This window comes from Dyadobacter psychrophilus (assembly GCF_900167945.1).
Classification (GTDB): domain Bacteria; phylum Bacteroidota; class Bacteroidia; order Cytophagales; family Spirosomataceae; genus Dyadobacter; species Dyadobacter psychrophilus.
Genome location: NZ_FUZA01000004.1, coordinates 230,686 through 288,356, shown reverse-complemented (window position 1 = coordinate 288,356; position 57,671 = coordinate 230,686). Strand labels below are relative to the sequence as shown.

48 protein-coding genes (2 of these 48 only partly in view) are annotated in these 57,671 nt (G+C 45.0%); 19 read left to right on the top strand and 29 right to left on the bottom strand.

Translation table 11 applies throughout. The features are described from left to right. From B5X68_RS17175 to B5X68_RS17150, 6 genes are all read right to left on the bottom strand, one after another. A protein-coding gene (locus B5X68_RS17175) for a DUF3179 domain-containing (seleno)protein (protein WP_082215980.1) crosses the window boundary here: on the bottom strand, nucleotides 1–718 show its 5' portion. Its footprint begins 425 nt before the window's first position; only the first 718 of its 1,143 coding nucleotides appear in the window; the start codon lies at nucleotides 716–718; its stop codon lies beyond the left edge, outside the window. 110 nt (nucleotides 719–828) lie between these two features. Then, a complete protein-coding gene (locus B5X68_RS17170) occupies nucleotides 829–2,052 on the bottom strand; it encodes an MFS transporter (protein WP_229208460.1) in 1,224 nt (407 codons plus the stop codon). A gap of 10 nt (nucleotides 2,053–2,062) precedes the next feature. Then, on the bottom strand, nucleotides 2,063–4,834 hold the full coding sequence (locus B5X68_RS17165) for a TonB-dependent receptor (RefSeq protein WP_082215979.1): 2,772 nt from the start codon (nucleotides 4,832–4,834) through the stop codon (nucleotides 2,063–2,065). 31 nt (nucleotides 4,835–4,865) lie between these two features. After that, the gene (locus tag B5X68_RS17160; protein WP_082215978.1) at nucleotides 4,866–5,447 is read right to left on the bottom strand and encodes a carboxymuconolactone decarboxylase family protein; all 582 of its coding nucleotides are present in this window, start codon (nucleotides 5,445–5,447) and stop codon (nucleotides 4,866–4,868) included. 30 nt (nucleotides 5,448–5,477) lie between these two features. Then, the gene (locus tag B5X68_RS17155) at nucleotides 5,478–6,035 is read right to left on the bottom strand and encodes a carboxymuconolactone decarboxylase family protein (protein ID WP_082215977.1); all 558 of its coding nucleotides are present in this window, start codon (nucleotides 6,033–6,035) and stop codon (nucleotides 5,478–5,480) included. A 144-nt stretch (nucleotides 6,036–6,179) separates the two neighbouring features. Beyond that, a complete protein-coding gene (locus tag B5X68_RS17150; RefSeq protein ID WP_229208459.1) occupies nucleotides 6,180–6,734 on the bottom strand; it encodes a hypothetical protein in 555 nt (184 codons plus the stop codon). A 121-nt stretch (nucleotides 6,735–6,855) separates the two neighbouring features. On the opposite strand from B5X68_RS17150, the gene B5X68_RS17145 reads away from it, so the two are divergent. Further along, nucleotides 6,856–7,194 (top strand): cupin domain-containing protein, encoded by a 339-nt coding sequence (locus tag B5X68_RS17145; RefSeq protein ID WP_082215976.1) that lies wholly within the window; start codon nucleotides 6,856–6,858, stop codon nucleotides 7,192–7,194. Here the strand turns inward: B5X68_RS17145 and B5X68_RS17140 are convergent. Beyond that, a complete protein-coding gene (locus tag B5X68_RS17140) occupies nucleotides 7,188–7,934 on the bottom strand; it encodes an SDR family NAD(P)-dependent oxidoreductase (protein WP_082215975.1) in 747 nt (248 codons plus the stop codon). The genes B5X68_RS17145 and B5X68_RS17140 overlap by 7 nt on opposite strands. Before the next feature lie 305 nt (nucleotides 7,935–8,239). Here B5X68_RS17140 and B5X68_RS17135 point away from each other — a divergent pair, with 305 nt between their 5' ends. After that, nucleotides 8,240–9,445: a glycoside hydrolase family 2 TIM barrel-domain containing protein gene (locus B5X68_RS17135; protein ID WP_229208458.1), complete on the top strand. Its 1,206-nt coding sequence runs from the start codon at nucleotides 8,240–8,242 to the stop codon at nucleotides 9,443–9,445. Next, a complete protein-coding gene (locus tag B5X68_RS17130; protein ID WP_082215974.1) occupies nucleotides 9,442–12,753 on the top strand; it encodes a glycosyltransferase family 2 protein in 3,312 nt (1,103 codons plus the stop codon). Before B5X68_RS17135 ends, B5X68_RS17130 begins: the two co-directional genes overlap by 4 nt. Before the next feature lie 21 nt (nucleotides 12,754–12,774). Here B5X68_RS17130 and B5X68_RS17125 read toward each other — a convergent pair whose 3' ends face one another. From B5X68_RS17125 to B5X68_RS17100, 6 genes are all read right to left on the bottom strand, one after another. Continuing rightward, the gene (locus tag B5X68_RS17125) at nucleotides 12,775–14,373 is read right to left on the bottom strand and encodes a glycoside hydrolase family 26 protein (protein ID WP_141110326.1); all 1,599 of its coding nucleotides are present in this window, start codon (nucleotides 14,371–14,373) and stop codon (nucleotides 12,775–12,777) included. Nucleotides 14,374–14,693: 320 nt separating this feature from the next. Further along, a complete protein-coding gene (locus B5X68_RS17120) occupies nucleotides 14,694–15,026 on the bottom strand; it encodes a hypothetical protein (protein WP_082215972.1) in 333 nt (110 codons plus the stop codon). A 143-nt stretch (nucleotides 15,027–15,169) separates the two neighbouring features. Beyond that, nucleotides 15,170–16,342 (bottom strand): glutathionylspermidine synthase family protein, encoded by a 1,173-nt coding sequence (locus B5X68_RS17115; RefSeq protein WP_082215971.1) that lies wholly within the window; start codon nucleotides 16,340–16,342, stop codon nucleotides 15,170–15,172. A gap of 11 nt (nucleotides 16,343–16,353) precedes the next feature. Next, nucleotides 16,354–16,965 carry a Cj0371 family chemotaxis-regulating polar lipoprotein gene (locus B5X68_RS17110; RefSeq protein WP_082215970.1) on the bottom strand — a complete coding sequence of 204 codons (612 nt, stop codon included), beginning with the start codon at nucleotides 16,963–16,965 and terminating at the stop codon, nucleotides 16,354–16,356. 209 nt (nucleotides 16,966–17,174) lie between these two features. Next, nucleotides 17,175–18,461: an aminotransferase class V-fold PLP-dependent enzyme gene (locus tag B5X68_RS17105; RefSeq protein WP_082215969.1), complete on the bottom strand. Its 1,287-nt coding sequence runs from the start codon at nucleotides 18,459–18,461 to the stop codon at nucleotides 17,175–17,177. A 70-nt stretch (nucleotides 18,462–18,531) separates the two neighbouring features. Continuing rightward, the gene (locus B5X68_RS17100; protein ID WP_082216161.1) at nucleotides 18,532–19,293 is read right to left on the bottom strand and encodes a M23 family metallopeptidase; all 762 of its coding nucleotides are present in this window, start codon (nucleotides 19,291–19,293) and stop codon (nucleotides 18,532–18,534) included. A gap of 162 nt (nucleotides 19,294–19,455) precedes the next feature. On the opposite strand from B5X68_RS17100, the gene B5X68_RS17095 reads away from it, so the two are divergent. Continuing rightward, nucleotides 19,456–20,427: an aldo/keto reductase gene (locus tag B5X68_RS17095; protein ID WP_082215968.1), complete on the top strand. Its 972-nt coding sequence runs from the start codon at nucleotides 19,456–19,458 to the stop codon at nucleotides 20,425–20,427. Between the two features lie 42 nt (nucleotides 20,428–20,469). On the opposite strand, the gene B5X68_RS17090 is transcribed toward B5X68_RS17095, so the two are convergent. Continuing rightward, entirely contained in the window at nucleotides 20,470–20,880 is a 411-nt protein-coding gene (locus B5X68_RS17090; RefSeq protein WP_082215967.1) for a DoxX family protein, read from the bottom strand. A 166-nt stretch (nucleotides 20,881–21,046) separates the two neighbouring features. Here B5X68_RS17090 and B5X68_RS17085 point away from each other — a divergent pair, with 166 nt between their 5' ends. Then, nucleotides 21,047–23,308, top strand: a complete 2,262-nt coding sequence (locus B5X68_RS17085; RefSeq protein ID WP_082215966.1) for a TonB-dependent receptor — start codon at nucleotides 21,047–21,049, stop codon at nucleotides 23,306–23,308. A gap of 41 nt (nucleotides 23,309–23,349) precedes the next feature. On the opposite strand, the gene B5X68_RS17080 is transcribed toward B5X68_RS17085, so the two are convergent. Continuing rightward, nucleotides 23,350–23,748, bottom strand: a complete 399-nt coding sequence (locus tag B5X68_RS17080; protein ID WP_082215965.1) for a GlcG/HbpS family heme-binding protein — start codon at nucleotides 23,746–23,748, stop codon at nucleotides 23,350–23,352. Nucleotides 23,749–24,011: 263 nt separating this feature from the next. Here B5X68_RS17080 and B5X68_RS17075 point away from each other — a divergent pair, with 263 nt between their 5' ends. Next, a complete protein-coding gene (locus B5X68_RS17075; protein WP_082215964.1) occupies nucleotides 24,012–24,323 on the top strand; it encodes an isoamylase early set domain-containing protein in 312 nt (103 codons plus the stop codon). A gap of 99 nt (nucleotides 24,324–24,422) precedes the next feature. On the opposite strand, the gene B5X68_RS17070 is transcribed toward B5X68_RS17075, so the two are convergent. The 4 genes from B5X68_RS17070 to B5X68_RS17050 all read right to left on the bottom strand — a co-directional run bounded on the left by B5X68_RS17070 (nucleotide 24,423) and on the right by B5X68_RS17050 (nucleotide 31,912). Continuing rightward, nucleotides 24,423–25,343 (bottom strand): hydroxypyruvate isomerase family protein, encoded by a 921-nt coding sequence (locus B5X68_RS17070; protein ID WP_082215963.1) that lies wholly within the window; start codon nucleotides 25,341–25,343, stop codon nucleotides 24,423–24,425. Nucleotides 25,344–25,422: 79 nt separating this feature from the next. Further along, the gene (locus tag B5X68_RS17065; protein WP_229208457.1) at nucleotides 25,423–28,116 is read right to left on the bottom strand and encodes a PVC-type heme-binding CxxCH protein; all 2,694 of its coding nucleotides are present in this window, start codon (nucleotides 28,114–28,116) and stop codon (nucleotides 25,423–25,425) included. Between the two features lie 408 nt (nucleotides 28,117–28,524). After that, complete coding sequence (locus tag B5X68_RS17055; RefSeq protein ID WP_082215961.1) at nucleotides 28,525–28,776, bottom strand: hypothetical protein; 252 nt, start codon at nucleotides 28,774–28,776, stop codon at nucleotides 28,525–28,527. Nucleotides 28,777–28,828: 52 nt separating this feature from the next. After that, the gene (locus B5X68_RS17050; RefSeq protein WP_082215960.1) at nucleotides 28,829–31,912 is read right to left on the bottom strand and encodes a PVC-type heme-binding CxxCH protein; all 3,084 of its coding nucleotides are present in this window, start codon (nucleotides 31,910–31,912) and stop codon (nucleotides 28,829–28,831) included. Between the two features lie 109 nt (nucleotides 31,913–32,021). Between B5X68_RS17050 and B5X68_RS17045 the strand changes: the two genes are divergently transcribed. The 3 genes from B5X68_RS17045 to B5X68_RS17035 all read left to right on the top strand — a co-directional run bounded on the left by B5X68_RS17045 (nucleotide 32,022) and on the right by B5X68_RS17035 (nucleotide 34,862). Then, nucleotides 32,022–32,612, top strand: a complete 591-nt coding sequence (locus tag B5X68_RS17045; protein ID WP_082215959.1) for a hypothetical protein — start codon at nucleotides 32,022–32,024, stop codon at nucleotides 32,610–32,612. Nucleotides 32,613–32,681: 69 nt separating this feature from the next. After that, nucleotides 32,682–33,611 (top strand): alpha/beta hydrolase, encoded by a 930-nt coding sequence (locus B5X68_RS17040; RefSeq protein ID WP_082215958.1) that lies wholly within the window; start codon nucleotides 32,682–32,684, stop codon nucleotides 33,609–33,611. A gap of 66 nt (nucleotides 33,612–33,677) precedes the next feature. Beyond that, the gene (locus tag B5X68_RS17035; RefSeq protein WP_082215957.1) at nucleotides 33,678–34,862 is read left to right on the top strand and encodes a glycosyltransferase family 87 protein; all 1,185 of its coding nucleotides are present in this window, start codon (nucleotides 33,678–33,680) and stop codon (nucleotides 34,860–34,862) included. A gap of 82 nt (nucleotides 34,863–34,944) precedes the next feature. Here B5X68_RS17035 and B5X68_RS29250 read toward each other — a convergent pair whose 3' ends face one another. Next, nucleotides 34,945–35,187, bottom strand: coding sequence for a T9SS type A sorting domain-containing protein (locus B5X68_RS29250; protein ID WP_229208456.1), 243 nt, complete (start codon nucleotides 35,185–35,187; stop codon nucleotides 34,945–34,947). A gap of 408 nt (nucleotides 35,188–35,595) precedes the next feature. Here B5X68_RS29250 and B5X68_RS17025 point away from each other — a divergent pair, with 408 nt between their 5' ends. Together B5X68_RS17025 and B5X68_RS17020 are read left to right on the top strand one after the other, a co-directional pair. After that, entirely contained in the window at nucleotides 35,596–35,817 is a 222-nt protein-coding gene (locus tag B5X68_RS17025; RefSeq protein ID WP_082215955.1) for a hypothetical protein, read from the top strand. 2 nt (nucleotides 35,818–35,819) lie between these two features. Beyond that, the gene (locus B5X68_RS17020; RefSeq protein WP_082215954.1) at nucleotides 35,820–36,128 is read left to right on the top strand and encodes a type II toxin-antitoxin system RelE/ParE family toxin; all 309 of its coding nucleotides are present in this window, start codon (nucleotides 35,820–35,822) and stop codon (nucleotides 36,126–36,128) included. On the opposite strand, the gene moaA is transcribed toward B5X68_RS17020, so the two are convergent. The 5 genes from moaA to B5X68_RS16995 are packed head-to-tail and all read right to left on the bottom strand — an operon-like array spanning nucleotide 36,129 to nucleotide 40,009. After that, complete coding sequence (moaA, locus tag B5X68_RS17015) at nucleotides 36,129–37,121, bottom strand: GTP 3',8-cyclase MoaA (protein ID WP_082215953.1); 993 nt, start codon at nucleotides 37,119–37,121, stop codon at nucleotides 36,129–36,131. 11 nt (nucleotides 37,122–37,132) lie between these two features. Beyond that, on the bottom strand, nucleotides 37,133–38,041 hold the full coding sequence (moaCB, locus tag B5X68_RS17010; RefSeq protein WP_082215952.1) for a bifunctional molybdenum cofactor biosynthesis protein MoaC/MoaB: 909 nt from the start codon (nucleotides 38,039–38,041) through the stop codon (nucleotides 37,133–37,135). Between the two features lie 3 nt (nucleotides 38,042–38,044). Next, nucleotides 38,045–38,494: a molybdenum cofactor biosynthesis protein MoaE gene (locus tag B5X68_RS17005; RefSeq protein WP_082215951.1), complete on the bottom strand. Its 450-nt coding sequence runs from the start codon at nucleotides 38,492–38,494 to the stop codon at nucleotides 38,045–38,047. A 35-nt stretch (nucleotides 38,495–38,529) separates the two neighbouring features. Next, a complete protein-coding gene (locus tag B5X68_RS17000) occupies nucleotides 38,530–38,769 on the bottom strand; it encodes a MoaD/ThiS family protein (protein WP_082215950.1) in 240 nt (79 codons plus the stop codon). 49 nt (nucleotides 38,770–38,818) lie between these two features. After that, nucleotides 38,819–40,009: a molybdopterin molybdotransferase MoeA gene (locus tag B5X68_RS16995; protein ID WP_082215949.1), complete on the bottom strand. Its 1,191-nt coding sequence runs from the start codon at nucleotides 40,007–40,009 to the stop codon at nucleotides 38,819–38,821. Nucleotides 40,010–40,467: 458 nt separating this feature from the next. On the opposite strand from B5X68_RS16995, the gene B5X68_RS16990 reads away from it, so the two are divergent. Then, nucleotides 40,468–41,310, top strand: coding sequence for a lytic transglycosylase domain-containing protein (locus B5X68_RS16990; RefSeq protein ID WP_082215948.1), 843 nt, complete (start codon nucleotides 40,468–40,470; stop codon nucleotides 41,308–41,310). A gap of 131 nt (nucleotides 41,311–41,441) precedes the next feature. Beyond that, entirely contained in the window at nucleotides 41,442–41,885 is a 444-nt protein-coding gene (locus B5X68_RS16985; RefSeq protein ID WP_082215947.1) for a peptidylprolyl isomerase, read from the top strand. Between the two features lie 108 nt (nucleotides 41,886–41,993). On the opposite strand, the gene B5X68_RS16980 is transcribed toward B5X68_RS16985, so the two are convergent. The 3 genes from B5X68_RS16980 to purH form a co-directional block, all read right to left on the bottom strand. After that, nucleotides 41,994–43,613 carry a sodium:solute symporter family transporter gene (locus tag B5X68_RS16980; RefSeq protein WP_082215946.1) on the bottom strand — a complete coding sequence of 540 codons (1,620 nt, stop codon included), beginning with the start codon at nucleotides 43,611–43,613 and terminating at the stop codon, nucleotides 41,994–41,996. Nucleotides 43,614–43,774: 161 nt separating this feature from the next. Next, nucleotides 43,775–44,521, bottom strand: a complete 747-nt coding sequence (locus tag B5X68_RS16975; RefSeq protein ID WP_229208455.1) for a hypothetical protein — start codon at nucleotides 44,519–44,521, stop codon at nucleotides 43,775–43,777. A gap of 331 nt (nucleotides 44,522–44,852) precedes the next feature. Next, nucleotides 44,853–46,388: a bifunctional phosphoribosylaminoimidazolecarboxamide formyltransferase/IMP cyclohydrolase gene (gene purH / locus B5X68_RS16970; RefSeq protein ID WP_082216158.1), complete on the bottom strand. Its 1,536-nt coding sequence runs from the start codon at nucleotides 46,386–46,388 to the stop codon at nucleotides 44,853–44,855. 131 nt (nucleotides 46,389–46,519) lie between these two features. Here purH and B5X68_RS16965 point away from each other — a divergent pair, with 131 nt between their 5' ends. From B5X68_RS16965 to B5X68_RS16940, 6 genes are all read left to right on the top strand, one after another. Next, on the top strand, nucleotides 46,520–47,308 hold the full coding sequence (locus B5X68_RS16965) for an SDR family oxidoreductase (RefSeq protein WP_082215945.1): 789 nt from the start codon (nucleotides 46,520–46,522) through the stop codon (nucleotides 47,306–47,308). Nucleotides 47,309–47,383: 75 nt separating this feature from the next. After that, complete coding sequence (locus B5X68_RS16960; RefSeq protein ID WP_212568013.1) at nucleotides 47,384–48,688, top strand: outer membrane beta-barrel protein; 1,305 nt, start codon at nucleotides 47,384–47,386, stop codon at nucleotides 48,686–48,688. Between the two features lie 157 nt (nucleotides 48,689–48,845). After that, on the top strand, nucleotides 48,846–49,775 hold the full coding sequence (locus B5X68_RS16955) for a hypothetical protein (protein WP_082215943.1): 930 nt from the start codon (nucleotides 48,846–48,848) through the stop codon (nucleotides 49,773–49,775). Between the two features lie 96 nt (nucleotides 49,776–49,871). After that, nucleotides 49,872–52,613 carry a TIM-barrel domain-containing protein gene (locus B5X68_RS16950; RefSeq protein WP_082215942.1) on the top strand — a complete coding sequence of 914 codons (2,742 nt, stop codon included), beginning with the start codon at nucleotides 49,872–49,874 and terminating at the stop codon, nucleotides 52,611–52,613. Between the two features lie 3 nt (nucleotides 52,614–52,616). Further along, nucleotides 52,617–53,828, top strand: coding sequence for a DUF4249 domain-containing protein (locus B5X68_RS16945; RefSeq protein ID WP_082215941.1), 1,212 nt, complete (start codon nucleotides 52,617–52,619; stop codon nucleotides 53,826–53,828). Between the two features lie 19 nt (nucleotides 53,829–53,847). Then, entirely contained in the window at nucleotides 53,848–56,238 is a 2,391-nt protein-coding gene (locus B5X68_RS16940) for a TonB-dependent receptor (protein WP_082215940.1), read from the top strand. Nucleotides 56,239–56,242: 4 nt separating this feature from the next. Here the strand turns inward: B5X68_RS16940 and B5X68_RS16935 are convergent, their stop codons facing one another. Next, a protein-coding gene (locus B5X68_RS16935; protein WP_082215939.1) for a VCBS repeat-containing protein crosses the window boundary here: on the bottom strand, nucleotides 56,243–57,671 show its final stretch. Its footprint extends 1,907 nt past the window's final position; the window shows 1,429 of its 3,336 coding nt (coding positions 1,908–3,336); the start codon falls outside the window, past its right edge; its stop codon occupies nucleotides 56,243–56,245.

Here is a 57,671-nt window from a genome sequence, read left to right as displayed (position 1 = left end):
GGTCAGGTTGCATGATCTTACTGTTGGGATGCAATTCGAACCATTGTGATACCGTGGTTTGCGTAGTGGGAAGTTCGGGCAGCATTTGGCCCTTTAATGGTCCGGCTATGGCCTCGCCGTTCGCTTGCCTCCACCAGCTTCCGGTGTTTTTGTCTTCAAACATCGCATTGAAATGGTCCATTCCCACCAGCCTGAACTCATCCGGTTTTCCTTCTACAACTGGCTCAAAAACCCTTCCGGTGCGGCAAACCGTGCAGTAAGTCACGATTACAGGCTTTCCGCCCAGGACATCGCGTACCTGGTGATGATAACCAATAAATTGAATAGGATATGCTTTGGCCTCACCGTTGGCCTCCACGCCAATCACGAGCCGGTCGTCCTTTACTTTGTTTTGGGAAGCATTATACAAAATCACTTGCGAAGGTTGATAGAACATGGTGTCCGCCGCCATTTCATAATTTGTGCCGTAAGTCACTGCTCCTGCAACCATGAGCAAAATTATCGTGATCCATTTTCTTTTTCCTGCCATGGAAGTTGTGCAGCCGGCAATGATCATCAGCCAGAACAAAATCCGGAATGCCCATCGCCAGGTATGGAGAAAATAGGCAATTTCAATGCTGTTCATCCGCTGGCTGCCGGGCATTGGCATGATGAAATACACTTTTGCTATCTCGTAAAGGATAATACCCGCAACGCCCAGGTAAAATAATGTTCTCATAAATGGGAGGTTCTGAATGTATGTATCTGTTATAGTTTAAGAAAAAAGAAACGGATTCGCCATATGGCAAATCCGTTTGCCTAATTATTAACCTATGATAATATACTAACTTATTTGCTTCTGGCAGTGACGATTAGCGCCACCAGGAACGGGATCGTGAATACGAGCAGCGCGTTCCCGAAACCACCCAAAACTGCCACGAGAGATCCGATAAAAAACACCGCCGTGGCCGTAAAGAACCGTCCTACATTAAAGCAAAAGCCCGTCGCCGTTCCCCGGATCGAAACCGGGAACAACTCAGGAATATAACTTGACAAAGCGCCCTGGCTGATCCCAAAACAGAAAGCCAGCACGGCTGTTTCTATGTAAATGATGTTTGAAAATGTGCTGTTGGTCAAAAACAGAATGCAGCACATTACCAGGCAAGTGCCGAATGTGACCATTAGTGTGGTTTTTTTGCCAAATTTATTGACCAGCATGCCTGAGAAAATCCCACCCGTAATCCCGCCTATGCCCAGCAGGATCATCACGAGTCCCCGCTCCTTCTGCCCATCCTGACCCGTTGCCAGCAATGTTTGCACCCAGGTTGGAAGCCACGAGAAAATCCCCCAAAGCCCTATCAGCACGGAGCCGAAAATCAGCGAGCCGGAAAGCAAATTGGCCCGGTTGCTTTCAAAAAATAATCCTTCCGGCTTTTTAGTGTAAGTTTTGGTCAAACGCCATTTGTCCGATTCAGGCAGCAGGAAAAACACCAGCACAGCTATAATCACTGGAATGACGCCCACAGTAAAAGCGCTTCTCCAATCCGAAAAAATCAAGTTCAGACTGCCTGTTGTAACAATGCCAACAGGAAAGAATACGGCCAGAATTCCGAGCATAACCGCTTTATTTTTGTCTTGCCAAATCTCCGAAATGTAAACCGTTGTGATCAGCAAAACGCCGCCTATGCCCATCCCGGCGAAAAACCGCAATGCCACCAGGCTATACCAATCCGTCACGATGGTAACCAAACAAGTGGAAATGCCATAAAGCCCGATCACTAATGTTAAAGATTTTACGCGCCCGATGCGGTCGCTCACAAAGCCGAACAATAGCCCTCCGACCATCCAGCCATACAGGAATATCGCATTCACATAAGCGCCGATCTCCCCGAGTTCTGCCTGGGAAACCGCTTTTCCTGTAAGTTCAGGAATGGCAACCGGTAAGTAAACCGACATTAATGTGGAAACCGTCCCGCTCAGCATGTAACTCACTACGCATAAGCCAAATGCGAGCCATTTCGAGTCCGTCCTCTTTTCTTCCAGATTGGTCAATTCCAATATTTCCATGTTCATAAAGCTGCTGTTATCTGAAAAGCTGATCAAAATTGAGACTCACATAATACAAGCCGCCGACTGCCGGCGAGCCGTATGCCTGGACGATATATTGGTTCGTCAGATTGGAAGCACCCAGTTTCACGATCGTTTTGAGGCTTGGAATGCGATAGCTGATTTGCGCGTCCAGCAGGTTGTAACTTTTAACTTTGCCAGGTTGCATTTCGGTAAATGTGCCATACCAGTCAAAGCTGCTTTGCCAGTGCCAGGCCACATTAAAACCGATTTTTTCGGTCAGTTTCGCATTCCCGAAGATGAGGTTGGTTTTCCATTCCGGCGTGTTGAATGCGGGAACATTGTTTTGATCTGCATCGCCAATGTTGAAGTCGATCCAGGTTGTATTCGCGCTGATCTTGTAGTTTTTGGGAAGCGTATAAGTTAGTCCCGCGCTTACGCCTTGAATGGAAACTTTATCCGCTGCATTGGTATAAAGCTGGAAAAGCTGTCTGTCGGCTCCAAGCAATTCGGCAGCCGCAGCAGGATTCACTTTTCCGTCCGGCAACAGAATGTCTGACTTCGCTCTCGCCACGACCGTATTGATCATAAAATCAGTGTATTGACTGTAATAATAATTGATATCAAACAAGAGTTTTTTGGAGATAACCGCCTTGTAACCAAACTCATAGCTCTTCACTTTCTCTGATTTGATATAAGGCACATTGGATTTCACGAGCTTGTCCTTGTTGTTGGCAACAGCTTGTGGAAATGGCGTTCCTTTTGCCATATCCGCCCCGAATGCACTTGCGAACGCACCGAAAGAAGCGATGGTAACCGAATTTTCGTAAGCATTCAAACCCGCAGAGTTCACCGGCGCACCGCCGAGAATGATGATCGGGCCTACATTAAGCTTAATGTATTGATCGCCAATGGTTGGGTTACGGAAACCGGTTTGATAAGACGCCCGGAAATGGTGGTTTTCATTGGGCGAAATAACGGCCGAAGCGCGTGGCGTAAAACGGCCGTCAAAGTTCTCATTCTTGTCATAACGGCCAGAAACCGTCAGCTTCAAAACATCTTTCCAGAACGATTTGGAAGCCTGTGCAAAAACGCCGTATTCTTCATTTGTGAGGTTTTTGTCTTTATCATCAAACAATGTCCCGCCCGTGTTGAGATAATATTTGCGGAAATTGCCGCCCACCTGGAAATTGATAAATTTCAATGCAGAACTGAAATCGTACATGCCTTCCATATGTCGCAAACTGCATTCGCTCAGGATTCCCGCTCCCGCAAGCCCACGCGTCTGGATCAGGCGATCTTTGGCCGATTCGTATTCACCGGACCCCGGCATAATGCGTCCCTGATCTGCAAAAGCCCGTGCTATGGAATGATCTTTCCCGCCCACGGAGGCAATGGCACCATTGTAAGCAGCCGTGTATCTTTCAAACCAGGTTGCATCCGCCTTATCCGGCGAAACTGTATTTCCAGCCAGATCTTTCACCCATGTTCGATTGATCTGCTGGCCCAAAGCACGGGTGTTATAAGAGTTTGTCGAACGCTCCTGATTGGAATAAGCACGCACATAAAAGTTGCTGCCCCGCAGTTCTAACCTGTGCTGAATGAATTTGAAATCATTGATCACGAAGCGGTTACTGCCTGTATACTGCGCTGTTCCCTGATTAAAATTGCCCTGATAAATGGCTTCCAGCTTGTCCGTAATGCGGTAATGCAATGCGCCGAGCATTTTGAGGCTGTAAACGCCGTAAGTCGCCAGATCTTTTTCTTCATAACCGGTTCGGGAAACGCGTCCAATGTTCGGGATCGTTTGCGCCACCTCGTCGCCATAAATGTTCAGCGCGTTTCTGCCTGGATTGTTCGGACCGCGGTTTGCAGCTGGTGTGTTCGGGTCAATGTCCGTGTAATCATTTGCATACCAATCCGTTCCTTTGAGATAACTCGCAGCGGCTTTGAAGGCAAACTTGTTGTTAAATGCTTTGGCATAACGAACGGCCAGGTCGTACATGGGTTTTGCTCCCATGCCTGTTCCGTCGCCGATGTGGTTGACACCGAATTTCGTTTGCGCGCTTAATCCCTGATATGCAAATGGATTTTTGGTGCGTGTGTTAAGCATGCCGTTGAAAGCAATCGGGCCGTATAATGCCGAGGCCGCTCCTGGAATAAGTTCTGCACTTTCCACATCAATGTCGTGCGGGCCAAAAAGATTGCCCATCGCAAAACCCAGTCCGGAAGGCTGATTATCAACGCCATCCACCAGTTGCAGGAAACGGCTGTTACCCGTTGTGTTGAATCCTCTTGTGTTAATTTGTTTGTAAGTAAGGCTGCTGGTGACCATATCCAGCGATTTCATATTGACCAATCCATCAAAATAATTGGCAGAAGGCGTTTGCTGAACTGCGCGCAGATCCATTTTTTCAATGCTCACCGGAGAACGTAAAATGCTCTCTTCCACCCGCGATGCTGAAACCACAACCTGGTTAAGCTCTTCGGCAGCCGGCACAAGATTCACATTAATCGCCTGAGCAGAAGCAACTTCCACTTCCTGACGCGCATAACCGATCAGCGAGATCACCAGCGTCGCAGGAACATTGGTTTTTAATTCAAAGAATCCATCTGCATTCGTAATAGCGCCTGTATTTTTTCCCTTAACCGACACCGAAACGCCCGAAAGCGGCTTTTGACTATCATTGTCGATAATGTGACCGGAAAGCTGCGTGGATTGTGCCAATGCGTTTTGCATGAAAAACACGCAGAGAAAGGATAGCAAAAAATGTAAAGTTCTTTTCATATAAACCTGTTTCAAGAGGGTTGCTAATGTTTTATTGTTGCTGCTGTTGTTGCTGGTGTTTCAAATGGTCGTAACCATTCGCCAGTCTGTTATAACCATTATCGACGAGACGCTGGCCGAGGCCTTGATAAAATTCAGGATTGGAAGGCGCAACGGTGGCCATTCCGTCTACATAGCGGTTGTACAGGCAAAACAGGGCTGCGATCAGGACTGTGTCGTGGATTTCAATGTCGGTTGCGCCATGACTTTTCGCGTCTGCGATGGCTTCTTTGGTGACCGCTTTCCCGAGCACCTGAACTTGTTTGGCAATTTTAAGTAAGGCTTTCATTTTGTCGCTTACCGGCGCGGCGTCAATGTCCTGCTTCATGATTTCGCAGGTTTCGGTGTTGCCGATCAGCAAATCGGCGGCGGCAGTGTGCGCGGCCGTGCAGAATTTGCATGCATTATTATGCGAAACGATTGTTGCAATCAACTCCCTTTCGCCGGGCGTTAATGTGGATTCGCCCCGCAAAAGGAATTGCGTCAGCTCGCGGATCGGCGCGGCAGTTTCCTTGTTGTATTCGAGCAGACCTGTTATTCCCGGCAAATGTTCCGGCAATGGGATATGTGGCATTGCTATGTTTTGAAAATGATTTTGGAAAAATTATTCAGCTGCCTGCGTAACGGCATGAATGTAACCCTGGAAGGCCATACGTTGCCCCATTGCACGGTAATCCTCGTTTTCCTGAGGCGCCCAGGTACCCAGTCCATCCACATAGCGGTTGAACATGCAGAATGATGCTGCAATCAAAACCGTGTCGTGGATTTCGCGGTCGATGGCTCCTTCGGCACGAGCCGCGGCAACGTCTTCTGCCGAAACTTCCTTCCCGCTTTTCTGCACTTTGGCCGCTATACGATGCAATGCACGCAGTTTTGGGGTGACAGGAATTTCCTGAAAACCATTTCGGATGTCTGCGATTTGTTCCAGATCACACGACAAATGCGCCATTGCAGCCGAAGCATGCGACATATGGCAAAACGTGCAGTCGTTGAGGTGGGAAACGTAAGCGGCAATGAGTTCGCGCTCGCCACTGGTAAGTGGCGACTCGCCTCTCAGCAGCGTGTCGGCAAGCCAGCGAAGCGACGAAGCCGTTTCGGGACGGAAATTGAATAAGCCGACGATCCCGGGAAGGGATTCATCCGGCAATGTGATATGCGCCATTTGGAAAAAATCTGTTGTAGTAAAAAGATTTCTTCTCCTGATTCAAATTGAACGAAATAGCTAACAAGCGCTGATTTTCAGTTCAAGCTGAACACAACATTTCGATGGAAATGCGGTCAAAAAGGAGAAAATGAAATTATGTTACTAAGCCAGATCGGGTGGCGGCGAAGGAATGGTAAATTGTCTTTCTGAAAAATGAAGCTGCACCTGTGAAACGGCAACTTCCTGGGCTGGCGCCCATTCAAGCAAATAAAACACATGTTTCCTGTCCTGGGACATGTATTCTTTTACAAAGTTCTTGAGAATGTTGGAATGCTGATCTTTCTGCTGATCACTTGCATTTCCAGTAACCTGATCGTTAATTTTTGAAGCAAGGTCGCTGAACTTTTCGCGTGCAGTCTGGTCGTATTCGCAATGCACATACATCGTGTCGTTGATCAGCTGGCGGCTTTTCATCTGATAATATTGGCCTTCATGCAAAATCTGGCCTTCTACTTGCTCCGGTGCATCCCAGTTGGTCTGATAGGGAACCGCAACGGGCACTTTAATCACAATGTCCTGCGAATTGTCCGACTGCTGAATAAGGTCTTTGCCGCGCTCGCTGATGGTGTGCGTTTCTTCCGACAGGTAAACTATCGAATAGCCCACCATGTTGTAAAGCAGCAACCCCAAAAGCAATATGGATAAAATCCTGCGCAATGTTGTAATATTAAAATTCGGTCGGAATATGCAAATGTATAAAAAGCAATAGGAATAGCAAACAGCTCATTGCGTTTTGATTATTTTTAAATTCCATTTTCAAGCTTATTCAAACATTACTATGCCTTTTGTTAATTTTAATACCAATAAACACGTGAAAATCTGGGACGGCATCCACGGAACGCTCTCACACTCAGACAAAATGACTTTCGGCCATTTCACGATTGATAACGGCACCGTTCTGCCCGAACACAGCCACCACCACGAGCAATGGTGCCATGTGCTGGAAGGTGAGCTGGAATTTGACATTAATGGCGAAAAAATGCTTTTGACAAAAGGCATGACCGCTTACATTCCTTCGCACGCACCGCATTCCGCTGTTGCCCATACGCAATGCAAAGTGATCGATTGCTTTACGCCGGTTCGAGAAGATTTTATTGAGCTGGAAAAAAATCAGTAAGTGGCCCTTCCTCCCGAAAGGTCGAATGTAAAGCCGGTGGTAAAACTGTTCTCTGCGGAAACAATGAACGCGGCCATATTCGCGGCTTCTTCGAGCGTTCCGCAGCGTCGCATGGGAATTTTGTCCGTCATGTATTTCACCTGCGTATCTGGCATAGCGTGCACGAGAGGCGTTTCAATAACAGCTGGCGCCAATGCGTTAATCGTTATCCCGGTCTCTGCATATTCTTTTCCCTGCACTTTGGTCATGCCGATAACAGCGGCCTTGGAAGCAGAATAGGCCAGCATCCCTGCATTTCCCTCCTTGCCGGCAATGGAGGCAATGTGCAAGATCCGGCCGTAGTGATTGGCCAGCATGTACGGCAAAACGGCTTTCGAAGTGTAAAAACTGCCCATGAAATTGATATCAAACACTTTTTTAATGTTGTCCGTGTTCACTTCGTGACTTTTCACATTTGTAGCGCCCGTAATGCCTGCGCAATTAATCAGAATGTCAACTTTCCCAAAACGTCCGATGACCTGTTCCACAGCCTTTTCCACCATTTCCTGATCGGTAACGTCAACGCTGACAAACTCTTCCTTGTCGGGATTACCAATAAACTCTTTCCGAAGGGCTGCGGTGTTTAAATCAAACAGGCCTACAAAAGCCCCCTCATTTAACAATTTATGGGCAATCACGAGTCCTAAGCCGGAGGCAGCTCCTGTAATAATTGCAACTTGTGAATTGAAACCGGTTTGCATGGATTTTTTATGAACGTTAAGTAAATGGCGTTGAGCCAAAGTCAAAAGCAATTCGTAACTGCTTTTTAACTGTTTAATTAAAATAGGAGTTACAACAATTATGATAAGCACAACGCTTTTATATTTAACTGTTTTTCCGTTATTTAGCTCTTTCTCTATCTCGGTCGTTCCCCCTTTTCACCCGTCTCTTCATTTTGCCAGGAAGAAATATTGTTTTTAAAACCATCTATTGTTGCTTATGGGGAATATTGTTCCTTTCCGGCTGTACGCGCGAAAGGGACCGGTCATATGCAAAAGTGCAGATTGTGAAAGCCGGAGGCGGTTATAGGATTTTGCGAAACAGAGAAACGTTCCTTATTAAAGGCGCTAGCGGTGACACTCATTTTCGAAAACTGGCACAATCGGGAGGAAACTGTTTGCGGATCTGGGACACTACCAACCTGATGCAGGTGCTGGACAGCGCTCATGCAAATAACATTGCCATCATTGCAGGACTTCCCATCCAGAATAGCGATCAAATGTCGCTATATGATAATCCTGACAAGACTGCGCAACAACTTTCTGCATTTAAGTCGCTGGTTAACAGACATAAAAATCATCCTGCGCTTCTGATGTGGTGCGTCGGCAATGAGCTTGATTTTCCTTCCAAGCCTGCCTATAACAATTTCTATAAAGGATTCAATGCGCTTACCGACATGATTCGCAGCACCGATCCGGATCACCCGATCACCACAACTGTCCTTAATTTCAATACCAAATACATTGCAAACATCAAATTACGCTGCGATATTGATGTCATTTCATTCAACATTTTCAACCTGCTGGATTCATTTCGAGACGACCTGAAAGCTATTTCCTGGTTTTGGGACGGGCCCTATATGCTTCTTGAATGGGGAACGGACGGCCCCTGGACAGGAAGTTTGCAGACGGCCTGGGGTGCTTTCATAGAACATCCAAGCAAAAAAAAGGCCGACGTTTATCTGCGGCGTTACCAGGAAAAAATGCCCGTCGAAGATCCCCGGTTCCTGGGAAGCTTTGCCTTTTTTTGGGGTAATAAGCAGGAAACCACAAATACCTGGTTCAGCATGTTTGATGAGTCTGGGGCTGCTTCCGAGCCTGTGGCTATCATGCAGTATTTATGGACCAATCAGGCTGTGAAGGAACATTATCCCGCCGTTAAATACATGCTTCTCAATAAAAAAGGGGCCGCCGATAATGTGATGGTAAATCCGGGGGAAGCTCTTGACGGTCAGGTGGTAATGTTTAATTCGGACAGCATTAAATCAGTCGAATGGAAAATATTCCGAGAGGATTGGTATAAAAAAAATCATCAGAACAGCACAAAAGAACTGGCTGCGATCGACAGTCTTTACAGCGAAGGAAGGTCGTTAACCACACGCTTCCAGTCACCTTCGGAGGAAGGGCCATATCGGATTTTCGCTAAAATTTCAGGCAAAAATGGCAATTTCGCCACTTGTAACACGCCATTTTATGTGGTGAGCGACAAATGAAAAGGATATCCGTCAAGCCTCCTACCCGTATAGAGCGGATCACCCTGCACATCATGATTGTGATCGGGTGCGTGGCGATCGCCTTTTTCCTCAATAGCGTATTTGCCAAATCTGTCAGAGGTTATGCACCACTTTACTGGATGCTGCTCACAACATTTGTTTTTAGTTGCCTGAAACTGCTTTACGAATGGTATCATTATCTGCACATTATCGTTCCCAAAACGCCTCCGTTCGTCCGGGATTTTACGGTTGACATATTCACAACATTCTGTCCAGGAGAACCTTATGAAATGATCATTGAAACGCTTACAGCTATTAAGGCGATCAATTATCCGCATGAAACCTATCTCTGTGATGAAGCTGACGATGCTTATCTTAAACAAGTTTGCAAAGATCTTGGTGTGCACCACATTACCCGCACGGATAAGAAAGATGCAAAAGCAGGGAACATCAACAACGCGTTGCGGCAGTCATCCGGCGAATTATGCGTCGTCCTGGATCCCGATCATGTTCCTTTTCCGGAGTTTCTGGACCCTATCGTTTCGCATTTCAATAACCCCGAAATTGGCTATGTGCAGGTCGTGCAGGCTTATAAAAACAGCAACGAAAGTTTGATAGCGAAGGGCGCGGCACAGCAGACTTACCAGTTTTACGGCCCCATGATGATGACCATGAACAAGTATGGGACCGTCCTGGCCATTGGTGCAAACTGTACATTTCGTCGCACGGCGCTCGATTCCATTGGCGGACATGCTGCCGGCCTCGCAGAGGATATGCATACATCCATGCAACTGCATGCGAAAGGCTGGAAATCGGTATATGTGCCCGAAGTCTTAGCGCGCGGACTTGTCCCTTCCACATTATCAGCTTATTATAAACAACAATTAAAATGGTCGAGAGGAGTTTTCGACTTGCTGGTTCATGTTTATCCCAAGCTTTTCAGCCAATTTACCTGGCGACAAAGATTACATTATGGCCTCATCCCAATGCATTATTTGTCGGGAATCATCTTTTTGATCAATTTCCTGATCCCGATAATATCGCTCTTTTTCGGCCTGAGCCCCATGCAATTCGACATATTTGACTTTGGCCAGGCAGTGTTTCCATTGATCACAGCCCTTGTCCTGATCCGGCATTTCGTGCAATGGTGGGTCATGGAAGACGACGAAAGGGGTTTTCATATGGTCGGAGGATTGCTGTTGATCGGGACCTGGTGGATATTCATACTCGGCCTTGTTTATACTATTATTGGCAAAAAAGTGCCGTACGTCCCAACGCCCAAGGACGGAAATGAAGCGAACAACTGGCCGCTTAACATCCCAAACCTGATTATCCTTGCCCTTTCCATTGCGGCAATCGCCTATGGATTGCTTACCGACTGGAATCCGTACAATTTGATCATGGCGGCTTTCGCGGCGCTGAACTGCTTTTTTATGTGTTTTACAATCGCGGCAAGCAGGCAGCAACAATTCAGGATACTGCGTTCACACCATCCGTTGCTCGATGCCGCAATGAAAAGGCTGAAAGTGCTCAAAGGCCTTTTATGGATTTTCAGGCACCATCTTTACACAGGATTGCGGAACACGGCCATGGTGATCACCATTTTGTTGCTGTCTATCTGGATTTATAATGCGAGATTCGACTTGCTGCCTGGCGAGATTATCAGGCACGCCGACAAGAAAACAGATATTCCGCTGCGCTTCTTCCCCATTGCCATTACATGGAAAAATGATACGCATATCAAGTTGCCAATGCCGCAAGTGGACTCAGCTTATCAAGCCGGACTCTATCCGGTTCTCAATTTGAACATTGCAGAAGATGCGTTTTATGAAAACATCTTAAATGGCAGTTCTGACACACGAATGATAGAGTTAGCAATGCAACTTAAAGCGCTGCATCGCCCCGTTTTTATACATTTTGCCTCAATGGTCAGCAATGCTGCAACACGGGACAGTACAAAAGGAATTGCCCCTGAACAATTCGGGGAGGCCTGGAAACATCTAAACGGGTTATTTAATGATCATGGAGCATATAATGTAGTCTGGATGCATCATGTGTGGGCGCCTGAGGGTTTTGACACCTATAATCCCAGTGAATCCTCTCATGATCAAAACCAAAAAGTCGTTTCCAGAACAGCGGTTCCAAAATTATCTGTTTTTCCTCAACCGGTGAAGCCTGCCGCTCAGGAAGGCACATTTTTCAAAGACACAAAAGGCATTAATTACCTCAAAGGAGCGGGTTGGGCGAAAAGCTACCGGGCTTTTAAGAAAAAGGAGCTTCTGGAAGATTTTGCAGAAATGAAGAAAATTGGGATTAACACAGTCAAGGTTTATGGGCCAAGTTTTTATGATCACAACATTCTGAAAACCGCCAAAGAGCAGAATCTGAGCATCCACTATGGCTTCTGGGTCTCGGATACATTGAATTTCAGTTTTGATAAGGAGACACTCGCAGCCGTTTCAAAGTCGATCATCAGTACTGTTCAAAAACACAAGGATAATGAACGAATCGTTGCCTGGAATATCGGGAACCCGGTTTTTCAAAAAATTGCGCATCATTATCAGCAGCCCATACTGATGTATCAACGGGACAGTTACCTGATCTGGTTGCAGAATTTGATTAAAAAAATGAAGGAAGTGGATCCAAGTCGACCGGTGACCATCGACGTGGAAGCAACGGAATCAATGCCTGAACTGGTTAAGAGAATACAAACAGTAATCCCGGAAATTGCTTCTTATGGTTTGATAATCAATGACAATACTGATTTCCAATACAAAGAGCTGGATTTCCCCCACTTCATAAGTTACATGGGCGTTCCCGCTTATCAGCAGCTTGAGGAATTTTCCGGTGGTGTTTTTATATCCAATTGGCAGGATACACAATCATCTGATCGCGTTAGCTTTGATGCATTGAAAGATCAGACCGGAAGATATAAAAACACTTTTTTCAAACTTGCATCTGTCTGGAATCATGGCAGGGCGCCGGGCATAATTCCAAAAGTCAGGATTTTAAAACCGGCAACAGGAATATTCCCCGACCTTTCACTTGACTTCCACGCAATCATTCAGCAAAACGGACAATGGATTCTCGCCAATAAATCATCCGCAGACCTGACTTTTGAATGGAAATTGGTACAAATAGATTATCTAACAAATCCGCTCGCCATAACCGAGCTCGGAACCGGGCCGGACGTGACATTGCAGATTCCTTACAGTCCGGAAAGTTACCGGCTTTATTTGTTCGTGATGAAAGGCGAAACGATTCTGGACGTTGTCAACTCTCCGCTTAACACGCCCCTGTCACCGTAATCGCACCGGAATATTTCAATGTTACTCCTGTAATGCATCCACAAAACCGCTGAAAGTCGCTTTGCTAAGGCTCCAATCAGGTGCTGGAATGTCCCCCCAGACTTTTGGGTTATCTTCAAGATTAAAATAACAAACTCCGAAAATCTCTTTGTGCGTATTGATAACGCGTGCCGCATTTTTCATCCATTTTGCCTGATATTCCTCCCGCCCCTTCACCCCGAATTCGGTCACAAAAATTGGCTTGCCAGTGAAGCGCATCCGGTGATTCTTTCGATTATATATGGATTCAAATGATTCTTGCTTCTCGGGGTCCGTAATGCCTTTATCAGGCAACCCGTAAATGGCGATACTGACGTAGTCAACATACTTTGCACCGGGCCACCATTCCATAGAGCCACGGTCTCCAGCGGGACCCCAGACCTTTTTAATATTTTTTCCATTTGATTTATTAAAATCCATAAAATACCGAAAAGCCTTAATGTAAAGCACCGGATCCTGGCTTTGCCAGGCATAGCGATGAATAGGGATTTCCATTTCGTGTGCAAACCTCAGATACACTGTCTGCTTACTATTGCCAATAACACGGTAAATCTCACTGAACTCTGCATCGTAAACGCCGTTGATGACATTCAGAAGGACACTCGAATCTTTACGTGACTTGTTGTCCCGCCAGGGTTCAATGCTAACGATTGCATCGTGCTTGCGTGCAGCAATCGCATTTAACCCTTGCTCAAACTGTCCGCTCTGCACACTCCCTAAATCCACAAAAATGTGCTCGACACCCACCAGCCCGGATTTTACAATTATCTCTTTGGGATCGTAAACACCGACAAGTGGCTTCGAAGTCCTTGCATTGTTCGCCAGAGCGTTACCATTATCGAAGTCGGAATACAAAATGACCGCTTCCTTCTTTGTTTCGTTGATTGCCTTTGTAAGTTGTGTTTTAAGATCCTCGTCTTTTTGCAAATCACCTGCTGCGAGCACCAGGATGGGCTTATCGGCCACCCGCATTCTCTGTATCTTGCGTTTCAAGTTTGTATACAAATCTTTCACATCAGGAAATGCTGTTGACTCTTTTTCAGACTTGCCATTGAGCATGATCGTCATGAAGTCCACGTTTTCGCTCCCGGGATAGTATTCGTCCGCTCCCGGGTAACCCGCTGCTCCCCAAACGATCTGAATACCGGGAAAAGCCTTTTTTGCTTGTTTGGCAAAATGATTGAAAGCTTTAATGTAGTCCGCAGGAGCCTGATATTGCCAGGGATAAATTTTTACCGGAACTTCCATTTCAGGATTCCAGCGCACATAGACCTTTTTTCCGGACACTTTTAATGCTTCGCAAAATGCATCAATTTTTGCGTCGTAATCGCCATCCAAAACCTCGCTAAGCACATTTTCGGATGTCGCAGCTGCCTTCCTGCCCGGCATCTCAACCGTGATCAGCAAATTTTGGGCATTGCCAAAGTCTGAAACCAGCTTTTTCAACTTTTGCTTATCAACAGACTTATCGAGCTGGCAGGAAACGTGCGTAAAAGAGTCGGAACCGAGATCAGGAAATTGATTGTTCCTGTCGAAAATACCGACAACCGGCTCGCTGAAATTGGGTTCTCTGCTATCCATTGACGGGGCATTTGAAAAAAAAGAGCTCTTTAAAAAAAGGAGAACCAATCCAATTAGAAGGAGTCCGGCAATCAGAACAACAACTTTTGAGTTTTTCATTTACAGCCCGACTATTTTGCGAAAAGGCTGAATTTAAAACAAAATCTGTCCTAATGCTTAGTTTAATTGTAGCAGGCCTTGAATGTATAAAAGCGGACGAAACAACTTCATTTGAAATGATAGTTATTTGCCCGCTTTATAAGTGAAAATCCGAAGAGAAATTGATTTGCACCGAAACTGTGGTGGTCCTTTTTTGCAAACCATAAAAAGTGATTGAGTGTTTATACCAACTCCCTTTCAAATTGCAGACCTATGTGGGCTGCCGGGAAACTCAATACAGCATTAAATTCATTAACTGCCTGATTTACCTGCCTCTGGGAAATCCCACTGTATTCCAAGACTAGCAACTTCGCTTGCTGAGGCCCCAGTCGCTTCAATTTCCAAAACTGCGGATGATTGATGCCGATTGGTGCGCGAAAATATTTTTCCTTCGGTTCCCTGATCAATATTTCGTATTCGGTGCTGCGTTGCGGATTGTCGTGCAGAAAGTAACCTTTTACTATGACTTTGACTTCTCGTCCGCTTTTTAACTGAAAAATTTTCTCGTGTATCATGACTGGCTTTGTTTAAGAATTTTCGGAATGGGTTGACGTGGTTATACATCAACAGCATTACAAACTTTGCCAGACAAAATGATTTTTTCCTAAAAAGATGAGCAAACGGTCGTCTCAGTTAGTGTGCGGTCACTTTCAGCGGATTAGTCAACCAGATGCCCTACAAATTGTGCTTTATTGTCGAGAATTTTCCCGCCACGGCGAAAACCCAGGGCACAGGCCTCACCTGCATAGAAGACGCCAGCCTGATACGAATTTCCTGCACCATCGGTAGGGAAATCCAGATATTCCTGATAAATCTTTGCCTGATTATCATACTCTCCTTCGACGGTCTCTAACACTTCTCCTCCCTTTTCGAGGATCGACACATTGGCTCCTTCACGACCAAAAAGTACTTTTCGCACTGATTTTTTATGAGGCAATGCATATCGCTCGGTTTGCAATAACAACGGGTGATATGGATAAAGGTCCCACAATACTTTAAGAATGTATTTTGACTGAAATAAAAGCGTATATGCCGGATTGAGAATTACGGCTTTGCGGTTTTTAACAATTTCCGTGAGCATTACGGCCAGCTCCGGCTCATCATTGCCGATGTATTCCCACGGTATGAGCTTGAACCAAAAATCAAAGCGAAGAAAGTCATTGGAATCGGGGACCATCTTGAAAATGCCTTCACCATTGGAAAACTCAACTTCCTCTACATAAGCGAAATCCGTGTCAAATCCGGCCTCGCGCGCTGCTTCGGTCAGCAATGCAACATTGGTGTCGTCTTCCGGGTAACCGCGCATGGTGGAGAACAAAATGGATGCGTCCAGGTCGTTATTGGCCTCTTTGAGGTAACGAAATTGGTTTACTAATGTCTCGTAAAGGGTGTTAAACTGCTGCGATTCATCCAGCCCGTTCATTCGCAAATGCGCCCATTGTACGACCGCAGTTTCGGGAATACAAGTCGCCGTATCTGCATTGAACTCGATCAGCTTAACAGGTTCGCCATCAATCCCGCCGGCGAGGTCGAAACGGCCATATAAATGGATGTGGCGGTCGTCCTGCCAGGAAAGCTCAATCAGTTCTCTGAGGTTTTCGGGAATGCCCATTTCCTTATAAAGCTGATTATCAATGGCATACTGCCCGGCCTCAACCAGCATTTCATAGAGTGTTCCGGCTGCTTCATAATATTGAACAGCCTGCTCTTCGTTAACGACTACGACGTCACTCACCACGTAGGGAGCCGTGTCGGCGCCCAGCATCCAGTCCCAGCCTACATTTTGAAGCCCTTTTTCGGGGTGGTTGGGAAGCGATTTCAGTTTAATCATGATCTGTAATTTTAACCTCCGCTTCTGCCAGCGGAACGTCCGAAGAAACCATTTCTGCCGCCTTTTGGACGGGAAGTCACCATGCGGGTGGTGCGGGAAGCATTGGCTTGCTGCACAGCAATTTGTGATTTGTTGTATACATTCGGGTCGCTGTAAAATCCTCTGGCCGCACTGCCGTTTCCACGATAGTTGTTCATGTAGGCATTGTTGGAGCTTCTTCCAAGCATATAACCCATTCCTCCGTACAAAAGCATGGTGGACAGGCCGCTGTGGTGCCCCACGGAAGACTGGTTATTACGGATTTCATCGTCGATCAATGCTTTGGCAGCGCTTGTGCTCAGCGAATCGGTGTGCCCATCGAGGTAAGTGACAATGGCGACGGACTTGTCTGCGTCGACGCTTTCTTCGTCTGTGATCTTGAATTCTCCGGGCTTAACTTCTTTAATATGCGAGCGGATGCCTTTGGAGTAGCTGGTTTCTTCGTAACTGTAAGCTTCTTCGTCTTCATTGGAACCGCATCCTATCATTCCGATTCCGGACGATAATATGGTGATGGCCAACGCGCTGCTGATGCTTATGTCTTTGGCCCTTTTGAGGAAAGAACCCTTTCGTAACTGCGTCATTTGATTAGGTTTTTAAGCTGATGATATCAAAAATAAAGATTTAAGGCTCCATGCAAAAGCGTAATTCGTTCGAATGGTTGAATTTACCGACTTTAAAATCCTTATCTACTATAAACGGTTTAATGTCATTTATACTATAAAATAAAAAAGCATAACCAACCTTCGCAGGCGCCGGTTATGCTCTTCAAAATAATCTTTTATAAAAGTTATCAGGCTTTCTTCGCAATCTTTTCCAGTGCTCCGACGAGTTTATCAAGATCACTGATTTTGGTAAACACATGAGGCGTAACCCGCACACAATGAATATTTCCCCAATTAATACCCACCGTGTGGATCTGGTAATCTTTCATCAGTTTGCTATCCAGTTCTTCGGGCTTCATGCCGTCAATGCTCACACCGGCTATGGCGCAGGAATATTCGGGTTTCAGGGATGTATGGATCTTCACGCCGGGGATCTGCAATGCTTTTTCTGCCCAGTATTTTTTCAGATAATGCACCCGTTCCTGCTTTCTTTTGGAACCGATTCCTTCCTGAAAATTAATGGCTTCACCTATGGCCTGTTCTATGCAAAAACTGCGCGTTCCTAATGTTTCAAACTTGCGGATATCCTTGCTTTTAGGCTGGCTGTTGCATAGCAGCGGCCATATTTTCTCAATTTTCTCTTTCTTGATCCACATCATCCCGCTTCCTACGGGCGCGCTCAGAAACTTATGCAGGCTCGTGCCAAAGTAATCGCAATCCAGGTCCGGAATTTTATAGTCCAGCAAACCAAATGTATGCGCACCATCCACAACTACTTCAATGCCTTTGCTATGCGCCATATCGCAGATCTTTTTCACCGGCATAATCTGACCCACCCAGTTGATAATGTGCGTCACGTGAATGATCTTAGTCTTTGGCGTGACGGCATCAGCGAATGCTTTTACGATCTGATCGTCGTTTTCAATCGGAAAATCAAATGATAACTGTTTGTAAACCAACCCATCCCGCATTTCCCTCTGCTTCCAGGCCTGGATCATATTTGGATAGTCCTGAATGGTGCCGATGATTTCGTCGCCTTTTTCGAGCGGCAAACCAAAAATAATGGTGTTTAGCGCTTCCGTGGCGTTCCGGTTGATCGCTATTTCTTCTGCATCGCAGCCCGCGAGTTTGGCTAAACGCTGCCGGAGCGGCTCACGGCCTTTATCTATAATCCGCCACATGTAGTAAGAAGGTCCCTGCGCAGCGGCTTTGTTGTATTTTTCCAGAGCTTCCTGCACCGCTATTGGCGAAGGCGAGACGCCGCCGTTGTTGAGGATAATAATGTCACTTTTGCTCGCCGTGTAAGCGTCCTGGATCACCGACCAGTAATCCTCATTATCTGCACTGTTGTCATTCCAGAGCTTTTCGGCTTCGCTGAAACCTTCGGCGTGCAGTTCGTTATAAAGACTGTTAAGACCAAAGGCACCAAAGCCAATGGCCGCGCTCTTTCGGAAAAAGGACCGGCGGTTGTTCATAAAAAATGGTTTATAGGAATAGTAATTGAGTGAGCTACAATTTATTAATTAATAGCATCAATCCCAATCATTACAAAACGAAACCATCCTTCACCGCTCCCATAAGCAACCATTCATACGTGTTGACGGGCACCGGCATGGCATACTCATCCAGTTGCAGATACATCAGGTGCAGGTGCGTTGGAGAGCGTTTTTGATAAGCATTATAACCGGAGCGGCCCATTTCCGCGATTTTATCACCAGCATTCACCCACTGCCCGGGCTGCACTTCGATCATGTTATTATGTGCGTAGTAAAAAAGGCCGTCGAGGCAGGGATCGTAAATCCATATCCAGTTTCCGCCCCGGAATTCGCTGTTATATTTCCAGCCCGTTTCCGTCGCAATGACAATTCCCGATGTAAAGGCAAGCACATCAACGGCCTTCCAAGTCCGGTCGTCCAGATTATCCTGATCCTTATCCTTGATGAAAAGATCGTGAGCTGGATGGCTTCCTTTTACATTGTTATCAAATAAATCGAAACCATCGCCCCGGTAACCTCTTCCCCGGCCGCCTATGGATTCGCGTGGGGTGTAACCTTTAACCGGATAAACAAAATAAGACGAATCAATCACGCGACAGGTGTCCCTTTGGAATTCACTTCTTAGCTGCTGCATCACCGTGCGGAAAGCCAGCCGGCCCGAGTCGGGCGAGATTACATTGTCCCGGATGTCCAGCTGGATCTGGTTGAATGCAGCGGAGTAATCTTTTATTTTTTCAGAAGGTTCATCTTCATTGACCCAACCGGAAATGCTGAGGATCAGGACAATTCCGGCAATTCTTTTTATTGTCATCAACAATGCATTTACCATCAACCCTTTGTGTCTCACTTATCAGTTTAATTGAAGAACGTTATCGGAGATTTTTATGAACTTAAAATCTTACAAATGTATTTGTAATACATTAAAAAGATGCAATCCCGGGCTTTAATCCACGAACACTAAATTTACTTAACAATGCAAAACCGTCGTTTTGGGCGTAGTGGCTGGCAGATCAGCGAAATAGGTTATGGAATGTGGGGACTTGCAGGCTGGACCGGCTCCGACCGTAAGGAAACAGATGACTCGCTTAATCTGGCAGTTGAATCGGGCGTTAATTTTTTTGACACTGCCTGGGGTTATGGCGAAGGCCTGAGCGAGCGCATTCTCGGCGATCTGATCCGCCGTTATCCCGACCGCAAATTATATGCTGCCACCAAAATCCCACCAAAAAACCGCCAATGGCCATCTAAGCCGGGTTCCTCTTTAAAAGATGTTTTCCCTGCGGATTACATTGTTGAATACACAGAGAAAAGTCTTCAAAACCTGGGCACGGAACGCATTGATCTGCTTCAATTCCATGTGTGGGAAGACAGCTGGGCACAGGAAGATGAGTGGAAAGAAGCCATACAAAAGCTTACGCAGGAAGGAAAAGTGGAGCGTTGGGGCATCAGCGTAAACCGCTGGGAGCCGGATAATGTGCTAAAAACGCTCGAAACGGGTTTGATAGACGCTGTTCAGGTTATCTATAATATTTTTGACCAGGCACCGGAAGATAATCTGTTCCCGCTTTGCAAAAAACTCGATATCGGCGTTATTTCCCGCGTTCCATTTGATGAAGGAACATTAACAGGCACATTGACCAAGGAAACAACATTCCCCGCCGACGACTGGCGTTCAACATACTTCGTGCCTGAGAACCTGAGTTCAAGCGTAGACCACGCCGAAGCTTTGAAAGCAGATATTCCAGAAGGAATGACGATGCCCGAGCTGGCATTAAGGTTTATATTGAACAATCCGGACGTGCACACCACGATCCCGGGCATGCGTAAGTTGCCTCACGTGCGATCCAATGTTTCCGCAAGCGACGGCAAACTACTGGATCCTCAATTGGCAGAAAAACTGAAAGAACACCGCTGGGACCGCTCTCCAACGCAATGGTCACAATAGCATAGAAAAAGGCGTTTCCGGTTCTGGAAACGCCTTTTTCATTTATCTGTAAAGACCACTATCCACAGACATTTTCCCCGGGCCGGTCAGAAACAACGTTACATACACGATAAGGAATGACAGTGCGTGTTCTTTATCAGCCAGCGGATCTGCGCCGTGTACAATGAACGAAACGACTGCCATAGTTATGATCAACGGAATAAGTGCCGCTCTGGTAAACAGCCCGAGAATCACCAAAATTGAGCAGACGAACTCTGCGCCAATTGTCAGATAAAGCGATAACTCCTCTCCAATCCCGATGGGATCAGCAAATGAATGGTCCCCTTTTAAAAGGTTTTGCAGTTTGGCATAGCCATGTGTGAGCATGAGCAATGAAATTCCTACCCTCAAAATCAGCACGCCCCAGTCGGCCGATGCCGGCAATTTAATCGGTTTCAAAAATTTTTTCAGCATAGTTATGATGGGTTATTCATGAACATGTCTAACTAAAAGTAGTATGCGGATAGTTTCCAAAACATTTTTTTTATTAATCGAATTATAAATTGTTGTTTGTCAAGTTATATTTTTAGATTTGTCTAAATTAATATTAAGGATAAATTAAATATAAGATTAAGTATATATGAAGCTACTCATACTAACAATGTTATGCACACTCAGCTTTCCAGTTATGGCGCAACATACGCTTTCGGGAAAGGTGATACTGGAAGAGGGTAGCGACGCAGCATATGGTGCCTCGATTTATATTAATGAGTTAAAAACCGGAGCAACGGCTGACTCGCTTGGACATTATAAAATAGCTGGCATTCCAAACGGAAACTATTCAATTCGGGTGAGCTTCATCTCTATGCCATCCATTACTGAAAAGAATGTGCGGATTGAAAAAGACGTGATACGTGACTTTGTTCTGAAATCCGGCGCTAATTCTCTGGAAGAAGTCGTGGTTACCGGCACAATGAAAGAAGTTTCAAAACTCGACAGTCCCGTTCCGGTTGACATTATCACCGCCAAATTCATATACAAAAACCCCGTTCCCAGCATTTTCGAAGGCCTTAGCTACGTCAATGGCGTGCGTCCTCAGCTTAATTGCAATGTGTGCAGCACGGGCGACATTCACATTAACGGACTCGAGGGACCTTACACCATGGTTCTCATTGATGGTATGCCCATGGTCAGCGGGCTTTCTACGGTTTACGGCTTATCCGGAATCCCCAATAGCCTGATCGAGCGGGTTGAAATTGTAAAAGGTCCTGCTTCAACACTTTACGGCTCCGAAGCAGTAGGTGGTTTAATCAACATTATCACAAAAAATCCTTCCAAAGCTCCTATATTTTCTGCGGATGCTTTCAGCACTTCCTGGCTGGATTATAATGTGGACTTGGGCGTGAAGTTTACAGCCGGATCCAAGGCAAGCTCGCTGCTGGGTGTGAGTTATTTCAATTATCAAAATCCAATCGACAACAATAAGGACGGCTTCACAGATCTGACATTGCAAAACCGGATCTCTGTTTTTAACAAATGGTCATTTAACCGAAAAAACAATCGCCAGGCCAATATTGCGGCACGTTACTATTACGAAGACCGGTGGGGCGGGGAAATGAACTGGAACAAAACATATCGCGGCGGAACGGAAGTTTACGGGGAAAGCATTTACACAAAGCGATTTGAAGTTTTGGGAAATTACCAGCTTCCCATGTCTGAAAAAGTGACTTTGCAATATTCTTTCAGTTCCCACAATCAAAATTCAACATATGGCAATGTGGTTTTCAATGCGGATCAGAAGATAGCCTTTGCGCAGCTTTTATGGGACAAGGAAATTGGCAGACATAACCTGCTTTTTGGAACGCCATTCCGCTACACGTTTTACAATGATAACACCACTGCAACCAGGTTTCTGGACGGTAAAGATCATCCGGACAAGATTTTGCTGCCTGGGATTTTCGTGCAGGACGAGATTAAGGCGGGCGCACATTCGCTGTTGCTGGGTGCCCGATATGACTATAACAGCCGCCACGGAAGCATTTTTACGCCGCGACTCGCTTACAAATACAAATTCAACCCGACCGACGTGGTAAGGCTAAACATTGGCCGTGGTTTCAGGATCGTGAACCTGTTTACCGAGGATCACGCAGCATTAACCGGTTCGCGGCAGGTTATTTTGAAGGAAGCGCTCAATCCTGAACAAAGCTGGAATGTGAATATCAATTATGTCAAAAAGATCGTGACAGGAAATTCTTTCATCGGCTTCGATGCTTCGGTTTTCTATACGCACTTTACAAACAGGATCCTGCCCGATTATGACACCAATCCCAACGAGATCATTTACGACAATCTGGACGGTTATGCGGTTTCAAAGGGCGTTAACCTGAACCTCGATTTCAACTTTCCTTTCCCGTTGAAAATCATTGCCGGAGCCACTTATATGGAAAATTTTCAGAAGGAGAACGGTGTCCGTTTTCGCCCGGTGCTCACTGAAAAATACACTGGCGTCTGGTCTGTTTCCTATGAGCTTCAAAAGTCAGGCATTTCCTTCGATTACACGGGGAACATTTATGGTCCTATGCGGCTTCCTGTGCTGAGCGAAGAGGATCCACGCGCAAGGATTTCGCCGGTTTGGTCGTTACAAAATATACAGGTCACGAAAAAATTTGATAATGGTCTGGAAATTTATGGCGGTGTGAAAAACCTTTTAAATTTCACGCCACCCGCCAATTCCATCGCACGTTCAAATGACCCGTTTGATAAGAATGTAAAGTTTGACGATAACGGTCAGGTGATCGCAACACCCGATAATCCTTACCGTCTGACATTCGACCCCTCCTATGTTTTTGCACCAAATCAGGGCATCAGGGGCTTTCTCGGCATGCGATATACATTACGCTGATAAAAATAAGTCCCAGCCAGCGGTTTGACCGGGACGCAATGTTATAAAGATGCTGCGCCCGCCGCTGCGACCTCATGATCATTGTCAACAGTGCTGCCACTAACACCGATTGCACCAATCATATCACCTCCGGAATTTTTGATAACAACACCACCGGGAAACGTGATAAGCCCTCCGTTTGAATGCTCAATATTGAAAAGCGGCTCTCCCGGCTGTACGAGCGGACTCAAAGCAGCGGTGTCCATGGTGAACCAGACCGCCGTTTTAGCCTTTTTCTGCGCTATATCAGCGGATCCCAGCCAGGCTCCATCCATGCGTGCAAATGCTACAATGTTCGCTCCCGTGTCTACTACGCAGATATTCATTTTCGTATCGAGTTCTGCCGCTTTTAACTTCGCTGCATCAATAATAGCTTCTGCTTGCTCCAGTGAAATGTTCATGATCCTTCGGTTTTAGTATTTTTAAAATAAATTTTCTCGCTGCTGTTTAATGAAGCGAAGAATGAAAAGATTTACCCTAAAAAGACCATACCCCTGTTAATCAGTACATTTTATCACTGACACTAAATTGAAATAAGAAAAAGCAGTTAGTCGTTTAATTATGATTATTCGAAGATCAAATTCCTATATAATATTGATATTCATTGATTTGAATAATTTTTGATTGTATATTTGTCGCATCAACTATTTAACACTACATAATCATGGCATTAACGAAACAATTTGTAAAGAGTAAATCCCTTTATAAAGTAACATTTACAGTTCCTGCGGAAGCAGCAGTTGAAGCAAAAAAAGTTGCATTGGTTGGCGAGTTCAACGGATGGAACCCTGAGGAAGCAATCGCTTTGAAAAAGCAAAAAGACGGTTCGTTCAAAGCTAGCCTTGAATTGGCTTCCGGTGAATATCAGTTCCGTTACATTCTTGACGACGCGAAATGGGAAAATGACTGGGCAGCAGACAAATACGTAGCTGCTGGCGTTGACGCAACTGCTGAAAACTCGGTTGTCGTATTGTAATCTACTATTGCCTTCGGGCACAAAAAAACACCGGAAGTTTTGCTACTCTCCGGTGTTTTGTTTTATAAAATATTGCGTTGGAAATCGCTCTTTAAGACATTAGATTGTAAAGCTGTCACTTTCCACATAAGCCTTAATCAGCGCCTCTTCACCCTCCTTACCCGGCGAAAAATTGCCGTGCTCCATGCCCATAATGAAGGATTTGTTTTCTTTTTTGCTGCGGTCGTAAATGTATTTGAAAATATTTTTATAATTGATTTCTCCTGTCGTCGGCTCTTTACGGCCCGGCTCATCCCCTATCTGGAAATAATCAATTTCACTCCACGTTCTGTCAATGTTGTAAAGCAAGCGTCCTTCATTTTTCTGCATATGGTAAATGTCGTAAAGGATCTTGCACGACTTGCTGTTCACTCCGCGACATATCTCATAAGTCTGGTCAGAAGTTCTCAGGAAGAGGTTCGGAGAGTCGCTTAGCGGCTCCAAAACCATTACCAAACCGTGTGGTTCAAGGATTTCCGACCCTCTGCGCAACGCGTCGATCACATGCCCGGTTTGCACGCCTATTGGCAAATTTCTTTCAAAATCACCAGGAACAACGGTCATCCATTTGGCATTAACACGCTTGGCGACTTCCACTGCTTTTTTGCAGCCATTTAAGAAAATATCAATGTATTCCTGCTTGCCTGCTGCTAATGTGTTGGCTCCGTTCCCACCTTTATCCACTACAAAAACGCCCATTTGCATACCTAGTCGGGTCATTTCTTTGGCAATGGCTTCCTGCTGCTCCACCGGCCTGCCCATCATACCATTATCTTCGATCGCCATAAAACCCTGGTCAGCCATAAATTTCAGCTGATCAATCACATCTTTCCCGGCGCTGTTCTGAAACATGCCGAAGTGGGACGCGTATTTAAGCTTGAATTTATTTTTAGCCGTTGGCGCGGTCGCGAAAGCATCTCCTGCTGCAATTGCTGCACCAGCCAGACCAAGGGAAGATTTTACAAAATTTCTGCGGAGCATATTTCTTTAAGTTTTGTTTAGAAATGTAAAGATGCAGCGCAATTAAATATACCGCAAATCCCGCTTGAAACTTGTATTTCTAGCTGCTCCTGCGTCTTCTTTTCTTCTCTTTTTTACTTTCTGGTTTCGATGGCTCAGCAAGTTTTTCATCTTTGGGCTGAGGCAAATAAGGCGACAGTTGCACCTTAATCTCTTCTCTAAATGCATTTTTCACACCTAGCAGAGCAGCTTCTTTTACATCGCCGGTAACCCGGTCCTCGCGAAGCAATTTCACCACAGCTTCTTCACCAGGCCAGCTGGCCCCAAGATATTTGGCGGCATTTTTACGGACCGAAGCCGGCTCGTTGGGATCCAAAGCAGTGTTCCTGAGCAAATAAACAGACTCCGGACTTCCTACTGTTTGTATAGAGGCCAAAAGCGACGATTTCTTAGCTTCGTTGAGCCCGGCAAGCTTTTGCGTAACATAAGAAATGCCCGCCTGTTCAAGTAACAATGCGCCCGCATCGCGACCAACGACCTCATCCGATTTGTCCAAAGCCATTTTAAACAACCTGTCCATTTCCGATTCGAGCTCATAGCGCGTCATCAGATCGATATAATGTTCGGTGCCGTAAGTTTCGTCCAGCAACTTGTTCAATGCTGTTAATCCCTGTTGTGAATTGGTTACAAAGGATTTATCCAAATGCAGCAATGCAAGTTTGCTTACCTCAATGCGATCAGATGAATTCACGGTCATTACATTCAGCAACGCCTGCGATTTTTCATAGCCCGCGTGGAAAAAGTCAAATGCCCGGAAATAACGCAGCCTGCTTTTGAAGCTAACACTTGTATCCGAAGCCGCCGCTGTCAGATATGGAATGGCCTGACGAGTTCTTGCCAGCCACACAATGTCTTTACCGGCGCTTGTCCCAACCGGATTAGCACCGGCACGGGCCAGCCACGCAGGAAAGATCCGCTCCCACTGGTCATAAGCGCCAATGCTCAATGCTTCGACCGACCAGCGGTCATTGCCTTTGTATTGCTTCGCAAGTTGCAGCCATACGTCTAATGCCTCGTAAGTATGGTTATGATTGATTGCAAGCGCACATTCTCTTCGTACTTGCGGATCGGGGTCGGCGGTGAGGCGCTTGATATATTCCGTAGGATCACTGTTACGCTGCCTTACAGCACGCAATGCTGTTATCCGTAAATTCGGGTTCATCTCCCTGAATGCAATGTCGAGGCTTCTGTAGTTAAATCCTTCGATCCGGTTTAGAACCCATAATGCGCGCGCTCTTATTCGCGGACTTACGCTTATCGAGCGGAAAAGCTCTTCCAGGTAAGGTTCAGCCTGCCAGCCATGCTTTACGCAGGCATTCCAAGCCATGTAGCGCATTGATAAATTGGGGCTTTGCAGTGCTTTTACAGCTTGTTCAGGAATCGTCAGGTCAAAAACAGGAATTTTATAAGCAACTCCTGTCGGAGCAACACGGAATATCCTTCCACGGCTCCTGTCTTTCATTTTATGCGAACCAATGATCGGATCATACCAGTCGGAGATGATCAGTGAACCATCTGGCGCTACGCACACATCACTCGGCCTGAACCACTTGTCACGCGTTCCTTCCACGATGGGAAGGATGCCCGTTGACTTGTATCCGGCGCCGTCATTAACCACGGGAAATCCGCTTACGTTTTGCTGGCCGGCGTCTGCAAGCAAAACCTGCTCCCAATAACGTCGTGGCAGCAAATTGCCCTCATACACCGTGATGCCCATTGGAAAACCAGATCCTGTTTCAATGAGATTTGGTACAACGCCCGGGTCATTCTGATGCCAATGCCTGCGCGGGATCTCGTCTTCCAGATTGGTGCGGTTCAGACGCCAGCTGGCTCCGGTCATTTCATCGATATAACCAAAATTCCCGTTTTCCATCACATACGAAACCCTGTCGCCACCATTGCCGGGCTCTTCCTGGTCCGACTGCCACATTGTTCCAAAACTATCAACGGCAACTTCAAAACCAATCCGGAAATTCTCTGCTAATATCTCAACTTTGGTAAAATCCTGATCGCATCTGAAAACGACACCTTGTTTGAATTGTCTGAAATCAATTGGCCTTTCATATTTATCGAGTAATGGCCTGTCCTGGCCGTCAACAAGCTGTCTTCCGGCGTTACCGAAGTTAAAATAAAATTTCCCGTCCGGCCCGAAAACGAAGGCATGAATTCCAGCGTCACTTTGCGAGCCGCCGATCCCTTTGAACAAAATCTCTTTCTTATCTGCCTTGTCATCGCCATTTGTATCCGTAAAAAGCCACACATATGGACTTTGCGAAACAACAGCTTTGTTGCCCATCACCCAAATTCCCAAAGGAGCATTGAGCTCAGGCCCCTGATAGAAAACTTTGGTAACATCCGACTTTCCATCACCGTCCTTATCTTCCATGATCACGATGCGGTCGCCCTGTCCGAGCTCCGATTTGCCATTAACAGCAGGCCGGTAATTATAAGCTTCACAAGCCCAAACCCTGCCGCGGTGGTCCACATCAATGTTGATCGGGTTAATTACGTCCGGTTCTGAAGCAAACAATGAAGCCTCCAGACCTTCGGCCACTTTAAGTCCGAGGACTGCATTTCGGGAAAATCTTTTTTCGGGTTCTGACAGCGTAGCGTATAGGCTATCAGGATTGGTAACTACTAATGAATCAGAAAGTTGACAAAAACCGCAGAAGTGGAGGAGAACGGTATTAACTGCAATTAGTAATGCAGACTTAGTAAAATTGAATTGTTTCAAAACAAAATTTGATGATGCAGGTTACTCAAATAACGTATAAAAATACCTTATGTTTCCTGAATTAAGAAATGAAGTTTGAAAAGAAAGGAGGATTTATTGCTAACTAGTTTTACTTCCTAACCAGGATGCTTATCGGGATCCAGACGATTGTCAAAAATGGAAAGGAGATATATGCTTTGTGGTTTCACAACAAAGAATATTGAAGTTTGAGGAGAAGCGACGCACCTTCGAATTTCGTTTGGCTTATTAACTATCGGGAATTGCTCTGGATATTTTGCAACTCTGCTGATTTGGTAGTCGATTTCGGATAGCACTTTTAGGGTGATAGACTCTCCCCATTTAAAGAATAAATACTCAACTAAGTTTTCATAATCCAAAATAGCCCGTTCCGACCATTCTAAATTCCGACTAACTTCCATACTTCACCCGAAGTTGCGAAATTTTGTCTTCGATGCGGCTTTGGGCGTATTTCTGACTAAAAACACGACCTTCCCGCACATCTTTAAGACCTGCATTAATTCCAATCATTTCCCGTTCACTGAGTTCGCCGGACTCTAATTCCTCATTCTCCAAAATAAATTTGAAGCCAAGGTCAGTCAGAACCCTTGTCAGGAGCGAAACATCATTGTCTTGTTCTATTTCTATTTTGATTGTTGTCATAAATCAAATTTAAGAAAATTTCATTCTGCAAACCAAGTTCATATCCAGCAACTTACTTCTTCTTCAAATTACTCAAATAATCAACCAAGCTAACCAGTTCCTCCGTACTCATGGCGTCCTGCAAGCCTGCGGGCATCATGGAGTCGTTAAGTTGTTTGATCGATTTTACCTGGGACATTTTGTATTCCTGGGTTGAGCCGCCCGGAAATTTCAGGATCAGGTCGGTTTCGGTTTTGCTGGCGACAATGCCCGAAACGGTTGAGCCGTCCCTTAATGTTACTTCAAAGCCCTCATAACCAAAGCCAATTCCGGCGCTTGGCTCGAAAATCGCTGAGTACTGAGCTTCTTTTGGCAGCTTACTTCCGATTTCCGAAAGTTTTGGACCGAAATCCATTCCTTCGCCATTCACCTGATGGCAAACCGAGCAATAGGATGTAAAAACTTGCTTTCCTTTGGACAAATCACCCTTCATTCCGATCAGTTCCTTCACTTGTGGGTGTTTTGCGGCTGCTACTGTTGCTCCGTCCGTGTATTTGGCTGCTTCGAGTTTTACTGATTTTCTCCACGCGCCGCTTAATCCTTTTACAGCCGCGGCTTTTTGTTCACCGCTTAGCTTGCCTTCCTTTAACAGTGCTAAAACCTGGTCCTCGCCATTCATTGTTCCACCCAAAGAACGTGCGGCGATAGTCCGCAAACCGGCTGGATATTTATCGTCCAATGCAACAGTTTGAAGAATTTCCAACGATTCCTTGCTTCCCACGCCTCGTAATGCGGATGTAATTCCTTCGCTTTTCGCTACATCAGAACCCTTTATAACGTCCCAAACCATTTTGCCGCCGCCTTGTTTCATGAGCTGCATCGCAGCGGCCGGTCCTGTTCTGGTTGCAGCCTGGCTTATTGCCATATCCAGCAATCTGGCGTTTTCCGATTCCAATTCATATTTACTTACCAATTCAAGATAAGCTGGTGTTCCAAATGATGAATCGAGCAATTTTTTTAGCGAGGCCATTGCTTCTGCATTTTGCTTTACAAATGCCGGATCCAAATGGCGTAGTGCCAGTTCGTTCACCTGCGCTTGTTCCGGAGAATTCCCTTTCATGATCTGCAAAAGCGCCATTGATTTTTCGTTTGCGGCCGGGTTAAAATCAAATGCGCGGAAATAGCGCAGCCTGCTTTTCAAATCCGTTTTTGAATCACCTGCTAGTGAAGCAAGTAAGGGAACAGATTCCTTACCGCGTGAACGCCACACGATGTCTTTTCCAGCCTGCGTTACAGTTGCATTAGCTCCTGCTTTTGCCTGCCAGGCTTTAAAAAACGTATCCCACTGCTCGTCAGCGCCAATTCCGAGTGCTTCCAGATACCAGCGGTCCTTGCCATCGTATTGCAATGCAAGTTCTGCCCACAATGCCGGAGCTTTCGGTGATTTGTTATGATGCAGGATCAGTGCACATTCTCTTCTTACCTGCGGCTCGGCGTCTTTGACCAATAAACCAATGTAATTGGTAATATCCACATCTTTCAACTCACTCGCAGCACGCAACGCAGCAATGCGCATATCTGGATTAGCGTCCTTGATGGCTATATCAATATTCTTCTTGCCGGAAGCCGGCCATTTGCTTAGTAACCATAACGCTCTCGCGCGCATCCGGTCGTTTGCTTTTTTATCTTTAAACAGCTTTTCTAATGATGGAATCGCCTTTTCGCCCATTTGATTCAACGCCATCCAGGCCTGGTAACGGACGGAAAGGTTAGGACTTTGCAGCGCTGATACTGCTCCATTAGCTGTTGTTAAATCTGCTTTTGGAACTTTGTAAGGCGAGTTTGCAGGCGCGATCCTGTATAATCTTCCTCTGTTCTGGTCGCCCGCCTGGTGCCCGCCTACTCCCGGATCATACCAGTCGGAAACAATGAGGGAGCCATCGGGCGCTACGCAAACGTCGGAAGGCCGGAACCATTGATCTCTTTTGCCATCAACCACATTCACGATTTTGGCCGTATAACCAGCGCCAGATTTTTGGACGGGATAGGAACGAACCACATTATGGCCTGGCTCGCAATGGATCATTTGATTTTGGAATTCCTTAGGCAAAAGAGCGCCTTCATAGATAACCATTCCCGTAGGAGATCCAGAGCCTGTTTGCAGTAAGTTTGGGACCACGCCCGGATCATTCAAATGCCAGTGGCGATAGGGAATTGAATCCTCCATATTAGTACGGTTTGCACGCCAGCCAGCGCCCGTAACCTCATCTGTGTAGCCGTAATTACCATATTGCATCACGTAATTGATCCGCACGCCCTTGTTTCCGTCATCATCATTGTCTGACTGCCACATAGTGCCGTAACTATCCACTGCCACTTCATAATTGTTCCGGAAATTATTCCCCAAAACTTCAATATTCTTGAAATCAGGATCGCAGCGGAACACCATTCCCTGTTTTAGTTTTTTGAAGTCGATGGGCTGGCCATCTTTTCCAATTACCGGATTTCCTTTTCCATCCAACAAATGCCCGCCTTCGTTTCCAAAATTGAAATACAATTTTCCATCAGGCCCGAAAATGAATGCGTGCATGCCATGGTCGTGCTGTTCCCCGCCTACACCTTCGAAAATGACTTCCTTTTTATCAGCCTTCCCATCATTATTTTCATCTGTAAAAAGCCACACATAAGGACTTTGAGAAACCACCACACGATTGCCCATTACCCAGATCCCCAGCGGAGAATTGATCTCTTTTCCCTGATAAAAAACGGTTGTTTTATCCGATTTACCATCGCCATCGGTGTCCTCCATGATCAGAATGCGGTCACCTTCGTTTTTTATAGGATTACCATTGATCGCTGGACGGTAATTATAAGCTTCGCAAACCCAAACCCGTCCCAAATGATCGACATCAATGTTGGTAGGATTGGTAATGGTCGGTTCTGAGGCAAAAAGCGTTGCTTCCAGTCCGTTTGTTACTGAAAGGCCTGCTACTGCGTATTTTGGAGAACGTTTTTGAGCGTCCGTGAGATCTTTATATAGGCTGTCTAGCTTTGAACTTGGAAAAGTGCTTGGGTTAACGTGCTGGTAAGAAGCGATCATCAGGCTTGCCATCAGACATCCCGCCGGCAACAGCGTCAGCGTTTTTTTTAAGTTCATGGGGTTTATTAATTACAGTCTGTAATGCGAAAGCAGATTTGTGCAAATCTTAAATTAAAGATTACTAATTTTAAGCATATAAGAGGCAAACCACCTGTCATTTACTACCATGAGCAAGACTTTTTTTTCCGCCATTTCCTTATTGCTGGCCGCGCAGGCAATGGGACAAACCAATGTTTTATATCCCGAAATTCAAATCAAAACCGCTGTCATGGCTGCCCCCGCTGAAAAACGTGAAGGCGCCAAAGTCTATGGCTATGCTGCCGACGGTTCTTTTAAAGTGCTTCGCGCCGGGAACAATGATATGGTTTGCATTGCCGACGATCCGAAAAAAGATGATATCAACGTTTCCTGTTATTTTTCTGGGCTTGATGCATTTATGGAAAGAGGCCGTGTGCTGGCCAAAGAAGGCAAAAACCCGAAGGAAATTTTTGACATCCGCGAAAAGGAAGTGAAAGATGGGAAACTGATGATGCCGAAGCAATCGTCCACGCTTTTTGCACTGTCCGGCTCCAAAGATAATTATGACACTGCCAGTGGCGACTTGAAAAACGGTTACCTGCGTTACGTGGTCTACATTCCATTCGCAACAGCTGAAAGCACAGGTTTGCCGCTCAAACCGGACGTTCCGGGAATGCCCTGGATTATGGATCCGGGAACGCACAGGGCACATATCATGATCAATCCGGCAAAACCATAATCACTTTTTCCACTTGTAACACATGGTATATTAGCTTGCAGACCGTCTTATTGTTAGAAAATTCAATCGATGAAAAAACTAACTGGTCTCCTGGTTGCATTGGCCTTATATGCTACACCTGATAAATCCATGGCTCAAAATGAAGTGATTAATTTGTGGCCGGAAGGCAAAATCCCCAATTTCAAAGCAAATTCAGTTGAAGAAAAGTCAGTAACAGACACCAGTAACATTCTAAGGATCAGCGGCGTTTCGATTCCTACACTCACTGCTTTTATTGTTCCAAAAGAAAAATCGACTGGTGCGGCGGTCATGATCTGCCCGGGCGGAGGTTATGGAATTCTGGCTGCTTCGCATGAAGGAAGTGATTTTGCCAAATGGTTTAATGACCGTGGAATCTCGGCTTTTGTACTGAAATACAGGCTGCCCAGTGAAAAAACAATGACACACCAGCATGAAGTGCCCTTGATGGACGCCATGCAGGCGATGAAACTGATCAGACAAAGCGCTGGGAAGTGGAACATTGATGTAAACAAAATCGGCGTAATGGGCTTTTCGGCAGGCGGTCACCTTGCAGCAACATTATCGACGCATTTCAATAAGGGTGAAAAGGCTTCACCAGATGGCAAACCGAATTTCTCTATTTTAATTTATCCTGTCATTTCCCTGACACCTGAACTCGCTCACGGCGGCTCACGCGATAATCTTTTAGGCGCTGAGAAATCAGATGAATTGATCAAATATTACTCTAACGAATTGCAAGTGAGCGCCGAAACGCCTCCCGCATTCCTAGTACATGCCATGGATGACACCGGCGTGCCACCAGAAAACAGCATTGCCTATTACCTAGCCCTCAAAAAGCAAAAAATCCCCGCAGAAATGCATTTGTACCCAAAAGGCGGCCACGGCTACGGCATGCGAACCGAAGGAAAGGGTTCCCTGGCAAACTGGCCAGCGGCGATGGAAGGATGGTTGAAATCGCTGGGTTATGTGAAGAATTGACGCAGAAACCCTGATTTATCCCTAGTTTTGACTCAAAATCAGAATAAAAGATATTTCCTGCGAGTGATGCGTGCTGTAAACCGTTTTTTAGTTAATCAAAAATATCTGCTGATCCTGTTTCTCGGAGTGGCGATCTTTGCTAGTCTGCAATCGTATTTTGGGGCGATGAAGAGTTTTGTTGAGGGAGGAAGGCTTTATACGACCTATAACAATTACATTATCTTCAAGCAATCCTTTTTTCACCTCATTGAATCCAAGGATCTTTACGATCCGTTTGTGGAAGAACAGGGCGATTTGTTCAAGTATAGCCCGGCATTTGCACTGGTTTTTGGCGTTTTAGCGATCTTGCCTGACGTGCTCGGGTTATCGCTATGGAACATTTTGAATGCCGCAGTTCTATTTTATTCAGTCTATTATTTGCCTCGCCTCGACGTTCGCACCAAAGGCTTAATCCTTGTTTTTGTGATCGTTGAATTGCTCACATCTGTGCAAAATGAGCAAAGCAATGCCTTGATAGCCGGATTATTTCTGTTCACATTCGGCTTTCTGGAAAGAGGAAAATATTGGTTAGCATCCTTTTGTCTTGTTTCCACGATTTTCATAAAGCTGTTCGGGATCGTAGGATTGGCTTTATTCCTTCTATATCCGAATAAATTTAAGCTCACATACACCACTGCTGCATGGGCGATCCTCTTTACAGCATTGCCGCTGCTGGTCGTTAACGTTGATCAGTTTTTGTTTTTATACAAAAGCTGGGCAAATCTCCTGGCCAATGACCATTCCATTTCAGACGGCCTTTCGGTGATCGGCTGGCTGAAAACCTGGTTTAAGTTGGATGTGAATAAAACCTATGTAAGTTTAGCAGGAGCAATTTTATTCTGCTTTCCGCTTTTGAGAATAAAGCAATATGGCAATTTTACATTCCGAATGCTGGTTCTGGCGTCGATCATGATCTGGGTGGTTATTTTCAACCACCGGGCCGAATCGCCTACGTTTATTATTGCTATTACCGGCGTTGCGCTTTGGTATTACGGACAAAAACAGAAGCCTGAAAATTATGTCCTTCTGGTGCTCGCATTTGTCTTCACAGCATTGTCCCCTACCGATCTTTTTCCCAGATTTATCAGAAACGAATGGATGAAACCTTACGTAGTGAAAGCTGTCCCATGCATTTTGATTTGGGCTAAAATCACTTATGATTTACTATTTGCGAACCTTTCGCCAAGAATCGAAAAAAGTGTTGAGGGCTGAAAATAAAAACGTTACAGGAATGCTGCGGCAGCAAACCCGTAACGTATCACTTTTGAACCTTAATTTGTCGTTTCCGTGACTCTCAATTTGTCCCTACCAAAGTCCGTTCGACTTCCCTGATGTCGTTGGTAGCCAGGTAAATGCTCTTGACGATTTTCTCATAATCATTAGAAACCTCGAGCGTGTAAACGCCATCTCTGATTTCCTGAAAATTCAGCTTGCGACCAAATTTGCTCAGGTATTTCGGAACATATTCTTCGTGCAGCACTTTGCCTTTTGAGTCCATTAAGCGAATAGCAACCCGTTCGCCCTTTGTTTTTTCCATCAGCAAATTCATTGAAACCGAGTTTCGCACTCTGTACATTCCTATTTTAAACTTTTCGCAGGAATTGTTTTTGCATTCTGCTTTGGGTTCAACGCGCGGTGAGGCGGACACATTATTGCTTATTACTAGGATTGCGAAGGCTGCGGCGGCAATTGTTTTCATCACGTTTCTCATGGCTCTTGAAGGTTACTATTGAGTAAAAAGTTTTAAAGATTTTTACCAATGATAACCGCAAGGCACCCCATGTTGCATGCATTATTTAAACGGCAGAAAATAGTGTTGAATGGCTTTAAGTATATTAAACGAGAATATTGGTGACGTTGATGGAATAATGATTTTCTAAACTGAGCAAAAATCTGCTCTCAGCTATTTATCTTTGATAAGCGACAACCTTAAAACACACTCGTTATGGCCGTGACATATCATATAAGAATTAAAAAAGATTATGCAGCATCCCTGATCGAAGATTTGGAGAAAGTTAATGCCATTGATTTGGTGAAGGAAACGGATGAGGACTTTGTCGTTACCCGGGCGCAGATGAATGAGGTGAGTGCGCGAATAAAAAAATATCAGGACAATCCCGACCTCCTGATTGACGAAGAAGAAGTTTTCAAGATGCTCGATGCCTGATTATGGCAGTTTGCAAGCTAAAATTTACTCCCGAAGCAGTTAAAGATATTACCCAAGCAGCTGAATATTATGAAGAATGCCAAAAAGGTCTTGGCAAAAGATTTCGATCAGAAGTAAAGCGGAAGTTGGTTTTGGTCAAAGAAATCCCTCGTATATATACACTTCGATATGGAGAAGTAAGATTCGCCTTGATTGATATTTTCCCCTACTCCATTCATTTTTCAATTAATGAAAAAGGACAAGTCGTGCAGGTTCATGCGGTGCTGTGCCAATTTGAAAATCCGGAAACTTCCTGGAAAAACTTTCCGTAATTACCCACCAATAGCAATCATATTCCGATTCTGCTCGTAGTCTGATTTGGCGTGTTTTTCGGTGAAGTCTACGTGACCGCCGTGTGCGAAGTGTTTTTTGTGGAAATGCGCGTAGATGAGCGCCCGGACGTCCAGACCTGCGCGTAGCGGTGTTAGAAGATCAACCTCGGAAGTGTCGAAGAGGCAGTTTTTTAGCTTTCCGTCGGCTGTGAGCCTAATGCGGTTGCAACCGGAGCAAAATGGATGGGTTACTGTTCCAATAATCCCGAAAGTCCCGGCACCGCCCGTTACCTGAAAACGATGCGCAGTGTCCTGTAATTCTCCGGTTAATTGCTGAAAATCAAACTCATTATTGATATCAGAAAGCAGATCATTATAGGAAACAATTTTGGACATATCCCACTGATTGCCCTTGAATGGCATAAATTCAATGAAACGGACATGCAGATTAGGTTCTTCCAAAGTCATCCTGACAAAATCATTGACTTCGTCCTCATTGATGCCCTTCATAACCACCATATTGATTTTGACTACAAATCCTTCTGCCAAAAGCAACCTGATGTTACCTATTGTTTTAGTAAAATGCTCGCGCTTAGTTATTGCTTTAAACCTGTCTTCCCGCAAAGTATCCAGGCTCACATTCAAAGAGTTAACACCCGCTTCTTTTAGATTACCAATAAACTGGTCTATAAAAACAGCATTGGTTGTCAATGTTAGTGAGGTCGGTAGTTTGCCAAGGTCTGAAACGATCTGACCTACATCCTTCCTGATCAACGGTTCACCGCCCGTTAGCCGGATTTTATCCACACCCATTTCAACAAATATCTCTGCAAGTGCCTTGATCTCATCGGCTTGCATGAGCCATTTCGAAGGCATAAACTGCATATCCTCTTGCGGCATACAATAAGTGCAGCGCAGATTGCACTTATCTGTCAGCGAAATCCGCAGATAAGTGTGTTTGCGACCAAATGTATCTACAATGGGTAAGGACATTATTTTAATTTTTAATCGTGCTTTTTGCCTTCTATAACACTGAAAACATGCAGCACCTGAGGGAATAACGCATCCATATACTCGGTGACTCCGCCTGTGCTTCCAGGCATCGTAATAACCAATGTTTCACCTATTAAGCCTCCCGCAGACCTGGATAACATCGCTGTCGGCATACGGTCCTGGCCGTAATTCCTGGCCGTTTCTGCAATTCCGGGAATCTCTTTTTCTATTAATTCCGATACCGCTTCCGGTGTAACATCCCGGTGAGACAACCCGGTTCCGCCCGTGATCAAAACAAGCTGAAAATCTGCGTTACAAAGGCTTTTGATTTTCTCCTGAATGCTGCTTTTGTCGTCGGGAATAATGCTGTAATCGCTGGCAGTCAGTTTTAATGCTTCCAGCTTTTCAATGATCTTTTTCCCCGATTTATCCTCGCCGACGCCTTTTGAAATACTGTCAGAACAAACAATAACAGCCGTTTTTAATCCTTCCGGAATTGCTTTCCTGTCGCTCTTGCCGCCCTTTTTCTCCAATAATCTGATATTCCTGATTTCAACGCCCTTATCTATGGGTTTGAGCATATCATACATGGTGAGTGCAACTACGGACGCGCCGTGCATGGCCTCAACTTCAACACCTGTTTTGTATATCGTCTTGACTGTCAATTCAATAACAATGGTCAAATCTTCTATCCGGTAATTTACTCCTGTATATTCCACCGGAATCGGGTGGCAGTCGGGTAAAAGATCCGGTGTCTTTTTTACGGCAAGAAAACCAGCAGCTTTCGCCATTTCAAAAACGTCCCCTTTCGGAACATTGCGTTCCCGGATTGCCGTAATGGTTTCAATTTTACTTACCTGCACAATTGCCTGTGCAGTGGCAATGCGTAATGTGTTGCTTTTATGAGTGATGTCTACCACTTTTCAATTATTTTCTTTCCAAACATATTCTCCACCTTCTCCTACCAGCTCTTTTCCGAAGATCGGGACGTTTGCTTTTATTTCTTCTACAATGTATTCGGAAGCCTCAAATGCGGCACGACGATGCGGCGACGAAACAAATACGAAGAGACTGATTTCGCCAGTAGGCACAACGCCCAGACTATGATAAATGTGCATGCAAATCAGCTCAAACCTGGCAAAAGCCGCCTCCCTGATCTCCTGGAATGCTTTTTCAGCCATATCTTCATAAGCCGAATATTCGATCCCGGTTACAATGCCATCTGCTTTTTTATCGGCACGGATCTGTCCCAAAAAAATTGCATGGGCACCAATCTCAGTTTTTGACTGGTGGCCCGCTATCGATTTTGCAACGAAATCAGGGCTTATAGGTCCCTGTACAAATACTTTTTTATGCTTATGCTCTTTTTCCATGGAGTTGGTGATGCGGTTCAGGATAATGCTGGTGCTCAGCCGCCGGCGAATGGTGGCAGCAAAGCTATTTCGGATGCGTGGTCAATAGAAACGTAATCTTGTGAAATTTTTTGATCCACTGCAATTTTAAATTTTTTCTCACGCATCGCCGGATATCGCTCCATGATCTGGTTGCGAAACTCACCAACCGTCAGATTCTGATCGGCTATCCAAACCTCGTTAGCCTGGCCAGCGATTTCGGCCAGCATTCCATAATACATTACCTGAATGCTCATTTCCTATTTTTTCAATTCTTTGAATTAACAAATTTTGCAGCAATCTGATTCACAAAGGGAGCAAATGAACTTCAACCAGGTCCCCTTCCTTGACCACATTTTGCTCCACGGGTAAGTAAATAACAGCATTTGCAATCGCAAAGGAACGTAATGCAAATGATTCCTGACCATCGAGCGGTATAACTTCACCACCCACAACCAGTCCTTTGAGAAATTCGTCGCGCTCACCTTGGAAGGAGTAAGCAAGCTTTGCAGGCATTTTCAACGTTGTTAAAAACGGATCTTTCCTGCCCGACATAATTCTCAGCGCAGGCAGCACGTATTCGTAATAACAAACCAACGAAGAAGCGGGGTTTCCCGGTAATGCAAAGAAAAATTTATCTTCCCGTTTTGCAAATAATAATGGCTTACCCGGCTTCTGACGCACTTTATAAAATATCGTTTGAGCACCTAATGCTTCCACAGCTTTCCCTACAAAATCATAATCCCCTACCGAAATTCCTCCTGAAGCCAGCACCACATCATTATTTTCTGCTAACTCACTCAGCCCTTTTATCGTCGACTCCAGGTTGTCGTCCGCATATTTGATTTCAAGATCCGCGATTCCTTCCTTTTGCAATGCAGCTGCAAGCATAGCAGAATTTGACTCAAAAATTTTTCCATGAACAATGGAATCTCCTTTATGAAGCAATTCGTCACCTGTTACAAGCAGGCCAATTTTTGGTTTTCTGTGCACGCTGGCTTCCCATATATTCATTCCCTGCAAAAACCCAATGCTACCCGGTGAAAGAAAAGTGCCTTTTTCCAATGCAATAGCGCCCCTTTGAATTTGCTGGCCAATATTTCTTACATTTTTACCGGCCGTTACAGGGAACTCGTGAATGCATATTGTTCCATTTGCGGATGATGTATTTTCCTGCATAACAACTGCTGTGGCTCCATCGGGAACGGGCGCCCCTGTGAAAATCCGCATCGCATTGCCGGGGATTAATGTTTGCGTAGTGGTTTGCCCTGCTTTTGATTCTCCTGAAATTTTAAGGATTGTGTCCTTTTCTAAAATATCAGTGTCGATAATCGCATATCCATCCATAGACGATTGCCTGAAAGATGGCAAGGACATTGGCGCTAAAATATCACTGGCCAAAACATGCCCTAAAGCATCCCGGACCTCCAATGTCAAAGCGGACAGAGCCGTTACATTTGCAATAATCTTTTGTTTAGCCTCGTTTACCGTAACCATAATCTCAAAGAAAAGCGAAAATGCAAGTTAGCATATCCGTGCTTTCAATGTCTGAAAATAGATTTTTAATGTAGGTAGTTTTCTAAAAAAAATGGGCAAATCCGGTCAAATGGGCATTTTTCATCTTGGCTTTACGTGTTAACTGCCTGGTTTACAGAGACCGTAAAGCATCTGTTACAATTAATTCTATTTAAAATTATATAAAATAGTAGATTTTGCGTTTTGTGATGGTCTGCATTTGCCAATTTTAATTTCACTTTTATGCCCGTACGCAGAGTAAAGCGCGAAAATTAGCATTTTTCACCAAACGAAAACGTCTTGAATTAATACTACAAAGCAGCTTCATAATGTGCTATAAATCAAAGTTTTAGCTAATAATGAAATATTTTTAATTCAATACCGTTATCTTTGTTCGCTGGCTTTATGCCTTTAACTATGTTCCACGAAATGAAAAATGAATGATTAAACTTATCTTTATGGCCCTCTCAATCGCAATAATGGGTAACGAACCAATGAGCGAGGTGGGGGTGGAAAAGAAGGGACTGAAAGAGACAACAATTATAGATTCAGATCTTCTTGCTATTGACTTTTGTGGCGAGGCTGTTCCACTAACAGAGCTTCGAATCGCTGAGCGATATCAAAATATGATCAGAAATTACGACAACCCCACCTTTCGTAAGCTGATGACTAAGACCCAAAAAAGAATCAAGATTATAGAACCGATTCTTAAAAAGTATGGAGTACCAGCCGATTTCAAATATCTCCCATTAATAGAGAGCGCCATGACAAACGATGCAAAATCGCATAGGGGCGCGGGAGGCTACTGGCAACTAATGCCTGCTACGGCAAAATCTCTCGGACTGGTTGTTAATGAAACCAGGGACGACCGAAAACATCTCACAAAATCAACGCATGCCGCAGGCAAATATCTGCGCAATCTTTATCGTCAACTTGGTTCATGGACACTCGTGGCAGCTGCATATAACGCGGGACCGACGCACATTCAGAATAAACTGGATGCACAGAACAAGGACGATTATTTCAAACTGCGTTTAAACTCAGAAACTACCCGATATATTTATAAAATACTGGCTGTCAAAGAATGGTTCAACAATCCCGAAAGAAGTAAAGAATGGGGAAGCGGAGACGTGGTTGAGCGTTTGGAGGATTTTAAAGTAGAGCAGAAAAAAGCTGAATTGCAATTGGAAAAAGCCGAATCTGAAATGAAAAAGGCTGCTTTACTAGAAAAAGCTGAATTGCAACTCGCGAGAGAGTCCGGCAAACTTGTCGCCGGCTCCTGATCTGATCATTTTATTTGGCATAAAGTTGAAGAAAAGGATACATTATCCTTTTCTTTGTGTTGTTATGAGGGGTTAGCAAAACTGGCCTGAAAACAACTTCAATTTTTATTCAAATTCTCTTTTAAATCAATATGACAAAAGCAGAAATGATCACTGACAAAGGAACCATGCTGATCGAATTTTACGATGAGGATGCTCCCGGAACGGTGAAAAACTTTGTTGATCTTTCAAAAAAAGGATTTTACGACGGACTGATCTTTCACAGGGTGATACCGGATTTTATGGTTCAGGGTGGAGATCCAACCGGAACCGGTCGCGGTGGCCCGGGCTATAAAATCGATTGCGAACTAACCGGTGGCAACCAATATCATGACCGTGGCGTGCTTTCAATGGCACACGCTGGTCGTAACACAGGCGGATCACAGTTTTTCATCTGCCATAGCCGCAGAAACACCGCGCACCTGGACGGAAACCACACTTGTTTTGGTAAAGTCGTAGAAGGCGTTGATACTGTTGACCTGCTTCGCCAGGGCGATAAGATCCAGAAAATTACCATTATCGAGGAGCAGGCTTAATATCCTGACTGTCTTGAACAGCAAAAAGGCTTGGATTCGCTCCAAGCCTTTTCTTTTTGCCCTGGGCTAACCGCCTGAGGCTGTGCACCCGAAACTGTCTGTCTCCTCTTACCAGAAGTGAGCGTATAAGAATGTAATCAGGCAGATTACTACAACTGCGCCGACAATAAAGCTGCGGTGCGGAATAAACATAGCTGTATCAATGGCCAATCCTTTCTTTTCATCAGGCATTACCAAGCCTAAAATCACCATCACTACCACACAGATCAGGAATACCAGGCCCATGCGGTCAAGGAATGGGACCTGCGTCCAGTCGGCGAATGGGAAATAATTGTTATGCATGGCCAATGCGATGAGGAAACCGCCTACTATCGCAAATAATGCTCCGGCAGAATTGGTTCGTTTCCAGAAAAAGCCCATGATAAACGAAGCAAAAATACCAGGAGAAAGCAACCCGGTCATTTCCTGAATGAATTGAAAACCTCCTTTTTTATCAATGCCCATGTAAGGAGAAACGATAATCGCAAGGATCATTGAAACCACCACAACAATACGACCAATGCGCACGAGCGTCTTCTCATCTGCGTTTTTACCAATATAGTTTTTGAAAATATCTAGTGTAAAAATCGTCGAAATACTATTTGCCTTACCGGCCAAAGATGCAACGACCGCTGCTGTTAATGCCGCGAAAGAAAGTCCCTTTAAACCAGCAGGAAGCAAATTAAGTAATACTGGATAAGCCTTATCCGCATTAAGCTGACCATCTGCGTCAAGCATTTCAGCCTGGAACAGGCCTTTGCTATACAACGCATAAGCCGCGATACCCGGCAAAACGACAATCACAGGCATTAAAAGTTTCAAGAATGCTGCGAAGAGAATTCCATTCCGTGCAGTTTTCAGGTCGGCGCCCAAAGCCCGCTGAGTAATATATTGATTACATCCCCAATAATTAAGGTTCACAATCCACATACCACCAAGGAGAACCGCCAGTCCGGGTAATTGCATATAGAATGGGCTTGTTTTCGGGAAGATCATGTGGAAATGGTCGTCATGATTTTCGCGCATCATTTTGATCCCGCTCATAACCCCATCAATTCCAGCATCGCCGGAAACCAGATTTACAGCCAGATAAGTAGTTGCAAGTCCGCCAATTACAAGAAAAAACACCTGGATCACATCAGTATAACCAATCACTTTCATTCCGCCAACCGTAATAATGATCGCGAAGACAGCCAGCGCTATCATACAGAATTGAAAGTCTAGACCTGAGATCCCGGAGACCGCTAGCGCACCCAGATATAGGATAGATGTAAGATTAACCAGGATATACAACGCCAGCCAGAAAACGGCCATAATTAAGCTCACGGTGGGATTATAACGCTGGCTCAAAAACTGAGGCATTGTGTAAATCTTGTTTTTGAGATAAATAGGCATAAAAAAAACGGCTACAATCACGAGTGTTGCGGCCGCCATCCATTCATAAGTTGAAATACCTAAACCCATGGAAAATCCGTTTCCGGACATTCCGATGAACTGCTCAGCAGAAATGTTAGACGCGATCAACGACGCTCCGATCGCCCACCAGGTGAGTGAACCTTCTGCTAAAAAGAAATCCTTGGTTGATTCTGTTTTTGACTTTTTCCGTTGATAAATCCAATACCCGTAACCGGAGACGACGATGAAATAAAAGAAGAAAACAATATAATCCAGGCTTTGTAATTGTTGCATTTCAAATAATAAAATAGATGAATGGATGAGGTTTGTCGGTTCAAATCGAAAGGTACATTATTTTCAGAAAATAGTGCAAAACCAAAAAAGACGCAGGACGATTAACCCGCCTTTTTTAATGTGTTCATAAATATAGTTACAAGCTTATAATCGCAATGTCTTTATTCCGATATTTTCTTTGAATCCTGGAATCTCAATGGATTTGTAGGAAGTTTTTTAAACCAGTAGGCGCGCCGCTTCTGCTCGGCATTTTGATAAGCTTCTTCGAAACTTTTGCCCTGTTCCAAATCGCTGATCAGCCGCTGCAGCCCATCTTTTTCTGAAAGGATCATCCAATAAGAAACTTCCATACCGGCCGACATATAAGCAAGCATCACCTGTTTCTGGCTGGTGTTAAAAAACCCCTTTATGGAAGCGATATCCCTGAGTTCCAAAATTTGCTGCCCGCCACCCGTGTAGTAAAGCCATTCATCCATATAGTCGAAGTAACGCCCTATTTTATCGGGATTATTAACAAAACGCCTGTCGAGCATGAGCGCAATGCCTTCGTTGAACCATTGGGGGATTTTGGTGGCGATGGTCCACCACCCCAGCCTTTCCAGTAGTTCCGTATGGCTCATTTCATGGCTGATCACGTCCACATTCATTCCCTGCGTGTTCAAAATCACAAAAGAGTTACCCCAAGGCGTTCCCAGGCTGCATCCCGCGCCTTCAGTGCTGCTGCAATATTTTTGATACTGCTGCGGATTGCTGCAAACGATAATGATCGGTTTGGACTTTTTACCATTAAAAAAAGAATCAACCCGCGCCTCGGAACTGCTGATAATAGATCTCAGCTTCTTATGATTCACCGGTTTAATTTCCGGACTGAAATAGATCTTTCCATTATCCGAGCGGAAGTCAGACAAGCGGATTAATTCACAATAAAATATTTGGGGGTAGAGGAAGAAGAGGCTAGCAGTGATAACTAGAAAACCCACAATCAACAGCTTACCCAAGCGAATGTAACGTTGCTGAGGTAAATTGTTGGGTTTCAAGGGTGAATGTTGGGTTGATAGGAGTTGTAGGTCTTTGCTAGTCTGTCACGCTGAGCAGACCGTGCCGTCGGGCGGTCGAAGGCGCGTTACCAAGGAGTAGCGCGCTTCGGCTCCGCTCAGCGTGACAGACTAGATTAGTGCTTGGACCGTCGGGCGGCACGGTACGCTTAGGCTGACAAAGCAAATAGCTTCCTAGCTAGCTCTAATGCTTAAAATGACGAATGCCAGTCGTAACCATTGCTACGCCATTCGCATTGCAGTAATCTGTGGAATCCTTATCGCGGATAGAACCGCCTGGCTGGACAACAGCTGTAATCCCCGCCAGATGTGCTATTTCTACGCAATCGGCAAATGGGAAAAATGCGTCTGAGGCCATTACCGCTCCATTTAAGTCAAAACCAAATGCTTTGGCTTTATCAATTGCCTGGCGCAAAGCATCCACACGGGAAGTTTGTCCTGTTCCGCTGGCCAGCAGCTGGTTTTCTTTGGCCAAAACAATTGTATTCGACTTGGTATGCTTGCAAACTTTTAATGCAAATTCAAGTGCGGTAAGCTCGCTCGCGGTCGGCGCTTTTTCGGTAACTGTTGTAAACTGAGATTGAACTTCGGTAGACAAATCTTTATCCTGTACTAAAACGCCATTTAAAATGGTTTTGAACATTATTTGTGGCAACACGACTGCATTGCGTTTCAACAGAATTCGGTTCTTTTTCGACTTTAAGACTTGCAGCGCATCTTCATCATATTCGGGAGCGATCAGAATCTCCATAAATAATTTGTTAAGCTCCTCAGCCGTAGCCAGGTCCACTTTTGAATTGGTAATCACCACACCACCAAAAGCCGATACCGGATCGCAGGCCAATGCATTATCATAAGCCTCTTTCGCCGTTGGCGCAGTAGCAATTCCGCATGCATTTGTATGTTTTATAATAGCAAACGTCGGGGCTGCATCAGCAAATTCATCGATCAGGTTTACACACGCATCAACGTCTACTAAATTATTGTAAGACAATTCCTTACCATGCAGTTTATCAAAAATCCCTTCCAGATCGCCATAATATGTTGCATTCTGATGCGGGTTTTCGCCGTAGCGCAATGTCTGCGAGGCCAGACTTGTAAAATCAAAAAGCTCCTTATCTGTCTTTTCCTGACCTGCCGTAAAAAAGCGATTGATCGCACCGTCGTAATGTGAAGAAACCGCAAATGCCTGACCAGCATAGTAACGACGATCTTCAATGTCCGTTGCGCCGGCTTTTGCAGTCAGCAATTCCACAACCTCGGCATATTGGCTGCGCGAAGAAACGATCAGCGTATCTTTGAAATTTTTGGCAGTAGCCCGAATCAGCGAAATGCCTCCAATGTCTATTTTTTCAATAATATCCTCTTCTCCTGCACCCGAAGCAACGGTTTCCTCAAACGGATAAAGGTCCACAACCACCAAATCAATGGCCGGAATGTTGTATTGCTGGGCTTGCGCAACATCACCGGCGTCATCACGACGGTACAGAATGCCGCCCATGATAGCCGGGTGCAAGGTTTTCACTCTTCCTCCAAAAATAGAAGGGTAACCGGTCAGCTCTTCCGCTGCGGTGACAGGAATATTTAAGTTTTCAATGAAAGTCTGAGTGCCGCCGGTGGAGTAAAGTTTGACACCATTGTTATGCAACAGGCGAACCAAAGGTTCAAGTCCATCCTTATAATATACAGATATAAGAGCGGATTGGATTTTTTTCGACATTGTGGGATATATGATTTCTCTGACTGAAAAATAAACCGCAAAGATAGCCGAAAAAAGTACGAAGTTTGAAGTAGAAACTGCTAAAATCGAAGACATAACTCACGAATTATAAGCATTAAAATCAAAAAGCGATGAATCTTGATCTGACTGGAAAAACGGCCCTGGTTTGTGGAAGCACGCAGGGAATCGGCCTGGCATCTGCCATTGAACTGGCATTATTAGGTGCAAATGTGACCTTAGTGGCGCGTAATGAAGAAAAATTGAGGGAGGCCGTAGACACGCTAGACACGTCAGCCGGACAGCTGCACCGCTACGTCGTGGCCGATTTTGCTGATCGTGAAAATGTAAAAGACGCCATCGAAAATTACCTGCGCCTCGTGCCCGACGTCCACATCCTCATCAATAATACAGGCGGCCCATCCGGTGGCCCGATCATCGAAGCAGACACCGATCAGTTTCTCAAAACATTCCAGATGCACGTCATCAACAACCAATTTCTGGCGCAGGCGGTGGTTCCTTCTATGAAAAAAGCGGGTTATGGCCGGATCGTCAACATTATCAGTACTTCGGTAAAACAGCCGATTGTAGGACTCGGCGTTTCCAACACCATTCGCGGCGCCGTGGCAAGCTGGTCTAAAACTTTATCCCTGGAATTAGGACAGTTCGGCATTACTTCGAATAATGTTCTGCCTGGCTACACGGTCACATCGCGCCTGGATGCCGTTCTGGAAATGCGGAGTAAAAATTCAGGAAAGTCCAAAGATGAAATTGCGCTGGAAATGCAGTCCGCCATTCCTATTCGTCGATTCAGTGAAGCAAATGAAGTTGCCGCAGCGGTGGCATTCCTGTGCAGCCCCGCAGCTGCCAGCATTAGTGGTGTAAATCTGCCTGTGGATGGCGGCAGAACAGAAAGCATGTAGTATTAATTTTATAAAAAATTAAGTAAAATCGAGTTTCCTTTGATACATTTGGAAACAACTCCAAATGTATTTTTTGTGCGACTTTTCCGGCCTTCAATTCTTTGCATTGCACTGCTATTTATCTCCTATTTTTCCTCTGCTCAAAATGACAGCGTTTTTCTGAAAAATCAGATAAAACCAGTTATTGGTAAGGCTGTTTTGAATTATAAAAAACAAGATCTCTACTTGAAAGGCCTGGAAGGAAAACGGTCGATCCCTTTTGCTGAAATTTTGGAAATTAAAAACGGGAACGGTAAATATTATGTAAGCAAAGTTGCAGGGAAAGGCAGCGCATTATTCGTATTGCTTGTAAAAGGTCCGTTCAGTCTTTTATTCAATGAGAAAAACAAACTATTTTATATCGAGAAAAAAGATTCAGTGCTTGTTATTTCTCAGCAACATATAAAACGTGCACTGCCCATTATCTTTGGAAAAGAGCTTTTGGAAGCATATTATATCAAATCCAACATCCAGCCACAATACTCGGCCCGATATCTAAAAAACCTGACGCTTTACGCAAATCAGTCCCGGGGTGCTGATTCGGAAACTTTCGAGGAGAGCCTGAATCAGTTTAAAGCCTCCGTTCGCATTGGTCCTTATATTGGCTATGGCTACAATAACACAGCTTTTGACATTAATGCAGGCACTGTGAAAGGAAGGGTTGCCTATCGAAAAACCGAATTTACCAGCACTTCATCCATTCCCTTAGGCCTTCGTGCGGACCTGGATCTTTCGAAAAGAGTGGGAATTGAGTTTGGTGTCTATTTTAATAGTACGAAGGCTGAAAACATCTTCATGGAAAACACCGGCGTTCATGTTATTCCGTTTCCCCAGTCCATTCTCATACCAAAAAAATACGATACTGATCTTAAAACGACTGCTTTCTCCTACCAAGCACTTCATTTTGACCTGGCAATGAATGTAAATTTGAACCGCGACGAACGAAGCAAGTTTAAACCTTACGCCTTCGCGGGTCCGACCGTTGCGATAATGCTTAAAAACCAAATCAAGCAAGCCACTGGCTATCAAGAAGACGCACAATCGGAAATGGGCTATTTTTATAGATGGACAAAATTAGATTCAAAGAAATATCTTGTTGGTTTCAATGCTGGATTAGGTGTTGATTATGCTTTAAACAAGCGCATTACATTAAATGCCTCTGCGAAATTCACCGGTGGGCTTTATCCAAAAATTCGCAATCGGACATTTCTTACAAAAACCCAAAATGACACTTCTGCACCTGATACCGGATTTGGAGTGTTCGAATCCAGCTTCTGGCATTCATATGACCAATATTTGCGCATGTTCAGTGTGGGTCTTTCGGCGAATTATAAATTGTAAATCAGCATTAATCAGCTTATTAACCTCATTTTAGGTCCCGATGCGCTTGCTCAGATCAACACTTACCTTTATTGTCGTTTCAGGATTGTCAATTTCCTGCTCAAAAGATGAGAATACGACACCAAAATTATGTCGGTATATCGGTCAGAGTTACAAGATGGAGCAGACCAGCCCCGGTGACATTTTTAGCGAAACGTATGTATCTGACTTCAAACAAGATGATGAAGGAAAACTGATTGAGGCGTCCGCTACAAGAAGAACAATTAACAGAGAGATGTATACTGAACTGGTCAACTCTGACGTCACCGAAACAAAATCCTACATTCTTAAATACAATGAGCAAGGATTTCTTACTGAAATGGCAATAACTACACTTACATTACAGGAAGGAGGGAAAACCGCTTCGTTTCTCTACGCAAATTATCCACCCTATCGCCATGGCAAAATCGTAGCAAAAGAAGTCAATACATTCCAATATGAGTCAGATCTGGTACGAAGTGCCACCCGAACAAGTGTTGTGGATTTTAGGAGTGAAAGAAACCTGGATGTAAAAGTTAATCCGGAGGCTAAAAAGGAATACATATATGAAACAGGAGGGGTTATTAAAACAATAACCGAAACTATCGGCAACAGCTCTTCGGTAACACAATTTGAAAATGGGGTGAAAGCATCAACGCCTACCAATAAGTATGACGAAAAAGGCCAACTTGTCCAGACGTCATCTCCGGATAGCGAATACAATTTGAAATATGATGCCAATGGAAATATTCTCAGTGTGGAGGCCATTTACCAGTCAAAACAACAGTTCCTGGAGACAAGAACACACGACAGTAATCCTAACCCTGACAAGCTTCTTCCCCAGAAGTTCAAAGGGATTCCCGAAGAAATGAGAATTCTGCAATTCACGGATGGAAGCAATAATTTGGTCAGTAGCAAGTCTGTTTATCCTGATAGGCCGCCTTACGAGGAAAAGACGGTCTACACCTATAATAGTACAGGATATCCTGCCACCGCAGTTACGACTTTTACCCAATCAGGCACCCTGATTACCAAAACAACCACATACAATTACCAGGATTGTCAATGAGCAATGTCCCCCCAAATAATTAAACAATAGGAAGGAAAATTTGTTTTATTTGACTTAATTTTAGGAGAGCGTGCTGGGAGCGGGCGTTTTAAGTCTATGATATACAAATACTTCTTTGTCTTAATTTTCGTGTTGGCTGGCAAACTGTCTTTCGGACAAGGCGCAGGGAATTTTATTAGTTACGAAAAGGGAAAAGGAAGCCTTACGATTCAGGGGACGAGGGGGACAATGTACATTCAATCCTTCTCTCCGGAAATATTTAAAATTCAGCTACTTCCCTCAAAAAGCTCCCCTTCGCTGGATAGTTCCTTCTCCGTTGTCCTGCCGCCGTTGAGCGAAATACAGAGCACTATTGAAACCAGTAACAGCATTGAAATCCGATCCGGAAAGTGTACGCTTGTGATCGATAAATTCCCGCTGAATGTTGCGCTGAAATCCGGTAACGATATCACGATCAAGGAGACGAGGGGTTTTGTGCAAACCAGGGATTCTGTTAGTTTCCTTTTTAGCATTAACCCAAAAGACGTTTTTCACGGAGCCGGCAGCCGACCATTCGGACCGGATCTGAACAGGAAGGCATTTGACTTTTATAACACCTGGGAATACGCTTATTACGATCAGGCGACGGGATTATCGCAGAGTTTCAATGTGCCGTTTATCATTTCTTCTCACAAATACGGACTCCTATTCGACACAGATCGCCCGGGCTCCATGCGTATGTATATCGGCGCGGTGGACTCAACATTGCTCCGCGTCGAATCGGTAAGCACCGGAAAATGGGCCTATTATCTGATTCACGGAAATAACAATGATGAGATCCTGGCGAACTACACGCTTCTCACCGGCCGCCAGCCGCTGCCTCCGCGATGGGCATTCGGTTACATTCAATCCAAATCGGGTTATAAAAACGAAAGCGAGGCGACCGTTGCGGTTACTAAGCTGCAAAATCAGGGCTTCCCGCTGGATGCACTGGCATTGGACATGCATTGGTATGGAGACGAAAGTTTGCGCGGAAATGTGGATTGGGATGCTAAAAACTGGCCTAAGCCAGCTGAAATGATCAAAAATCTCAGCGAAAAAGGCGTTAAGACAATACTCGTCGCCGAACCTTACATTAGCACCAGATCTGTAAATTATAAGCCGGCTGAGGCAGCGTTGCTTTTCGTAAAAAAGCCCGGAACGAATAACACTTACATTCAGACCGTTGGCAGCACAACGGTTGGTTTGCTCGATATTTTCAAACCCGCCGCGCAATCCTGGCTTTGGGAAAAGTATAAAAAACTCGCGGATCAGGGAATAGCAGGCTGGTGGAGTGACAAAACCGAGCCTGATGTCCACGCCAGGGATGCAATTCACGAGTTGGGCAACGCATTCCAGATCCACAATCTTTATCCGCTATTTTGGTCAAAAACCTTTTACAACAACTTCACCAAAGACTTCCCGAATAAGCGTATTTTCAGCTTGTCACGCTCCGGGTGGGCGGGGTCGCAGCGATATGGCGTATTGCCGTGGAGCGGTGACGTGGGCCGCTACTGGGCTGGTTTAAGGCTGCAAATTCCGATCATTACACAAGCAGGAATGTCCGGCCTTGCCTATATGCACTCTGACGTGGGTGGCACGGTTACCATGTCTGATAAGACGGACAAAGATGAAGAGCTGGATCTGCGTTGGTTTCAATTTGCCACTTTTACTCCGATTTTAAGAAGCAGCGGCCAGCGCGAAAATGTTGAGCCGTTCAATCTCAGCGAGCCTTTTTACAGCACGGTTAAGAAATACGCGAACATTCGTTATCAGTTGTTGCCTTACATTTATTCACTGGCATGGAAAAACAGCGTTTCCGGGCGGCCCATTTGCCTGCCTATGGATTATTTCATCAATAGTAAGGCGCTTGCCAATTTGAATGATCAGTATTTTTTTGGAGAAAATCTGCTGATCGCGCCGGTCCTGCTGCACGGCATGCCCTCCCGGCAGGTGGTCCTCCCGCCAGGAAAGTGGTTCAATTTATGGACGAGCGAGGTGCACAACGGGAATGCGGACATTTTCCCAAAAGTTAATGTCGATCACATTCCGGTTTACGCCAAAGGCGGCAGCTTTATTCCCTTTGCAACATCAACCACAAAAAAATCAACGGGCTTTTATAACTCCGACAGCCTGACTATCAAGTTCTTCCAGGACATTTCCGTTCCTACGTCGGAATTTACGATGTTTCATGATGATGGCATTGATCCCAACTCCCTGGGTAAAGCGCAGTATGAGCTGATCCATTTTGAAGGGAAAGTATCCAATGACCATGTTAATGTGACCATTGAGAGAACCAAAAGCTTTGATAAATCGCTGGCTAAAAGGCATTTAATTTTTGATATAGAGAATGTTACATCTGCGCCGCTTTCTATGATGCTTAATGGCAAAGCCATCCCGATTGTTTACCTTATCAATGAACTTAAGAACGGAACGGCTTACTACGATCTCTTAAAACGGCAGCTGAAAGTTCAGTTCGACTGGGATTGTAATGTGACCGCTAACATTTCGGTGCTTCGCGAAGGGCTTTCCGTGATTACGGGCTCAGAACCTGGCCTTAATAGTAAAGTTTTAAACGTTTTTCCAAATCCTGGGCGCGCGCCGCTTTCGGTTGAGATCAGCATTCCGGAATCGGGCTTTTATGAACTGGACATTTATAATTTAGCCGGAAAATCTGTCTATAAGCAGTCATTAGGGCAGCATAGCAAAGGAAAAGTGCTGGATTTGAGCCTGGATTTACAACTTTCAGGTGGCGCATATTTGGTTAGGCTCCGCAACAGCCAAGGTCAATTTTTCACAAGGAAAATAGTTATTCAATAAGCGATGAATTACCGGCTTTCTATTTTACTTACAACACTGATAACAGGCGTTACGGCTTGTGTCGAGCCTTATAGTGTCGATTTCGGAAGTTCAACGGAGTATGTTGTTGTCGATGGCGTGGTTACTGATCTGGACGGACCGCAGTTTATCACTTTATCCAAAACAAACCCTGAGGCAAAAAATGAAAGCTCCGAATTCACGCAAACGATCTGGACAAAAGGGCAATCGACATTGCCATTGGAAAAAGCGAAGGCCAAAATCATTGTTAATGGCACGCAAACTCTCAATCTGACAGAAGTTGAACCCGGGATTTATCAGCTTCCCGTCAATTTCAAGGGGAAAGTTGGTGATGCATATGAGTTGGAATTTCAGACGGAAAGTGGAAAAAACTATAAGTCTTCGTCTGAAAAAATGCTCCCGGTTTCGGCGGTTAAGCGGGCCTATGATGTTTTCAATCCCAAAGGCATTCCCAAACTTTCCGAATATTATGGCGAATTCACGCCCAGCAACGACATTTATCTGGATTTTGATGATCCGGCAGGCGAAAAAAATTTTTATCGCTGGCAATGGACACTTTGGGAATTACAAAAAACCTGTACAACCTGCAACCAGGGAAAATACTATCTCTTTCCTTCCGAAAACGGTGTAGACGGCGACTGTTTCAAAGACCTGACGCTCAAATTCAACAACATTTACGATTACACCTGCGAAGATCTTTGCTGGGATATTTTTTACAGCACAGACATCACCATTTTCTCGGACATCTACACCAACGGGCAGAGCCAAAAAGACAAGATGGTCGCACAGATCCCGCTTTTACAGTCCAATCCATGCCTGGTAAGCTTGCAGCAAAATTCGCTTACTCCGAATGCTTACCGATTTTTAAAACTCATACAGGACCAGGCTAATAATTCGGGAACACTGGCCGACACGCCGCCTGCGCCGATCCAGGGCAACGTTTTAAACCAAAATGATAAAAACGAGCTCATTATCGGTTTTTTTACGGCGTCGTCGGTTTCGGAATACAGGACAATGCTTTGGAGAAAAAATATAAAGAATGCGGCTGTGCTGAACCAACTGTTTAAAACCATTCATAACCGCGATCCAATCCTGGAAGAGCGTTCGCCCGAGCGGCCTTTCATCCCGCTGTCTATTTGCAAAAGGAGCCGATCGCGTTCTCCATTTTTACCAAAAGACTGGAAATGGACCCAGTAAGTGCCAAAATGATTTGTGAATGAAAAGACTATACTACTTTCTTTTCTTATTGGTCAATGTTCTACCCGCATTCGCGCAGGGACTCACGATCACGGGCACAGTCAGAGATTCGGCGACGCTTGCTCCATTGCCCTCGGCCGCTATCATAATCGATTACAGGAAAAGCTGGTCGGCGGCGCAGATGGATGAGAAAGGCAATTTTACAATTAATCTTCCCAGCGGCGATCACGTGTTGGTAATCCGGCATGTAGGTTACGAGTCTTTTAAAGTTTTCATAAAAAGCGGCACGCCGAAAATCCATTTCGATGTATTGATGACGACAACTTCGAGCCAGTTGGAAGAAGTGATCATTACCAGCAAAGGATTTGATCAAACGATTCGACAGCCTATTTTAGGCTCATTGCAAATCAACATTAAGACGCTGGAAAAGCTGCCTTCTGCCTTTGGAGAACTGGACATTTTAAGAAGTCTTCAAATGCTGCCCGGCGTTTCGAGCGTTGGTGAGGCGTCCAATGGTGTCAATATCAGGGGCGGAACAACGGATCAAACGCTCATTCTGCTGGATGACACGCCGATCTTTAACCCGACCCATATGTTTGGCTTGTTTTCTGTCATTCCTCCGAACACGGTTAACAGCCTGGATCTTTACAAAGGAAATGTTCCCGCGCGTTTCGGCGGCCGGGTTGCTTCTGTGTTGGATATCTCAACTAAAAACCCAAACCTGGAAAAGCTAAGACTGGAAGGCGGCATTAGCCTGGTATCGAACAGATTGATGGTGGATGTGCCTGTTATCAAAGGAAAACTGGGCATTTACCTGGCCGGCCGGGGTGCGTTCAACGACTTTATTCTCCCGAAGCTTGACAAGAAACTGAACAACATCAGCGCCAAGTTTGGAGAACTTTCGGCCAAGTCCTTTTGGAAGATCAACAACAAAAATACGCTCACTTTTATGGGCTATTACAGCAATGATTATTTTAAAACAGACCTGCTTACTAACCTGCCCAATGTTGTAGGAACGGATACTTATTACAAGCACATTACAACCAATGGCATGCTGCGCTGGCTGCATTTGATCAGTCCGGAAATTAGCCTTCAAACGACGGCCATTTATGCGAAATATGCGCCGGATATCGGCACCAAAGAAAAGGAAACGGGCAATTTGGTAAAATTGGAATCGGCTGTGGAGCAACGTCAGGTCAAGTCCAACATTAATTATCAGCTGTCCAACCACAAGTTTGAAACCGGGTTTATTGCGACACAATATGTGATATCGCCCGGGACTCTGGAACCGGGTTTGAGTCGGAGCGTGAACTACATTGCAACGCCGACCGAACATGCCAATGAAGTGGCCTGGTATGCGGATGATGAGATCAATTTTTCAAAAAAACTGGCTATTTCGCTCGGATTGCGCTATTCTTTCTTTATGGCAACGGGCAAGGCTGTGGTCCGGAATTACCTGCCCGATCAGCCGAGGGATGACTTTTCAGTTGTGGATTCAACGGTTTATAACAAAGGCAAGGTTTCAAAAGCATATGGCGGACCCGAGCCGCGTGTGGGATTGCGTTATGCGCTTAATGATCGCATTTCATTCAAATTCGGCTATAACCTGATGCGGCAATACATTCAGGTGGTTTCAAACACGGCCACGCCTATTCCGACTTCGCGTTGGAAAACGAGCGATACGCACATTAAACCGCAGATCAGCCACCTATTCACAGCGGGATTTTATCAGTCGTTCAATGATAACATTTATGAGATCACATTAGAAGGTTATTATCGCAATGCCAAAAACATTATAGATTACAAACCCGGGGCAGATTTTCTTCTACAGGAATATCCCGAAACGCAGATGATCCAGGGGAAAAACAAGTCCTATGGCGTGGAAATGATGCTTTCCAAGAAAAAAGGAAAGCTAAAAGGATGGGCAAATTACACTTATGCGAGATCTTTGAACATTGTCGGCGAAGATGCCGCATTAATCGAAAAAGTAAACCGGGGCGACTGGTATCCGGCCAATTACGACAAACCGCATACTTTCAACGCGTCGCTCGATATCACCGTAGATAGCCACAATTCGTTCGGCTTCACCTTTGCGTATAGCACCGGAAGGCCTTATTCCGAGCCGATTGGCTTCATAAATTATCAAAACAATGTTTACCCGTTTTACGACAAGCGCAATAACAAACGCATTCCCGATTATCACCGACTTGATTTCGCCTGGAACATTTACAATCCAAGCATGAAAAACCGGAGATGGCAGGGACATTGGACATTCTCAATTTATAACCTTTACTCCCGCCAAAATGCCTATTCTGTATTTTTCAAAACAGAAAATGCCGTTACTAAAAGTTATCAGCTGAATATTTTCGCAACGCCCATTGCGACGGTTGCTTATAATTTTACCTTTTGAGGTGCTATTTCTTTCTTCTGATGACAACCAGCTTGTCGTCATTTCTCGCAGCAACAATTGCGTCTCCGCTTTTTAATCTGATATTTTTCAAATGCTTTACCTGCCCTTTCACCTGTAACCCTTTTAAAGGTTCGGGTGTAAAATTGCAATTCCCGCGGTTAATAAGCACGGTTCCAAAATCGCTGTCATAGCGCCCCATTTGAATGTTGCAGTTATAAAAATTGCCCATAATGAGCACATCAGGCAATTTATCACCATTTGCATCAATGATCTGCGCATCGTAAAATGGCGTCCATTGCGCTTTGTATCCTAATGGTTTTACTTCAAAATTTCCTTTTCCATCATTCACTAAAACCGCATTCTGAAAATAATCTGCTGATAAAACCTGGGCTTCGTTCAACTTATCGGCTCCTACCAGATCGCCAATGCTGGCTTTTGCGAAATCAGTCGCGAAAATGTATTTTTTCCGGATAACAGGCATCTGTTTTTCCATTTCGAGCTTGGTAGGGAAAAGGGCTTCTTTGCCGTTGAGATAATACGTCAGCAATGGCTCCTTCCGCCCGTTCCCGTCATAATCATTGATATACATTTTTACCGGCTGCTCGGCATTTGCCTTCATTCTGCTGTTCAAACCCAAGTTTCCAGCCAGAATGTCCAGGTCACCATCACCATCAAAATCATACGGCATGACAAAATTCCACCAACCCTTTTTTTCGGTCAGCATCTTTTTGGAAAAGCTTTTACCATTGTTTTGCATCATAACAATCCCCTCCCATTCCAATGCGAGTAATAAATCCTGGTCGCCATCTTTGTCCAAATCGGCGAGCCTTGCATTTTTGACATAGCCAACGGAAGACAATTCCTTTGCATACTGGCCGGTCACATCCGCAAACTTGCCTGAACCGTCATTTTTGAGCAGATATGACTTCGGAATCTCTCCGTAATTTAGCGGTACAGCACGGCCACCAATAAAAAGATCCACAATGCCGTCGCCAGTGAAATCAAACGGCACGACGCAGGAAGCAGTTACATAAATGTTGGTAAATGCATCGGCTTTCGCACTCAGATTCCCTTTGCCATCATTGAGATAAATTCTAGGCATCTGGAATTCCGAGTTGTTGACATATTCATTGCCGCCGGTCGCTACAACGAGGTCAGGATGGCTGTCGCGGTTTACATCCACCCACTCCGCGCTCACTTCCTCATATGTGCTGTCTTTCAATAATGCAGCCTGCAATGATTCATTGAAAACGCCCTTATTAGTTTGAAGAAACAGATGGTTTCTGTGCTTTTTGGAAGAGCCAACGAAAATATCATCCAGCCCATCATGGTTAATGTCTGCAATCGATAATGCAGGGCCGTCGGCAGTGACCTCAAATGGAATGAGTGAATTCCGGTCGAATTCAACGAAATTGTTTTCCTCATGTTTGACG

What these genes read in the sequence shown, in the direction of transcription:
- B5X68_RS17170 (WP_229208460.1), bottom strand. Translation starts at nt 2,052, where the DNA reads ATGAACATGGAAATATTGGAATTGACCAATCTGGAAGAAAAGAGGACG.
- B5X68_RS17165 (WP_082215979.1), bottom strand. Translation starts at nt 4,834, where the DNA reads ATGAAAAGAACTTTACATTTTTTGCTATCCTTTCTCTGCGTGTTTTTC.
- B5X68_RS17160 (WP_082215978.1), bottom strand. Translation starts at nt 5,447, where the DNA reads ATGCCACATATCCCATTGCCGGAACATTTGCCGGGAATAACAGGTCTG.
- B5X68_RS17155 (WP_082215977.1), bottom strand. Translation starts at nt 6,035, where the DNA reads ATGGCGCATATCACATTGCCGGATGAATCCCTTCCCGGGATCGTCGGC.
- B5X68_RS17145 (WP_082215976.1), top strand. Translation starts at nt 6,856, where the DNA reads ATGCCTTTTGTTAATTTTAATACCAATAAACACGTGAAAATCTGGGAC.
- B5X68_RS17140 (WP_082215975.1), bottom strand. Translation starts at nt 7,934, where the DNA reads ATGCAAACCGGTTTCAATTCACAAGTTGCAATTATTACAGGAGCTGCC.
- B5X68_RS17130 (WP_082215974.1), top strand. Translation starts at nt 9,442, where the DNA reads ATGAAAAGGATATCCGTCAAGCCTCCTACCCGTATAGAGCGGATCACC.
- B5X68_RS17125 (WP_141110326.1), bottom strand. Translation starts at nt 14,373, where the DNA reads ATGGATAGCAGAGAACCCAATTTCAGCGAGCCGGTTGTCGGTATTTTC.
- B5X68_RS17120 (WP_082215972.1), bottom strand. Translation starts at nt 15,026, where the DNA reads ATGATACACGAGAAAATTTTTCAGTTAAAAAGCGGACGAGAAGTCAAA.
- B5X68_RS17115 (WP_082215971.1), bottom strand. Translation starts at nt 16,342, where the DNA reads ATGATTAAACTGAAATCGCTTCCCAACCACCCCGAAAAAGGGCTTCAA.
- B5X68_RS17110 (WP_082215970.1), bottom strand. Translation starts at nt 16,965, where the DNA reads ATGACGCAGTTACGAAAGGGTTCTTTCCTCAAAAGGGCCAAAGACATA.
- B5X68_RS17105 (WP_082215969.1), bottom strand. Translation starts at nt 18,461, where the DNA reads ATGAACAACCGCCGGTCCTTTTTCCGAAAGAGCGCGGCCATTGGCTTT.
- B5X68_RS17100 (WP_082216161.1), bottom strand. Translation starts at nt 19,293, where the DNA reads ATGACAATAAAAAGAATTGCCGGAATTGTCCTGATCCTCAGCATTTCC.
- B5X68_RS17095 (WP_082215968.1), top strand. Translation starts at nt 19,456, where the DNA reads ATGCAAAACCGTCGTTTTGGGCGTAGTGGCTGGCAGATCAGCGAAATA.
- B5X68_RS17090 (WP_082215967.1), bottom strand. Translation starts at nt 20,880, where the DNA reads ATGCTGAAAAAATTTTTGAAACCGATTAAATTGCCGGCATCGGCCGAC.
- B5X68_RS17085 (WP_082215966.1), top strand. Translation starts at nt 21,047, where the DNA reads ATGAAGCTACTCATACTAACAATGTTATGCACACTCAGCTTTCCAGTT.
- B5X68_RS17080 (WP_082215965.1), bottom strand. Translation starts at nt 23,748, where the DNA reads ATGAACATTTCACTGGAGCAAGCAGAAGCTATTATTGATGCAGCGAAG.
- B5X68_RS17075 (WP_082215964.1), top strand. Translation starts at nt 24,012, where the DNA reads ATGGCATTAACGAAACAATTTGTAAAGAGTAAATCCCTTTATAAAGTA.
- B5X68_RS17070 (WP_082215963.1), bottom strand. Translation starts at nt 25,343, where the DNA reads ATGCTCCGCAGAAATTTTGTAAAATCTTCCCTTGGTCTGGCTGGTGCA.
- B5X68_RS17055 (WP_082215961.1), bottom strand. Translation starts at nt 28,776, where the DNA reads ATGACAACAATCAAAATAGAAATAGAACAAGACAATGATGTTTCGCTC.
- B5X68_RS17050 (WP_082215960.1), bottom strand. Translation starts at nt 31,912, where the DNA reads ATGAACTTAAAAAAAACGCTGACGCTGTTGCCGGCGGGATGTCTGATG.
- B5X68_RS17045 (WP_082215959.1), top strand. Translation starts at nt 32,022, where the DNA reads ATGAGCAAGACTTTTTTTTCCGCCATTTCCTTATTGCTGGCCGCGCAG.
- B5X68_RS17040 (WP_082215958.1), top strand. Translation starts at nt 32,682, where the DNA reads ATGAAAAAACTAACTGGTCTCCTGGTTGCATTGGCCTTATATGCTACA.
- B5X68_RS17035 (WP_082215957.1), top strand. Translation starts at nt 33,678, where the DNA reads ATGCGTGCTGTAAACCGTTTTTTAGTTAATCAAAAATATCTGCTGATC.
- B5X68_RS29250 (WP_229208456.1), bottom strand. Translation starts at nt 35,187, where the DNA reads ATGGAAAAAACAAAGGGCGAACGGGTTGCTATTCGCTTAATGGACTCA.
- B5X68_RS17025 (WP_082215955.1), top strand. Translation starts at nt 35,596, where the DNA reads ATGGCCGTGACATATCATATAAGAATTAAAAAAGATTATGCAGCATCC.
- B5X68_RS17020 (WP_082215954.1), top strand. Translation starts at nt 35,820, where the DNA reads ATGGCAGTTTGCAAGCTAAAATTTACTCCCGAAGCAGTTAAAGATATT.
- moaA (WP_082215953.1), bottom strand. Translation starts at nt 37,121, where the DNA reads ATGTCCTTACCCATTGTAGATACATTTGGTCGCAAACACACTTATCTG.
- B5X68_RS17005 (WP_082215951.1), bottom strand. Translation starts at nt 38,494, where the DNA reads ATGGAAAAAGAGCATAAGCATAAAAAAGTATTTGTACAGGGACCTATA.
- B5X68_RS17000 (WP_082215950.1), bottom strand. Translation starts at nt 38,769, where the DNA reads ATGAGCATTCAGGTAATGTATTATGGAATGCTGGCCGAAATCGCTGGC.
- B5X68_RS16995 (WP_082215949.1), bottom strand. Translation starts at nt 40,009, where the DNA reads ATGGTTACGGTAAACGAGGCTAAACAAAAGATTATTGCAAATGTAACG.
- B5X68_RS16990 (WP_082215948.1), top strand. Translation starts at nt 40,468, where the DNA reads ATGATTAAACTTATCTTTATGGCCCTCTCAATCGCAATAATGGGTAAC.
- B5X68_RS16985 (WP_082215947.1), top strand. Translation starts at nt 41,442, where the DNA reads ATGACAAAAGCAGAAATGATCACTGACAAAGGAACCATGCTGATCGAA.
- B5X68_RS16980 (WP_082215946.1), bottom strand. Translation starts at nt 43,613, where the DNA reads ATGCAACAATTACAAAGCCTGGATTATATTGTTTTCTTCTTTTATTTC.
- purH (WP_082216158.1), bottom strand. Translation starts at nt 46,388, where the DNA reads ATGTCGAAAAAAATCCAATCCGCTCTTATATCTGTATATTATAAGGAT.
- B5X68_RS16965 (WP_082215945.1), top strand. Translation starts at nt 46,520, where the DNA reads ATGAATCTTGATCTGACTGGAAAAACGGCCCTGGTTTGTGGAAGCACG.
- B5X68_RS16955 (WP_082215943.1), top strand. Translation starts at nt 48,846, where the DNA reads ATGGAGCAGACCAGCCCCGGTGACATTTTTAGCGAAACGTATGTATCT.
- B5X68_RS16950 (WP_082215942.1), top strand. Translation starts at nt 49,872, where the DNA reads ATGATATACAAATACTTCTTTGTCTTAATTTTCGTGTTGGCTGGCAAA.
- B5X68_RS16945 (WP_082215941.1), top strand. Translation starts at nt 52,617, where the DNA reads ATGAATTACCGGCTTTCTATTTTACTTACAACACTGATAACAGGCGTT.
- B5X68_RS16940 (WP_082215940.1), top strand. Translation starts at nt 53,848, where the DNA reads ATGAAAAGACTATACTACTTTCTTTTCTTATTGGTCAATGTTCTACCC.